This window comes from Vibrio navarrensis (assembly GCF_000764325.1).
In the GTDB taxonomy this organism is placed as follows: domain Bacteria; phylum Pseudomonadota; class Gammaproteobacteria; order Enterobacterales; family Vibrionaceae; genus Vibrio; species Vibrio navarrensis.
In genome coordinates this window covers 2,422,200-2,479,870 of record NZ_JMCG01000001.1, presented here as the reverse complement: position 1 = coordinate 2,479,870, position 57,671 = coordinate 2,422,200, and the positions used below count along the sequence as shown (strand labels likewise).

The window sequence follows — 57,671 nt, the reverse complement described above, 5'->3', positions numbered from 1 at the left end:
GGTACTACAAACGCCATATAACCCTCTCAACTATGGACAAAAAATGTTCTGTAAATTGCTAATTAGCTGTGCTACACGCACATCGGACAAAGAATAGAAAACCTGTTGCGACTCTTTTCTTGCTTTAACTAAACCGTGTTTTCTCAGCAAAGTGAGATGCTGTGAGAAAGCAGACTGACTCAATGTTGAGCTCTGCTGTAATTGACCTACGCCAACTTCACCACTCGTCAACTGGCACAACACCATTAAGCGTTCAGGATGAGCCATCACCTTCAGCAGTTCAGAAACCTCATGTGCACTACCGCGCATTTGCTCTAGATTAATTGAGTCTTCACGACGCATAGCCACCTCCTAAGTACATGATTTAGAGTTTACTGAATTACCATATTTAGTCAATTCTAATTTAGATATTTAGAAATTAGATTAATTTTTATTAGACATATCTAATATTAGAGATTAGAGTAACACCATCAATCACGTGGAGGTGACATCATGACGGTAGATAACGGAGTTCGTATCATTGCAGGCAGCATGGTTTTATTGTCGCTCTTGCTCACAACCTATGTGCATACTAATTTTGTATGGTTAACCGTATTTGTCGGCGTCAACTTAATCCAAAGTGCATTCACTGGATTTTGTCCGGCTGCCCTATTTCTCAAAAAACTTGGCTTTAAATGACGATGTGGCCGCAATAGCTATGCAAACGCACAGCTATTGTGTGCCGTCAAAATAATGAGGTTTTAATTACATGACAAAAATCGTGATCATTGGTGGTGTCGCAGGTGGCGCCTCAGCAGCAGCGCGTGCACGCCGTCTCAGTGAAGACGCGCAAATCATCATGTTTGAGCGCGGCGAATTTGTCTCATTTGCCAACTGTGGTTTACCTTACCACATTGGTGGTGACATCACTGATCGCAGTAAATTACTGTTGCAAACGCCAGAGAGCTTTTTAGCCCGCTTTAATGTCGATGTGCGAGTGATGAATGAAGTTCTTTCCATCAATCGCGAAGAAAAAGCCATCAGCGTGAAAAATTTACTTGACGGCTCTGAGTATCAAGAAAGCTACGACTTTCTCTTACTCAGTCCCGGGGCTGGTCCTGTCGTTCCGCCTATCCCGGGCATAGACAACCCGCTGACCCACTCACTGCGTAATGTTCCAGATATGGATCGCATCATCAAAACCATTCAGATGAACAAACCTGAGCACGCTACCGTAATTGGCGGCGGATTCATCGGTCTGGAGATGATGGAAGCGTTTCATCAACTGGGAATAAAAACCACATTGATTGAGATGGCCGATCAAGTGATGACGCCAGTTGACAAAGAGATGGCAGGTTTCGTCCATGCTGAAATCCGACAAAAGGGCATCGACTTACGCTTGGGCGTGGCGCTAGAAGCGGTTGAGTATCACCCGACAGAACACATTGTCAGTGTCGAGTCTGGTGAAAACGAAGCGCATCGCCATATGCAAGGTGAGCTGACGCTTTCACTCAATAACGGCGAAACTTTGCGTACCGATGTGTTGATTATGGCGATTGGGGTGCGCCCAGAAACCAAACTTGCACGCGAGGCCGAACTTGAAATCGGTGAGCTTGGTGGTATTCGCACCAACGAGTTTATGCAAACCAGTGATCCGTTTATCTATGCAGTCGGCGACGCGGTTGAAGAGCAAGATTTTGTCACAGGCAAACAAACCTTGGTTCCCCTAGCTGGCCCAGCCAACCGTCAAGGCCGTATGGCAGCGGACAACATGCTTGGTCGCAGCGAGCGTTATCAAGGCACTCAAGGGACCGCGATTTGTAAGGTCTTTGATTTAGCCGTAGCGTCAACAGGCAAAAATGAGAAACAGCTAAAACGCGACGGTGTCACTTATGAAAAAGTGTACGTGCACACCGCTAGCCATGCGAGCTACTATCCCAGTGCAGAGATAGTCTCATTTAAGCTGCTATTTGACCCACAAACAGGCAAAATTTTTGGCGCGCAAGCCGTTGGTAAAGATGGCGTAGATAAACGGATTGACGTGATGGCCGTCGCTCAGCGTGCGGGCATGACAGTGCTCGATCTCCAACACTTAGAGCTGACCTACGCTCCTCCATTCGGCAGTGCCAAAGACGTGATTAACCAAGCAGCGTTTGTTGCGGCAAATATCATGAAAGGGGATTCGACACCGATTCATTTCGACCAGTTAGCTGAGCTAAATGATCAGCAACTCCTACTGGATGTGCGCAATCCTGGCGAACGTGACAACGGCAATCACTTGCCTGGCGACGTAAACATTCCCGTTGACCAACTGCGTCAGCGTATGCACGAGCTGCCAAAAGACAAAGAGATCATCATCTATTGTCAGGTCGGTCTGCGGGGTAACGTCGCGTATCGTCAACTGGTCAACAACGGTTTTAAAGCCCGCAACCTGATTGGTGGCTACCGTACTTACTTATTTGCTCAGCAGTAAAAACTAAATTCGCGCTACAACGCCAACAAAAACGAGGGAGCCTAAGGCTCCCTCGTTTTTTTAATCACTGTTTTTCAATCATAGTTTTAGCTTCGTGATTCTCGGCTGTGGCAAAGCTCAATCGCATTTTTTAACAGCTCAAGAGCGCTTTGATCACATGGTGGAAGTGCAGCATCACTTTGAGCGATAGGTTCAACACGCTCACCCCATTTGATCAGCCCTGCGCCCCAGGTTAGGCCTGCGCCAAAAGCAGCGAGCAAAATATTGTCACCCGCTTTAATATGGCCCTGCTCTACCGCCTCACACAGCGCGATCGGCACCGTGGCCGCCGAGGTGTTGCCATATTTATCAATATTAATGAACGCCTTTTTCTGCTCAATCCCCGCGAGATCGCACAAAGTCTGGATAATACGGATATTCGCTTGGTGCGGAATCACCACGTCAATATCGTCTTTACTCATTTCAGCCGTGGCTAGTACGTGTGCAGCGGCGCTGCTCATGCCCTTCACAGCACGTTTGAAGATCTCTTTACCAACGAAGTTGAACGCCCAAAAGCCGTTATCTGCGGCGAAACGATCCATGGAAGTGCCAAATTTCGGCACAGAGAGAATGTCGCGGCCATTGGCATCACAGCCGATTTTCGCACTTTGCAGACCAACCGCGTGCTCCGTTCTTGATAAAACCACCGCGCCCGCACCGTCACCAAACAGCACAGCGGTATCGCGCATCGCCCAATCGATATAGAAAGAGAGACGCTCTGCTCCAATGATAAGTGCGTGGCGATAAGCGCCAGATTGAATTAAGCGTGTGCCCGTTTCTAGCCCGTAAACAAAGCCCGTACAAGCGGCATTCAAGTCAAACGCTGCCGCCGCTTCGATACCCAAATTTCTTTGAACCAACGAAGCAATATTGGGAATAAGCGAATCTGGTGAACAGGTAGCAACAATAATCAGATCAATATCCGCAGCGTCAAGCCCAGCACGCGCAAGCGCATGGCGAGCCGCAACGGTGGCCAATTCCGAGGTATTTACATGGCTGATACGACGATTGGCAATCCCGGTGCGGGTGCGAATCCATTCGTCCGACGTTTCAAGAAACGTACTCAGATCATCATTTGACAAGGTAGCGGGAGGCAGGCATTTTCCCCAACCCGTAATTTCGGCGTAATAATTTGTCATCTTAGACCTATTTATTGTTGTTTTTAAATTAAGTAGATTAAGCAAGTATACGCTTTCTGAGGTTGTCTGGTAAGTCCAGTTTAAAACCTCGTCGACGAGCTTGATGTCGCAATGACTCTTTTATCGTCTGTTGTATGAAAATCACTAAGAAGGAATGAAAAACATGTCGACCTTCCATTCACGCTGCCCGGCTTGCGGCGGCCTAAACCGTTTACCCGTGGAGCGTGTTTCTGAACAACCTAGCTGCGGTAAATGCAAAACGGCGCTGCTTGATGGCGCACCGATTGAAGGAACCGCGGACAACTTTAACGCAATTCTAAACAGTGACCTTCCTGTGGTGGTCGACTTTTGGGCACCTTGGTGTAACCCTTGCGTTGGCTTTGCGCCTATCTTTGCCGACGTGGCGCATGAGCGCAAACATCAGGTACGCTTTGTGAAAATCGATACAGAAGCCCAACAGGCGCTCGCCGCTCAGTTTCAAATCCGCAGCATTCCAACCATCATGGTATTTAAGAAAGGACAACGGGTTGATATGCTCAATGGCGCCTTACCCAAAAGCCAGTTTGATCAATGGCTAAATCAAGCCATCAAAAAATAATTGACTAATCCGGGTAATCTTGACCCGGATTTATTCTATTAAAAAGCACCTAATCGCCGATTTTCGACCATATGCTCGAGAATCATATTTTCATGTCGTATCGACAAATATTTGTGATTTTACTCACATAAGTTTTCGCCGCATAGTCGCGCCAACAAGCTATGAACCTCTCTTCTTATCTGGAGAATCTGACTTTGGCCGACACCCGCGAAACGACACTGCCTTCATCTATTTTCGTCCCTATTTTAGCGCTGACGCTTTACTCGGTTGCATCCGGCTACCTGATGAGCCTGATCCCGTTGGTGACGGAGCAATACCAGTTACCAGTATCTTTGGCGAGTTGGTTAGCCAGTGCGTTTTATGCCGGTTTGTTATTGGGCTCAATGTTTTTTGAACCTGTGGTGCAACGCATCGGTCACAAAAACGCCTTTATTTTGTGCTTGCTGGTTTTTATCGCAAGTATCGTGACGTTACCTTTGCTGCCCAATAGCCACATCTGGCTGGGTGCACGTTTTGTCGCTGGCATTGCAGTCGCAGGCGTGTTTGTGGTGGTTGAGTCTTGGCTATTAGATGGTGACGAGCACTCTCGAGCCAAGCGGCTTAGCTTTTACATGATTTCGCTCTACGGCGGCACTGCGTTTGGTCAAATCGGGATCAGCACTTTTGGTATTTCGGGCTCTACGCCTTTTATCTTGATTTGCGCCACGTTAATGATTGCGGTCATGGCGCTGGTTTGCTTTCGTACATCGCAACCAGATAGCCATTCGGCAGAGAGCCTGTCACTTAAGCAGATCGCTCGCCTTAGTCACGCGGCGATTATCGGTTGCATTGTCTCTGGGCTAACGCTTGGCGCGATCTATGGCTTGATGCCGCTTGAGCTAGCCAACCGCAATGTCGAACAAAGCAGTATCGGCAGTTTGATGGCGCTGGTAATTTTAGGCGGCATGGTCGTTCAGCCTACCGTGACGGCGCTGGGTAAATGGACAGGCAAATCTTTACTGATGGCGTTTTACTGTTTGGCGGGTGTTTTCGCCATCGGCATGACGTTTGTCTCCGACTCCTTACCTGTGTTAGCGATGGCGCTATTTTTGCTGGGTATGGCCGTCTTTGCTCTCTATCCGATCGCCATTACATTGGGTTGTGAACAGCTCGACAGTAAGTTTATCGTCTCAGCCACTCAGGTCATGCTCTTTAGCTACAGCGTAGGCTCGGTGATTGGCCCCGTTTTAGCAGGCGAGTTTATGCACAACCCCCATGGTTTGCTGGGTTATCTGTTTGCCATGTTGGTGCCAACCACAATCTACATGCTGCTCGCGGCGATAAAAACGCGCAAAAGTGTTGCGCTCCCTTAGCATTATGCCCCGGCTGCGGGGCCTAATGGTCTGCCAAGTTTTTGCGATAGCGGGTCGGCGAAACACCAAAATATTTTTTAAATCGGTGGGTAAAATTGTATGGGTCACGGTAGCCGAGTCGGTGCGAGATCATGCTGATGGTCCACTCTTTGTAACGTAGCAAATCCGCCGCTTTGTCCATGCGCAGTTGGATCAGTTTGCTGCGTGGCGTAACACCAAATAGCTGTTTCGTCAGGCGGTTAAACTGCTCTTCACTGATATAACAATGCGCGGCCATTTCTGCCACACTCCAAGGCAGATGTAACTGACTTTCCACTTCGTTAAACAACGCCTGAACACGCGAAAGTGAGCCGGAAACCCCAGGCTCTACCGTGGAAAGCAGACGCACCACTTCACTGATCAACATGCGGCGAAAGCTGCCTCTTCCGCCGATTTCAGCATAGAGCAAGCACATCAGCGACCACACCTGTTCTGTTTCGCGAAAATTCACTACACATTGCCCCATTTGGGCAATGTGCTGCCATTTTTCACTTGGCTGTGGTAACAGCCAGATCATTTCCCAAAATTTGCTGTTTGGATCGAGTTCAAAACGAAACGGGGTATGCGCAGGAAGAATGGTTAATGAGTACGGTGGAATCGCACTCACCTTGTCTTTGGTGATCAGTACGCCAGCGCCAGCCATTGTAAACAGCAAAGTATGTACCGCCACGCCATAGCGCTCAACCGAATAACCTTGCTTGAGTTTTGCGATGCCCGCCATAAAAATGTCCGCAGCGCGCCATTCTGGGATCTCCGTTAAGGTGAGAAATCGCTCCTTACACTCAGGTGCAAGGTAGACTTCGTCGACCCATTCGTTTTTAGGCACAAATTGCTCAATGACGGATTTGCACAGGTTTTCCGAATTTTCAAACATGTTCACCTTAAGCGTTCCCCTTTATAGTTCCGCTCCAAACAAAGGAGCAAACATGAACCAACAACATATCAAAGAATTGCCGAGCAATCCTTTACCTGGCGGGCTATTAAAGACCATTGCCAAGCTCGGTTTTCCCGTTGCGATACAAAGCGCACTGGTGGCAATTTTAGCGTTGGCGGACGTTCTCATGGTAAGCGACTTTGGTAAAGAAGCAACCGCTGCTGTGGGAATTGCCTCAAAATGGCACTTTGTTGCGATCATGATCATGGCCGGGCTCGCTTCGGCAAACGGTACCCTAGTGGCACAATATTGGGGTAAACAAGATGCCCGCAGCGCCAAAACGGTCTCGATGATTGCCATGACTTTTGGCCTCAAAGTGCTTTTACCTGTGACGCTTTTGATCACGCTGGGCTCACACTTGATCATGATGCTGCAAACCAGTGACCAACGAGTTATTGAACTCGGCTCAGTGTATTTGTGGTACGCGTTTCCCGTACTATTACTGACCCACATAGTGATCGTAATTGAGGCAAGCATGCGTTCATCAGGTGACACCGTCACACCTCTAGCGATGGGGGCCGTTACTATCGTGATTAACATCGCGCTGAACTATTGGTTGATCAAAGGCGGCTTAGGCATTCCTGCAATGGGGGTGGCTGGTGCGGCGCTGGCGACGACCATCTCTCGTGCGGTGCAAGTCGGATTAATGCTTGGTTTCATGCAATGGAAATCGCATTGGTTGCTGACCACCCACGCATCACCTGAACGCCCTTCACTGTGGCTTTCTTACCGCCGATTGGCGCTGCCAACGACACTGGGCGCGGTTTTGTGGGCGATTGGCACCATGGTTTATCAAATGATTTTCGGCCATATGGGCACCACAGAACTGGCTGTGTTTAGTATGCTTGGACCATTTGAGTCGCTCTGCTATGCGATTTTCTTTGGTCTTTCTGTTGCATGTTCAGTCTTGATTGGTCAAGCCCTCGGCCGAGATGAGTTTGAGAAAGCGCAGGCCATGGCCGCCTACTTTATTAAAGTCGTTTTTTTGGTTGGTATTTCTGTCGGCGCATTTATGCTCGCTAACCGTGAACTGATCTTATCCGCACTTAACCTAGCAAGCGAAGAACTGCATCCATTGGCAGCACCAGCAGTGATGATCCTTTGCTGCGGCATCTGGATAAGAATGCTCAACATGATCATCATCAACGGTATTATTCGCGCAGGAGGTGACAATATTTTCTGCCTGCGGATGGACTTTATCGCCATGTGGATGACGGGCTTACCCGTGTGTGCGATGGCCGCTTTTATTGCTGGCTGGGAGTTTAAATATGTTTATACACTGATGCTGAGCGAAGAAGTGGTGAAATTGGCACTGTGCTATCGCCGCTACACGCAGAAGTACTGGATTAAGAATCTCACTGTAGTGACGACTTCTTAGCCATTCTTTGATGACGATTAGAACTCTCCGGTGCTGGTTTTCCGGGCACCGGTTTTCTCTCACTCCACAGATGGCGAATCGCCAGAATCGGATGAGCGATCAGCATCCTCGGCCCACCATAACGCATCACATCGCGCATCTGTGTTTTCGGCTCCGGCTTGTAACAATGGATCGGGCAGCGATTACACGCTGGTTTTGCTTGCCCGTATGGGCACCGGTCTAAACGGGTTTCGGCATAATCCAACAGAGCCTGACACGATTGGCACAAAACACGCTCACTTTGATGATGCGCCTGACAGTACATCGCGACCATATAGGAGACGGTCTTAAATTCAGTGGCGAGTGAGCCTGTTAATAAAAGCGAGGGCGAAGGTGGCTGTTTCATCTTTGTGGTCATTTTCATTTCTTGTGATGAGTCACTATACCCAAAAAACTCAGCTGCGCTTTTAACTAAATCAAAGTCACTTGTACTTTTGTGAGCAAATGATTATCCTGCGCCACCTCAACCGGGAGTCAACCAATGAACCGCAAAAAGAAAATTAATCAAATCTATAACGCCAGAATGAAGAAGCAGAATGCAAAGCTGCACAAGAGCAATAAGCCGCGTTATATTTCCAAAGCAGACCGAGCTAAAATGGAAGCTGAACAAGCACTCGAAGCGCAAGCGCAGGAAAATCTGCCTCAAGCAGAACCCGTAGAGTCTCAGACGGACGCACAAAGCGACTCACAATAAGAAAACCGCTCAGTTGAGCGGTTTTCTGTTTTTTAGCAAGTGGTGTTATGAGACTTTGAAGTACTTCAACTGATCATGAAGTATCTCGGCCACTGCCGCCATGGCTTGGCTCTCTTCCGCCAGCATCTGTGAAGCCTGCATCACTTCGTTGGCCGCCAGATGAATGCTGGTGACGTTTTCCGTCATCTCATTGGCGACTAACCCTTGCTGCTCCGATGCCGCTGCAATCTGCGCCACCATATCGTTCGATTTCACCAACTCAGTCACCATATTGGCTAACTGCTTTTGCGTGTCCAACGAAATAGCGACACTTTGCTCAACTTTGACGTTACTGCGCTGCATCGCTTGCACCGTGCGCTCGGTGCGCTCAGTTAAGGAATCGATCGTCTGCTGTACTTCATTGGTGGATTGCTGAGTGCGTGAGGCCAAATTGCGCACTTCGTCTGCCACAACCGCAAAACCACGCCCTTGTTCACCAGCACGAGCCGCTTCAATTGCCGCGTTAAGTGCCAGTAAGTTGGTTTGCTCTGAAACCTCGCGAATCACGCTCACTACTGCGCTGATCTCCTGTACGCCCGCTTTTAACTCCGCCACCAATTGGTCGGCAGCGGAAATGTCTTGTGACACATGCGAGACGGTTTGTGCGGTCTTCTCCATCGCTTGACCGCTTTGCTCTGCATGATGCGTAACCAACTGGGTACTGTGCGCGGTGTTTTCTGCATTGCTCGCAACATCGGCGATGGTGGTACTCATCTCCGTCATTGCGGTCGAGAGCAACTCTAACTGCGAATGCTGCGTGCCGACACTGGTAGCGGCTTCTTCACTTGCCTGAGCGATGCTTTGCGCCATGTTGGCGGATTGTTCTGCCGCTTCATGTGCCGCCATCAAAGTAAACTGCAGTTTCTCCAACATACGGTCTATCTCACGACTCATCACTCCCAGCTCATCTTTGCGCTGCGTATTTAGTCGCACACGTAAATCGCCATCGGCAATTTTGTTGGTATTGTCAATTAAACGATTGAGCGGTAAGACAATGTTGCTTGAGATAACGTAACCCATCGCCAGTAACATGGCCGCCATAATTAATGCAACAAACGCCTCTTTAAGCGCCGCCGCGAAAAAAGATTCTTGAATGTCCGCCACCAAGATGCCAGAGCCAACAATCCATCCCCAACCTTTGAACAGCTCAACGTAGGAAATCTTGTCTTTCAATTTGCCATTAGGGCTTTTCCATTGGTAGTCGAGGAAGCCGCCACCGTTTTGCGCTGTTATCGACGCCATTTCCTGCCAGTGGAATTTGCCAGCGCCATCTTTAAAGCCGGAGGCGTTTTGCCCGTTTAACTCAGGCTTGACCGGATGAGTGACAATCGTGAGCTGCGGTGTGGTGATCCAGAAGTAATTATCATCGTCATAACGCAATTTGTTGATCGCTTGGATAGCGCGAGACTGGGCTTCTTGCTCACCGATTTCTCCTTGCAGATCATAATAGTAACTGACCAAATTCAACGCGGTTTCCACCTGAGCTTTAAGCTTACTTTCGCGTTCAGCCATGGAGGATTTACGTTGCTCATTCAAGTTGTAAATGCACGTCGCCACAATGAGAGCAACGGAGAGAATCACGAGCGAGAGAAGTTTGTACTTTACCGATAAGTTACTAAGTTTCATCTGAGCATCCGTTTTTTTATAAAGCCAACTGAGTCGTATTTTTTATTGAAAGAGGATCATTACTCGTTTCAACGAATAGTCAAATGATGCATATCACGATTTTAACCATTTGTTGCGTGTGGGTTTCAGAATGGACGCATTTATCACGTTTGCTAATGCAAAATGCCATGTTTGAGACGTTCCATATGATTTTTTGTAGTGATACCTTTGGCACTTTATGCCCAAACTGATAGATCCAATTACAATCTGTTTTCATTTATTGCCAAGTGATCTCACGCTCAGTTTTTCGACAGTGTTAACGTTATCTGTGTATCCACACAATTAAGACTTAACAATCTCCTTACTTCAGCGTCACGATTGGCTGGAATTTCGTGAGTCACTGCCGAGAAATCAACATCGGTTTCAACGCTCAGTGGTTATGTGAAGCCGGTTTACTATTTTTTAGCTATATAAAGAGAAAATATCCCTACTAATTTTACCAATAAGGACAAATATCATGTTGTATTTGGAGTTCCTGTTCCTTTTGCTGATGCTTTACATCGGCTCCCGCTATGGCGGTATCGGTCTTGGTGTCGTGTCTGGGATCGGCTTGGTTATCGAAGTGTTTGTGTTCAAAATGCCGCCCACCTCCCCACCTGTAACGGTCATGCTGATCATTCTTGCCGTTGTTACCTGTGCCTCGATTCTTGAAGCGGCTGGCGGGTTGAAATACATGCTGCAAGTGGCGGAACGCATGCTGCGTAAAAACCCAAAACGGGTAACCTTGATTGCCCCTTTTGTCACTTACGCGATGACGTTCATGCTAGGTACTGGCCACGCGGTTTACTCCATCATGCCAATCATTGGCGACGTTGCTCTGAAAAATGGCATTCGCCCAGAGCGTCCGATGGCAGCGGCTTCAGTGGCATCGCAAATTGCGATTACCGCCTCACCCATTTCTGCGGCGGTGGTTTACTACTTAGCGCAGCTTGCCGACATTAACCACGAAATCACTTTGCTTTCTATCCTTTTAGTTACCGTTCCTGCGACACTGTTCGGCACCTTGCTGATGTCACTTTACAGCCTAAAACGTGGTAAAGAGCTGGACGACGATCCGGAATATCAAGAACGTTTGAAAGATCCGGTATGGCGCGAAAAAATCCTTAACACCACCGCAACCTCGCTGGATGAGCATCTACCAGCCGCCGCGAGAAACTCTGTCCTGCTGTTTATCGCTTCCATCTTCACCATTGTGCTCATTGCCATGATGCCAGAAATTCGCATTATCGCTGAAGGGAGCAAACCGATCAGCATGGCGGTGGTCATTCAGATGATGATGCTGTGCTTCGGCGGTATCATTTTGCTGGCGACCAAAACGGACCCACGCAGCGTGCCCAATGGTGTGGTGTTTAAATCGGGTATGGTGGCTGCGATTGCAATTTTCGGTATCGCGTGGATGTCAGATACCTACTTCCAGTACGCAATGCCTCAGTTTAAATCCGGCATCGTTGAGATGGTGAACAACTACCCATGGACCTTCGCTTTGGCGCTGTTCATTGTCTCGGTGGTAGTGAACTCACAAGCCGCGGTTGCACGTATGATGTTGCCTGTTGGTCTTGGCTTAGGGCTTGAACCCGCACTACTGATTGGTTTAATGCCAGCGCTGTACGGTTACTTCTTTATTCCAAATTACCCTTCAGACATTGCGACCGTAAACTTTGATAACACAGGCACGACTAAGATTGGCAAATGGTATTTCAACCACTCCTTTATGGCGGTTGGTTTAATTGGTGTCATCGGAGCTTGCTGTCTCGGCTACTTGCTAGGCCAAATCATTATTGGCTAACTAACCCATAACGACAAAGAGCGGATATCATGCCTGAAATGATATCCGCTCTTTTTTTGGCAGTTAGGTTGTGTTTTACCCCATGTCTTAAACTTCGGGCGCCTCACTTTTCTTGTGTGACAAAAAACGTACCCAACTTTGTGTTTGTGTCGACGATTTGATCGCATCAGCCTTTTTAGCTAACGCAAGTGCGGCTTCTAAGCGGTTGAGGCGATACAGCGCGTTCACTTTGAGCAGTTGTGCATCATAGAAGCGCTGCTGATTTTCCATTTGATCCAGTGACGCGATCACCTGTTGATACTTCTGTAGCTGGTTTTGCAGCACCGCCACTTCCCAATGGTATTTACTCTCAACCTCTGCGGCTTTATGCCAGAAGTGCAGCGATTTCTGCCACTCTTTTGCCGCTTGCCAATATTGTGCTTGCAAGCGAATCAGCTCAAGATCGCTGTCGGCCTGTTCAAGTTGTGACAATGTCACTGCAGCTTTTTCATAAATCCCTTGGCTCGCATACATATATGCCAACGACTTGCGTTCAGAATCGAGTAAGGCAATGCCTTTAAGCTGCGCGAGGGTCAAGATATCCAACGCCGCTTTTTGTTGACGTAAATTCAGATAGCCACTATAGGCTTGCATCCACCAGATTTTTTTCTCCGGTTGCAAGGCAATCAGCTGTTTGGCGTTGTCCACCACCTGCGACCATTGCTCAAGCTGGGCATGAGCGCCAAGAGAGATTGAGAGCACCGCCACACTGGGTTTAGGGTCGAGTTTGCGCTGTTTCTCCAGCGCGAGCAACGTCTCACGCCACTGCTCTAGGCTGTAGTGTGCTTGCGCCAGATGCAGCCAGACTTCGGCTGCGTTTTCTCCCTCGGGAATGGATTGCGTGAGCAGTTCGAGGTGCGGCAAAGCTTGACGAAATTGACCTAGCGTTAAGTAGATTGACGACAGCATACGCCTAGTACGCCACTGCTCATCGTCGGCCAAACCTTGCGCGTTGAGCGCTTTTTCCAAAGCCATCACCGAATGTTGAGCTTGCTCCGATTGCCAATATAAGATACCCAGCATGCGCGAGATAGCTGCCACATCGCCCGGCCTTGAGACTTCAGCGGTCAACAAATGCTCGATCGCCTGCTGGTTTTGCTCTTTGGCAGACAAGGTTTGCGCCTGCTGCATGTAACGCAGGGCGTAAGGTGAGATGTCCGAGGTCGGTGCCGCGGCTGATACCTTGGTCAACAGCAGGCAGCTCATCAGTAAGGTGATCGTCGTCTTTTTCATCTTCATTGCATTTTAAACTCTATCCGGGTGCTATATCCGAGAATGGGTTGCGCGGCGCCATCGACGATTTGCGGCTGGTAACGCCAACGCTTCACTGCATCAACGGCACTGCGTTCAAAGAATCGAGCTGGCTGAGCTTCCACCACTTCAATATTTTGTGGCCTGCCCGTTTCATCAATATCAAATCTCAGCAACACATAGCCTTCAATGCCTCTCTTCTTCGCTTTGGCAGGATACACTGCATCCACTCGGCTCAGTGGGGTCAACTGCTGATGATTATTTGTCACGCTGTTACCCGGAATACCGACCGAAGGAACGGAAATTGCTAAACCATTGACACTAAAAGACATATCAACATTAGGCATCTCAACCTGAGCCGACGTCGTTGTCATTGGCGTTTGGGATACCTTCATGACTTCGGGCTGAGGCGGCGGCGGTACATCCGGCGGTGGTGGCACGGCACGTTGACGTCGTGCCACTTCGCTTTGCGCTTCAAACATCACCATGTTAAAGCTGACAGGTGCAGATGGCGTTACTCCGTTTAATTTGCCCAGATTCACCATCCATGCCATGGCAGAAAACAGGGCAAACACCATCGCCAATGACACCGGCAGCGATAGCAATAATCTCAACATCAGCGTTTCTCCGCCGCCAGCGCGATGTTTTTCACCCCTGCCGCTTTCGCCGCATCCATCACTTTCACCACCGTACCGTTGTAAGCGTATTCGTCGGCTTGTACCACCAATGAGGCATCCGGTTGATCAAGCAATAAGCGTTCGATACTGGCTTGAACACGCTCAACATCGACAATTCGTTTATCGATATAGATATCATTGGCTGCCGTGACGGCGATGAAAATCCCCGCATCTTTCTGTGCACTAACATTGGAGGCCTGTGGACGATTCACTTCCACACCGGATTCACGCACAAACGAACTGGTGACAATAAAGAAGATCAGCATGATGAAAACGATGTCCAGCATTGAGGTCAAATCGATCTGCGCTTCATCCGATTTTGCCTGACGTTTACCTAGTCTCAAGACTGACTCCTTAACATTCTTTCCAATTTCAGTTCTCGGTTCTGACACGCTTTATACAAGCGGGCATGAACAAACATGCCGACCAGTGCCACCACCATGCCGACCATCGTCGGCAGTGTCGCCAGCGAAATACCTGACGCCATTAATTTTGGGTTGCTACTGCCTTGGGCCGCCATCACTTCGAAGACCGAGATCATGCCCGTTACCGTACCGAGCAACCCAAGCATAGGACAAATGGCCACCAGCACTTTCAGCAAACTTAAATGACGAAACAGACGCTGATGCGCTTGCGCCATCCACGCTTCACGCACCGACAAGGCAAACCACGACTGTCTATCTTGACGCGCTTGCCACTGCTGCGCGGTTTGCGTGCAATACACGGGAAACTCGCGGCTCAGGTAGATAATTTTCTCTACCGCGAGCAGCCAGAAAACTGCCGCGACCGCCGCGAGCCACCATAAAATCTGTCCACCCTGTTCCATAAAGGTCTGTAAAGACGCCCACCATTGGCTGGACGTCAACAGCTCAGGCAACAGTTGCGAAACGAACCCACTCACGCTGCATTCCCTACCTTGGCTGGAAACTCACGAGTGGTGTGCATTTGCTCTTCTGCTTGCTGTGCGACTAAACCGATACTCTGTTTTTCCAGCACGTTACGCACGTTTTCCGCCATTCCATTGAGAATGTTGTGCGCCAACAGTAGCGGCATCGCAGCGACCAGACCGAGCACCGTCGTGACCAGCGCCATCGAAATACCACTCGCCATGATCTTCGGATCGCCATTACCAAACTGGGTGATCACTTGGAAGGTCTCAATCATGCCGATCACCGTCCCCAAAAGACCCAGCATTGGCGCTAAAGCGGCAAGCAATTTGAGCATCGAGAGCCCTTTTTCCAAGCCATTTTGTTCATCGACAATCGCTTCCAGCAGACGAAGTTCTAATGCTTCCACACTGCGCGGACGTTCACTGTCGTACACTGCCAGAATTCGACCAAGCGGGTTATTCTGTGGTGTGTTCGGTGTTTTCAACTGAGCCTTGATTTTGCCCTGCACCGCAAGCAGTACCACGGCGCGGTAGGCTGCGATGATAAGACCGATTGCCAATAAACCAATGATCACTTTGCCGACCACACCACCCGCTGCAAAGCGCTCTGCCAAGCCTGGCGACTGCGCATATTGCTGCAACAACACGCCACGAGTCGGATCGAGCAGCACAGGCATCATCTCACCTTGGCTTGCCACGACCAGATCTGAGCGTACAGGTACGTTTTCAGGCAGTTTGGCGAAAGAAGAAGCAAATTGCTTGTCATGATGCCAATTGACATAACCTTGCTCGGTCAACAGGCCAAAATTACCAAGTGTCAGTGCTGGCGTCGCTTGTGTTTGGCCTTCTGCATCTAGCATCGCAATGGTGAGCTCGCTGACACTGCGGCTGGCACTGATTTGCGCTTGCATCACCTGCCACAAGCCGCGTAGCTGACGAATATCAGGCAGTGTGTTTGCCTCTACGATATCATTAACCACTTGAGTTTGATCTGTCTGGCCAATCGCGGTAACCGCTTCAGCAAGATCCGCTTTGATCTCTTTCGCGTGTTGACGCACCACACCGAACAGTTCGCCCAAACTGCCCGTTTCAACACGCAGTTGCTCTTCAAGTTGAGACAACTGTACTTCGTTGTCACTAAACTGACTGGCCAAGTTATCATTCTGGCTTTCCAATTGGGCTTTTTTCTCTGCCAGAGACGCTTTCAGCGCTTTTAGTTGCTGCTCAGTCTGTTTAAAGCCTTGTTCACGCTGTTGATTGTGTATTTGCTGTGTTTGGTTTTCGATTTTGGCTTGCTGCACCAACTCGGCCTGTGCCAGTACGCCAGCAGAGGACAATGTCAACAATCCAGCCGCAAGAATAGATACGGGTTTCATTTACATCACCTCTTTTGCTGCAACAGATAACGGAAGATAGAGTAACGCTGGTGCGACTTTCTGGTTGGCCACATCAAAGGCACGATTGAGCTCAGACGCCGGAATTTGCGTTAATTCCATCCACTGCTTTTGCTGTTGGTTCCAGTACCAGAAAGCTTGACCGCTTAAGCTGCGAGCAATCAAAGAGATGCGACCCAAATGCAGCAGCTCTGCCTGACGCGCTTTACCATCAACGGTTTGAATTTGCGCCTGATACGCACCAATGCGACTGCCGTAGTCGAGCTCAATTTGGTAAGCCTCTAAAATACGACGAAATTTCTCCGCTTCAGCGACATCAGCACGTGCCATCAGCAATTCCAGCTTTTCCACCCGCTCTTTGCGTTGTTCGGCTTTTAGTGGAACATCATTACTAACCAGATCTTTCAACTCTGCCAACATGTCATACATCAGAGGAACGATGCCTTGCCGCGTCGATTGGATCTCGCTGATTTGGCTCGCTAAACTCGACTTTTCCTGCTCTTGGCTGTGGATCAAAGAAGTCAAGTGGCGCTGGTAAATCTCGAGATTACGCACTTCTTCCTGAAGCAGTTCAATTTCGGCTTGCAATAACTGGCTGTTTTCAGCACTGGCATTAATCAGTGATTGGCTTTTTGCCGCAGCAGTGTTGGTATGGCTTTGAATTTTCTGCGCCTTGTCGAGATCACTGCCATGGGCAGTGGCAACGGTCGCCATCAGTAGTGCGGCGGCACTGGCTTTGTAGAACGTCATAAGAGTTGTCAATAACCTGATGTAAGTTACAATTGCTGTTGATAGTCATTCGTATTATCAACCAAGAGAAGTGCATTCTAACGGATTTTTTGCAGAATACCAACTTGAATGAATATCACCTTCGCAACGTTTAAATAAGTAGTGCGTTGTCTATTTCAATAAACTGGTCAGCTACGTTTCTCAACCCTTGAGCACTGAGACCCGGCACGCCATAAACCACCACTTTTTTCCCATAACGTTGCTGAATGCGCTCGACTAAAATTTCAAAGTCGCCATCACCAGAGAGCAAAATGACTTGGTCGACTTCCGGAGCCCGTTCAATCGCATCTAATGCTATGCCAACATCCCAATCGCCTTTGGCACTGCCATCAGCACGTTGAATGAAAGGCTTAAGCTTCACCTCCAAACCAATTCCGCGCAGAATGTGATGAAACTGCCTTTGCCCGGGATCACGGCTGGCAATGGCATAGGCATTCGCTACCACCACCTGTTTGTTTACGGTGACTTCTTGCCAAAAACGGTTGTAATCAAACTTGCGCTGATATTTTTCGCGACAGGTGTAATACACATTTTGTACATCGACAAAAATGGCGACTTTTTCTTTCATTGGCGTTGTTAACCTAGCAGATGAATTTGCCTCACCCTATGCGATAGCGGCAGAAAAGGCGAGTAAAAAGCGTAATTCGGCGACTCATACACCGGCAGATAGCAGATGATGTCTGCAAAACAAACGAAGTGGTGGAAAAACGCACCGTAAAGATAGGCATTAATTCGAGCTCGCTCAAAAAGCATATGCAACAAAAACATTAATTTTGTAAAAAACCACCTTCTAAAGAAGGTGGCTTTGTGAGAGCCCCCTAAAAGGGGGCCTTTGTTTAGTCCAGCGCTAATTCTTGCTGCTCCTGGCGCTCTTTCTTTTCCTGATGTCTGACATATCGTCGGATTATTTCTTCATTAATTCCAACACTATCGACAAAATAGCCTCGCTGCCAAAAGTGATTACCCCACAGTTTATTCTTCCGTAGATATGGAAATTTACTGAATACTTTCAGGGCTATTTTGCCCTTCAATACCCCCATCAACTTGGATATTGATAGCTTGGGTGGCACCTTAACCACTAAGTGCACATGATCTACTTGGACATTCAGCTCTACGACTTCACATCCAAGTTGATTACAGTACACATATATACACCGATAAACCTCTTTACCAACATTGTTCTTCAATATCCGAAACCGATACTTTGGAGTCCATACGATGTGATATTGACATCTCCAAAATACGTGGGAAGCTTGCTTGTATCTACTCATGTTATTTGTCCTCTTTGACTTCGCTAAAAATCAAGGGAGCAATTAGCATGGGTAGAACTACAGGCCAAGCCTAATTGAATGATAACCACCTACTGAAGTAGGTGGTTTAGGGCTGAAAACAAAACGCAATCGGTTATTTAAACACCCTCACTTTTTGTTGATCGTTTTATTAATATTCACCATCCATTGATTCAAATCATAAATGGAACCCACCTCTCAACCTTACTATGTGCGGCTAAAAATGACTTTTATTGCATATTTCATTACGCAACAGAGTCATCTCCTTCAGCCAGACTCAGTAAGATTATGCCTAGCTGAACAAATAACTTGCTGTTCGAACCTCAGGACGAAAGAGAACGACGAATAAAATGACTACAAAATCCAAGCTCAACAAAGACTATTCCGTCAGCGCCAATCTTATCTCGACGACCGACCCTCGCAGCATCATCACCCACGCCAATAGCGATTTTTGCACAATTGCTGGCTACACCCGCGATGAGCTAAAAGGACAACCACACAACATGGTGCGCCACCAAGACATGCCAAAAGCGGCCTTTGCACAAATGTGGCAGTACCTTAAAGCGGGCAAAAGTTGGATGGGGCTGGTAAAAAATCAGTGTAGTGATTCACAGCATTACTGGGTTTCGGCGTTTGTGACGCCCATCCGTAACGCTGAGGGCGAGATCATCGAGTATCAGTCGGTTCGCTCCAAACCACAGCCAGAACAAGTTGAAAGGGCCCAAGCGCTATACGATGCGATGCGCGCCAATAAGTACAAAGCCAAAATGCGCCTGCCACTAAAGCGCCTTACTACGTTATCTGCCGCGCTGACACTCTTAAGCGGGGTTGGCGGCATCGCCTTAGCCTCATTTTCTTTGCAAAGCGTCGCGATGGGGTTTGCCAGTACGACGTTGGCACTTAGTTGGTATCAGCAAAAACGCTACGAAAAAATTCGCGCGCTCGCCGACGAAGCGTATCACAACCCATTGATGGAAAAGCCTTACACCAATCACTACGATGATTTTTCGCCAGTTGAGTTAGCGTTGATGATGAAAAAAGCGGAGCTGCGCGCGGTCACGGGTCGCGCCACCGAAACCTCTGGCAGTATTTTGATTTCGGCAGAAGAAGAGTTTGCCACCATCCAGTCGATTGGCGAAAGTTTGGATCAGCAGTGCCGAGAGACCGAACAAGTGGCCGCTGCGGTTGAGGAACTCACCCACTCCATCCATGAAGTGGCCAATGCCGCCGCCGCCGCATCTGCGTTGGCAGGTAATGCGAACGACGATTCCAAAACCGGACTTGACAGTATCCGCTCGACCATTCGCATGGTTGACGCCCTTACGGCAGAGCTGCACAACTCAAAGCAGATCATTGAACAACTGGCGAAAGATAGCCAGAAGATCGACAGTATTCTTGAAGTCATTACCGCGATTTCAGAGCAAACCAATCTGCTCGCGCTCAATGCCGCAATCGAAGCGGCACGCGCCGGCGAATCGGGCCGCGGTTTTGCCGTGGTCGCTGACGAAGTACGCAATCTTGCCTCCAAAACGGGCAGCAGCGCCAATGAGATCCACTCGATGATCAGCCAGTTGCAAAACACCGCTCGTCAGGCCGTCGCGGCGATGAATACCGGTAATGAGTTGTCGCAAAACTGTAAGCGCCAAGCCGATAGTACCGGTGAAGTACTCAGTGCGATTCGCGATAAGTTGGGCGCAGTCACCGACAGTAGCCATCAAATCGCCACTGCAGTGGATGAGCAAGCAACCGTTACCCAAGAGATCAATCGCAATATTGTTAACATCAAGCAACTTGCCGACAACACATCACACGCTTCTCAAAGTTCGATTGTTCGCACCAGTGAGCTGGTCAGTAATTTGGAAGAGATGCAGCGTTTGATGCGTCAGTTTTCTTAACGCTTGCTTTACTCAACGCGCTTAAGCGCAATACGTAAAAAGGAAATACGCAAAAGGGGAACACGCCGTTCCCCTTTTTCATTTCGTTTCTCTTCGTCACGATCCGCTTAGAACTGTCCAGCGACAGAGAAGAAGAACTGATCTTTACCGAGATCGCTATCAAAGCCGTGCGCGTAGCCTAACGTCACGGGCAACTCTAGGTTGTAGCCAAGACGCACCCCCACCGTGAATGACACACCCGCGCCAGTCAGTTGTTTGTACTCTTTAGTGTCACTCCACGCAGAACCTGAATCAACAAATGCTGTTCCTGAAATATCCCCTAAGCCTATCGGATACAATCCCCAGTTTCGTTCCACTCGTCCAAGCCAAGTGCTTGCTTCCACTCGCTGAGTCACATAGCGGTCGCCAGATTGTACCGTTTCGTCATATCCACGCAGCGCCTGCGTTTCACGGCCAAACAGTGCAACTTCATCACTTTGGTCGGAACCACCTAAGCGGAACGGTTTCGCTTTGCTATCGGCTAAGCCCCCAGCAAGGCGCAATGACAATGTCGAGCGCCCCGGCAGGTCAAACGTGGCTTGCCACTGACCTTGGTATTTCTCACCTTGGTAGTCACTTCCCAACAGTTCATTGCTTTCAACCACCACATCTAAGTAATGCCCCCAACCTATGCCCGGAACATTGAGATAGGTTTCACGATTGTCGAATGTCGCTGCGATCCCGGCCAGAGATTCTTCCGTTTCTACGTAAGGTTTAGTGGCACCAAACTTCGGTTTTTTCTCTTCGGACTCTTTATCCCAGTACACACCCGCCGCAAAGCTGAGCTGGTCTTCAATCGCGGTGAAAAGGTGGTTTCGCTGAATAAGTGCACTGTCACTTTGTTCAATGCGATAGGTTTCAGAGCTGCCTTGCTTAAACGTGGTAAAATCGTGTGAGCGCTCTAACTGGATCATCCAACGTGAATCGTACAAATAGCCCAAATTGTACTGAGCAAGGCTATTTTCTGTATCCCAAGCGAAACCGAGTTGATATTGGTGACGATTCAACGCATCCGCCCCGTTAATCATAAAACCAGCCAGTGTTTGGTTCTCATCTTGCGAAATGATAGGCAGCCAAGTACGTGGACGCAGACTAGACCAAGGGCTGTAATCGATTATCTCACTCTTTGCAGCCACTTCTTCAACAGGATCAACGTAGTTGTACTGACCTTGCGCATCGGCCACGGTAAAGGTGCGTAGCGGTTCTACACGCTCTTTTTCGCGTAACGTGTAACCTTTTGCATCATAGGATTGATAAACCAGCCCGCTTCCCGCTTGCCAATGGGGCTCAAACGCTCCGCCGACTTCACGGGTAAGCTGAGAAATCTGTTGTGTCTCTAGGTCAAGCGAATAGATATTAAACACGCCGTCGTAATCGGCGCTATAGAGCACTTTACCATCTGGCATCATCGTCGGGGCATTTTCCACTGCGCGCGAGTCCGTCAGCTTGTGCCACGTCGCGCTGGTAAGATCAAAACGCTCTAGGTTCCAACCTTGCTGCGGGCGTTTCATGCTCGCGACTAAGAAATCGCCTTGCGGCGCGAGAGAAAATCCGCCCAGTACATCACCGTCTTCTCCCTGCCAAATCAGCGTATTACTTTCAGGGTTGCTGGCATCCATAAGCCACAGCTCACTCAAGCCATCCACCTTACGTGACGCGAGGTATTGATACCCGTCCGGCAACCATTTCGCCATACGAAAACGCTGTTTTTCCGTCAACTGCGTCCAGCGATCATCTTGATAGACAAACACATCACTCAATACGCGGCCATCGGCGTAGGTGATAGAGCGAGTTGCCAGAACCCCCGCCTGTAGATGAACATCCAGCGAATTGATCTGTTTGGTTTTGCTCAGTGTTTGCGCGTTTTCTCCGTCAATACGCTGTAACTTTGAATAACCGTCACCATCATTTCTATTAACCAGCAAACCGCTGTCACTGGCACTGACCACTTGCAAAAATGGTGCGGTGTACTTGCCTTTGCCAATCACAGCGGCTTCGGTCATTTGTGTCACGTCACCTTGGTATTGCTGGTAAATGTGACTTTGGAAATCAGACCACAACTGCTCGAGATCTTTGCCAAACGTGGTTCTTGCGGTGCGATTAAGCAAAAAGAACGGAATCACTTTTCTGCTGTAGCTGGTGAGAAATTCACCCACTTTCTCATCGCCATACGTATCGGCGAGGTACTGAACAAAATAAGCGCCATACAAATAGTTGTAGCCCAATGGCCACTCTCTTGATGCGACGGCGACCTGATTCAAGCTTTTCACTTCACCAGACGCCACTTCCATGCGCATCTGCATGTCGTAGCCAGTACCTTGTAAGCGCCCGTAACCTGCCGCTTGGTTTGTCTCTTGATAGACAGCTAATCCTTCAAGCATGAAAGATGGCGTCATAAGGTGCGGGTACAAAAACGGATTGCGGCCGAAAATGTTGCGTAATGTTTTGATCGCTCCGCCACCCATCTCCATATGCATGATGTGCGTGTACTCATGTTTGATCAGCAAATGCATCCATTCATCATTGTTTTCTAAACTGTTCGCCTCATCGGGCGGGCTCATGATCAAACGGATTTGCGGATAAGGCACCACCGTCGCCCAGCCGTTAGAAAAGTCATACTCATCAACAAGAACAATTTCTGTTTTTTCTTCTGGTTGATAACCAAAAAACGGCACTAACTCGCGGTGTGATTGTTCAGCCAGATCAAGCGCACGAGCTGCTTGCTTTTCATGGCCATTGCGAAAATGAATCACAAAATGGTCAGAAGATTGAGTCAGCCAAGATTCATTTGCTCTATCCCAAGCGACAGATTGCGCCGCTGCTTGCTGAGGAATCGCCGCGCCAACCGCCAGAAAGGCGGCCAACGTCATAGCGATGGGTGATGGTTTCATAACGTTTTCCCGTAAGTACACAGATATTCAATTGAACTACTGGCGAATAATGTACACCGTTTTATTAATAAGTCATTCCTATCTTTGTATGGGAATGTATAGATCGGCAGTAAACTGTGCAACGAGCACCTTGCAATTTCCTGATCCTTTTATCGAATTGAACCAAAGAGTTAGCAAAGCGTGGGTTGGAGGCTTTACGCGTGTGTGCCAAACTTGAACGTATGCAAACAAAAACGGTGGCCTCAGCCACCGCACGATCAAACGATTTAAAAACAGAATGCGGTTAGAGACTCAGCTTTTCACCAAACAGCACACTGTTTCTGCCGCTATGCTTGGCTTTGTAGAGTTGTTTGTCTGCAATTTCAAATGCCTGTTTTAGCAGAGCTTCACACTGCTCTAGAGAGATCTTGTCACTGGTTGACTCGATAGCGACCGCGCCGATTGAAATGGTGACCACACCAAACGGCAAGTTGCCCTCATGGCGAATTGCTCGTTGGGCAACGGATTGATGGATATGCTGCACTCGTTCTGTCAAAGATGCAGGATCTCTCCCAGTGATAATAAACGCGAACTCCTCGCCACCAATACGACAAGCGATTTCACTGCGCCGAATATGCTGGTTAATCACCGATGCTACATCCGTCAGCACGTTGTCACCTTCGGTATGTCCGTAAGTGTCATTGAAGGACTTGAAATTATCGATGTCACATAGCAGGAAGTAAGCGTGCTCTCTCTTAAGAAGCGTGTTTTGCAGTGTTTTCGCCGAGCTGGCTTTGTATTTGTAGCGCGATCCTAGCCCCGTCAAAGGATCGGTCTCCGCTTGCAGATGCAACACTTTGAGTTGATTTTTTATCTTGGTAATTAAGCTGGAGTAAGAACGGGCTAAATCCCCAATTTCATCAGCTCGGCGTATTTCAGGAATATTGCCTTGATCGATTTTTTCGATGTCTTGCTTCATGGAAAACGCCAGCGCTTTTAACGGGCTGACTAGCCATATAGTGATGAGGTAAATCAGCACCAGAGAGATAACAAAAGCACCGACCGCTTCTTTGAGGATCACGCCTAAAAGGGCGAGTTTTATCTCACTTAGACGTTTGGCATCCACCTCCGCCCACAAATAGCCCGCATTTTTATTACGCAGGGGAAGAACCACGTGCAAATAGTTATTGCTGGGGTCGAGAAAATAGCCTCGTTTACCAATATTATTTGGCATAGACGGCAACAGGGTGCTGCGGGTTAATTCTACGCTTTTTTCCAGCAGCTCAATTTCAACGCTGGATTTATTAAGAAGATACTTGAGCTTATCTAGACGTACGCTATCGCTTTTCGGTGTGCGCTCGTACGCCGTTTTTAAGGTTTGCAACTGCCCTTTGGCGGTGTCAATTTCGCCAGCGGTGACATCCGTACGCCAAATGCAGCCAACAACAAAAATAGAGGTTTTGACAATTTCGCTATCACATTGATTTCTTATGCAATACGTCCTGAAAGAAGTACGCAAAATTGAAGCTAGAAAGAGAAGTTTTATATCCGGATATTATCGATTAGCATCAACTAATTCACGATTTTATTTATAAGCTCACATGGATTTTTGAACTATGTCTTAAAATCGCGCGCAAGATCGCTTAATCTTTAATCCTTTGTATTACAGCGTTTTTACAGTTTTTGCCCAATGTGAACGGAATAGCCTAGTGCCACTTGTTTTCATTTTTGATAAGACACAGGTTATCGGTGTGGACCATGGAAGAGTATTTATTAAAAATTAAGCAGTTAGAGAAAGAACTCCAACAATTGAAGCAGGAAAACGCTCGGCTTCAGGAGAAACTGCATGTTGCCTTAGACGGCACAGGATTATGTTTGTGGGAGCAACATGTACCAACGGGCACACTCACTATTTTCAATATGGAATGGGGGAAAATGCTCGGGTATCAATCGCACGAATTAACCGCCACCGTCGAGACTTGGAAAAGCAAGTTACATCCTGATGATTACGATCTTGCAGTAGGCGCCTTTGAAGACCATTTGGCCGGAAAAACCGACTTATATCAGGTTGTTCATCGCATGGTTCATAAGGATGGCAGCGACAATTGGGTTTCTGATCGAGGCCGGGTAGTAGAATACGATGCGGGCGGCGCTCCCCTACGAATGATGGGCACGCACATCGACATTACCCAAGAAAAGCGCTACGAGCAGCAGCTCGCTAAGCTGGCAGACAGCGATCCGTTGACTGGATTGCTCAATCGCAGTGCGCTCGAAAAACAATTTTATGCCGAAACAAGCGTATCTAGTGATCAACGCTGGGCGCTTATTTTCATTGACGTGGACAACTTCAAAAGCGTCAATGACGAACTGGGGCACAAAACGGGTGACAGCGTCCTTATTGCCGTTGCGCAATACCTCAAACAAGTGACGCAGACAAACAGCCAAATTGGCCGCTTAGGCGGTGATGAATTTGTGATGCTATGCCAATACGTTGAACGCAGCGAGATAATGCACATCTGCGATCAGCTTCTTTCTCGCCTCTCTAAGCCGTTTGAATTTGCGCCTAAAGTTTCCATTGGATTAAGTATTGGTGTTTGCCTCTTTCAAGGCGCGGGCCAGCCATTTGATGATATTTATGAAAAAGCCGATGCCGCCATGTATCGAGTGAAGAAAAGCGGTAAAAACAGCGTCGCCTTTGTCGACATCAATGATTGAGGTCATGTAATTTTCACAAACGCTTTATATGCTATCGGCACGATTCCCGTAGAGTATCTTTTGTGAAGCCGCTAAAACGCTATCAATATGAACGTTATGCCGTGCTGTGCAGCCTTGCCTACCCGAGAGTATTCAAACAGACTCGCTACGGGTTTGATCCAAACGGACAACGCATTATCAAAAACCAGTTTGGTAAAACCATGATTCGAGTGTTGTGGAGTAAAGACTCAGATGAAGCGGTGGTGGTGATAAAAGGCTCTCACAGTCTTAGTGACTGGCTGCTTAACTTTGCATTATGGACGAGAAGTTGCCGTCATTTAGGTCTATCCTACCGTATCCATGCTGGTTTTTACCATCTGTTACATCAAGAGAGCCAACCATCACGCAATGCCGATACGCTCGGAATGAGCGTGTTAGACAAGCTTGAACAAACGGTTGTACCACTGTTATTTGAAGGAAAACGCATCACCATTACTGGCCATTCATCAGGAGGGGCGATTGGTTGTGTTTTTGCAGACTATCTAGAGCACAAGTACCCCAAATCCATCAAACGTGTGGTCACTTTTGGTCAGCCTGCGATTGGCGACTGGCGTTTTCCACGCCATTACACTTTGGCGCACAAAACCTACCGCATCTGCTGCGATCTCGATATCGTCACCTTTATGCCGCCCGTCCCCTTTCTTTACTGGCATGCTGGTAAAATGCTTTGGCTGTACAACGGGCGCATTTACGAGAATACGCCAACCTATGAGAGGCTTGGGCGCTCGCTACTCAGTTGGATCCTAAGGCCCTTTTCTTATCATCTGATGAGCAAGTACATTAGAAATAAAGATTTTTTTGATGAGCGCTGACAGCAGAGACAAAACTGGCCAGCAAACTGGCCTGAGTAACCGTTACAAAGAAGCGATCTCTTTTTCGAGTTGGTATTTTTGGTCGGTGACAATTTTCTCAAGTACAACCACGCGCTGAGTCAACTTTTCAACTTGCAAACGCAACTCGTCATGATCACTGCTTGATGACTTGCGTGTGTCTGTCAGTTCGAGCGCTTTTACTTTTTCCCTGTGATTGAGCACAATTTTCAACATGCCACTGCCAAAAATGGCGGCGAAGATGATGAAGACAACCAAAACGTTTGCGAGCGATTCCATGCTTTACTTCCTAAACCGTTTTATAAATAAGTCGCTAACAATTTATAACCAAATATTATCAAATACAAGCCGTTACTGACTGTTCAGTTGGCAGTTTTGCTTAAATCATGGTCTAGAGATTGGCAAGAAAAAGGGGTTGGAGATTCGTTACAGAGACAGTGCAAAACCAATTGGAAAAAGAGATTGAAGAGATAAATGGAGGCGCGTCCCGGAGTCGAACCGAGGTCCACGGATTTGCAATCCGCTGCATAGCCACTCTGCCAACGCGCCTCTGAAGAAATGTGATGGTGCCCCGGGCCGGACTTGAACCGGCACGACTCGAAAGTCGAGGGATTTTAAATCCCTTGTGTCTACCGATTTCACCACCAGGGCAACGCATACTGCGATGGAAGACACCATCTGTTCTTACGAGCTTTGCCGTGAGAACGAGGCGTACTTTAACGGATTAAGTTTTTAGGTCAACAAGAAATTTACTTTAATTGATTCAACTGCTTAAAAAGCGCTCCAGAGAGTCTATTCGTCAAGCAATCTGCGCAAGGGTTAAACAAACCAGCACTGAACCACGAAACTTTGCTCACCCCATGATTATGGTGCCAATCATCAGCGTTTAGTCATCGCACCATATCCTTAACGTTTGTTGTCGGGATGACGTGGACAGTCGCGGCAAAGCGGACGCCCTTGGCATTTGTAAACCAAGCAGCAACTGGTACGCACTAAGGCGAGTTGCTTTGTTCCAGCTTGATAGTTGAGCGAGCTAGCCAATTTCTCCGGAAGTCCACAGGCTCTGAGCCACAAATGCGCATGTTGAAGTAAATATTCGCCCGACAATTCGGGATGCTGCTCACTGAGCCTCACTAAACATCCCAACAGGCCATCGGCAAAAAGATGCTGGGTAAAACCGGGGCGAACGCGCGTCCACTCACTCATTTCTAGACGAAAATAATCAAACAGCCGCATGAGTTCTTGTCCTGCTCGCTCAATGAGATCCTCTTCACTGCCCTGCCACACCTCGGTGGAGGTAAATTGATAACCGCTGATAAAACTCGGTTGAACATGCTGCGCCATCGAAGAGAGTTTCGGCAGACCGCGACAGGTGTAAATGGCAGTAAAGGCAACAAAGATTGGCTGCCAGCAAACTAGCGTCCAAGTGCGTGTCAACCAGTAAGCAGCGCCAGCCTCAGGATGTGCTTGCTGCAAACTCTCGTAGAGCTGGCGAATAGTGTCTGAGCTAGAGCGCTCGATACAGATAAGCGAAGCATCCCTATCTCGCTCCGCCAGCGATTTTATCTCACCATGTAAATAGGGCGTGATCGCCTTCGAATGGCGAAAAAGCCGTGCAAAAAACGCAGGAGAACTCATCTTGCTGATCTTACTCCGAACAATGTATGGCAAGAGAATAAGCAACCCCACACGTTATTGCAAATCATTCTCGTTAATGAAGATTTGATAGTTCCGCGGCTTTGCAAGCTGGTTTACCCACCAAGAGCCGCAACTCGGCACGTTCAGAGGGTGCTTTTTCATCAATACCTCGGCGGAGTTTAGTGATTTAGACAGTGAGATCGCTCGCTTTTGTCTTCTGCATAAACAGCAGGTTCGCGCGATCATCTCGCATCACTTGCAAAGCAAAAATCCGCTATTGCTGGATGCCATGTGCCTTTTAAAGGAGGGGGCGATTGTTACCGCTCATTTAAGCGGCAAAAGTGAACAAGTGGCAGAGCAATGCATCCAGATCTTGGGTACGTTTGAAGTATGAGCGACTGAACGAGAACGGCCACACACTTACTCACAATGGACTTGGTTTGTGGCCTGCTTGTCACAGCAAGCCACATTTCCCAGACTAGCGAGGCTTTAAGACACGCAACTCTCTAAAGTTACGTCATCACAACGCTCGCTAAAGCGGAGCCTTTTGTGACAATAACGCTCAAGTTCTTGATGGCTGTGACTGATCAAAATTAGTGCACAGCCTATCGATTGCGTGGTATGGATCAGCAATTCCATGGTCTCTCTTGCAATGTGCGGATCTAAACGCGTGGTCGGCTCGTCGGCGATCAACAAGGTCGGCTTTAAGAGCAGCACACGCAAAATCGCAATGCGCTGTAGCTCACCGCCCGACACTTGCTCCGAAGTACGCGGCAAAATGTCCGCAGCAATGTGCAACTGCTGCGCATAACGTTCTATCAGATTCGGCTCAATGCCATGTAATTGACACAAGTCCAATAACTGTCGATACAAACTTAACTGCGGTGAAAAAGATTGCGGTGGATCTTGGTACAATTTCAACCGCTTACCAAGCAGAAAGTCCTGATGATAAACAACCGAGCCCGAGAGTGGTTTCTTCAATCCAAGCAGCACATCAGCAAGGGTCGACTTACCACAACCGCTTGGACCGGAAAAGCCAATCACCTCCCCTTTACGCAATGAAAAACTCAGTTCGCGAATCAAAGTTCTCTCTTTAAAACCGACACTTAGCTGTTGCACATCGAGTAAAGGTTCAGCCAAACACGCTGTGGGTTTTGCCTCACCAGCCTGACTAGCTCGAATTAAAGATTGCGAATAGTGATCGCTGTGATCCGATTGCCATTGCTCGAACGTCTTTTCCTTGGCGAGCCAATGACCGTGTCGCAATACATAAAGTTTTCCTCCCAGTGCTTCGGCAACCTGCAAATCGTGAGTGATGGTGATCAACGCACCTCGTCTTTTTACTTCACGCAGCGCAGCGATCACTTGCTGTTTGCTTTGCTCATCCAATCCTTTTGTCGGCTCATCAGCGATGAGTAACCGGCCTCCCGCCGCTTTGGCGCAGAGTAGTGCACAGCGCTGAGCCATTCCGCCGGAGATTTCTAGCACGTGCTTTTGCTGAGCTTCATCAAGCTGCATACCAGCAAATGCACACTCAGTTTGCGCCTTAGCTTCAGCGCGTTTCATTCCCCTCACCCAGCGATACACTTCGCTGACTTGCTGCTCTATTTTCATCAACGGATTAAGTGACAAACGCGGCTCTTGTGGCAAAACCGCTATCTCTCTGCCCCACAACTGCTCGCGCTGCTGAGCGGTAAGCGTTGAGAGAGGAAGATCGCCAAGATAGAGCTCCCCCTCAGCGGCAAAACTCGCTGGTAAATCTCCTAAAATAGCTTTCACAAACAAACTTTTTCCGGAGCCCGTTTCACCAAGAATGGTAATGGATTGACCTTCTTGTAGGGCAAAAGAGAGCGGCTGAACCACCGTCTTTTCTCCCTGTTTCACCGCAAGCGCGTCAACTTTGAGAATGTTCATCGTAAACGCTCCTTCGTTTGAGCCAGAGAATAAAAGCTAAAAATCAGCAACATAAGAGTTAGAACGGGTTGCATAAGCACCCAAGGTGCGACCTGATAATAGCGAAACAGTTCTACCATCATCATACCTAGCTCGGCTTGAGGCGGACGAAGACCGACATACAAGAAACCCAGTGCTGCTAGGGCCAAAATCGCATTGCCTGCACCAAAGCAGACTAAGGTAAAGACATCCGCTTTTAAATAGGGCCAAATATGTACGCGAAAACGGTACAGACGACCAAAACCCAGTAGACGCGCATTTTCAAATTCATCGGCTTTGCTTAGCCTCTGAGTTTTGTTGCGGATCACGCGGAAAAACTCAGCCCACATGGTCACCGCGATACCAAACAGTAAAAAAGCGTAAGATCCAGGCACAATCGCGCCAAGAAGTAGCACCAACACGAGTCCGGGCAAAGCCATCACCATGTTAACCAACACCGAGGCGATTCGATCAAACCAACCGCCAAACCAACCCGATATCACGCCCGTAACTAGGCCGACGGTGACGGCTAAAGTGACACTTACCAAAGCGATCACCACTGAGTTGCAAATCGCGTCTGCTAAACGAGCGGCGTTGCTACGGCCAAAATGATCGGTGCCGAGTGGCTCGGACCAAGACGGAAATTGAAACACTTGGCTTAAATTCTGCGCAGCGACATCATGGTTGGAAAAGCACTTTATGTAGATAGAAAAACTCATCAAAAGAACTAGAATTGCACCACTAAACAGGTAGCGTAGATTGAGATTCGTCATACGACTTTCTCCTGTCGAATACGCGGGTCAAGCATATATTGAGCCAAATCCACCGCTGTGTTGATCGCAACAAACAAAAGCCCCATTACCAGCGCCGCTCCTTGAATAACCGGAATATCTCGCGCAAAGATAGCGTGTGACAACGCATGGCCGATGCCCGGCCAAGCAAACAGCGACTCAATCATCACAATCCCCTCAATTAAGCCCACAGCTTGCACACCAATAAAGGCAATCAATGGCAGGGCGATATTCAAGCGCGCGTGACGTTCGTACGCTCGTACCTCATCTAGCCCTTTATAGCGTGCGAAGCGGTAGTAGGCCGAACGTAGTACCAAGTACGCTTCGTTTTTTATCATCCGATTAGAGAGTGCCGCCAGCGTCAGTGCCAATGCCAAACTTGGTAAAACCACATGCTCTGGTCGACCAAATCCCAGCACTGGCAGCCAACCCAGTTGCAGTGCAAAGAGGATGATCAGCCCCAACCCAACCACAAATACTGGAGCAGAACGCAGCAGCACCGAAAGCGACAACACCATCTTGTCCACGCGCCCTCCCGGATATCGACCACAGTAGACACCGACCGGAAAGGCGATAAACAAGGAAAGTGCGAGTGCGGCAATAGCGAGGATCAGGCTATAGCCAAGGTGATGCCATAGCAGTTCATTGACGGCTTCTTCACTGACCAAGGAGTGGCCGAGATTTAAGTGCAATAACTCCCACAACCAAGCCACATATTGTTCAAACGCACTGCGCCCCAGCCCCAGCTCCACAGAGACCGCTTGGGCCGCCTCTTGGCTAACAAAATCGTAGCCGTAGCGGCTTGCCGCAATCCGATAGGCCATGTCACCGGGAAGCAGTTTCATCATCACAAAGGTGATAGTGCCCACTGCCCAAGCGACAAAACCCGCTTGTAACAGCCGTTTTAGCAGCAGGTCAATCATGGAACTGCAACTCCGACAGACGATAGTCAATCTCAAATGGGTCTAAGTGCAATCCCTGCAGTGACTGATTAAAAGCGACGTGCTGGCTACTGTAAGCGATTGGGATAACAGGCAGTTCTGTTGCCAATACACGAGCAACACGCTGACTCAATTCACGCTGATTTTCACCTGCTGCGGTCGAGATCAGTTCGGTTAAATCTTGCTGAACTTGTTGTGAATACCAGTTCATGTGGCCCCAATCACTGCCTTTTTCATCGCTAAAGTCTTGATAGAGAAGCGGCAGCGGTGTGCCAGTCAGGCCAAAGTTTCGCGCCACCAGCGCCATTTGCAAACTGTTGTCATGGTGACCTGCCGGAATCACGCTGGAGTTATCAATACTGACGTGCAAACGGATACCGATTTCCGCCAGTTGGCTTTGTAACGCGGTCGCGATCAGTGGTAGTTCTGGTCTGTCGGCGTAAGTGGTCAATTTAAGCGCGAACTCTTGCCCTTGACGCTCAAGCCAGCCTTGCGCATTTTTCTCCCAACCCAGCTCTTCGAGCAGTGCTTTCGCTTGCGCCACATCACGTTTCGCGGTTGGTTGCTCTATATGCCACGCTCGTTGCGCCTGACTAAACAGTTGATAAGCTTCACTGCCTGGCGCGTATAGAATGCTTTGGGCAATGCCTGTGCGATCCACGGCCAAGCTGATCGCTTGTCTGACTTTTGTCTCAGACAACAAGGGGTGCTGGTTATTCAGCTTCAACATGATCGTCCGTGGCAAATTGACGCTTTGTACCTTTACATTCTTAGCACTTTGCAAGTTTTGCTTGCTGATAGCATCAATCGAGTAGGCGATGTCAGACTGGCCACTTTGCAGCTCAAGCACACGGCTTTCAGAGCGGTGGCCTGCCACATAGTCTAACTGCGCAATCTTCGCCGATTTGCCCCAAAACGATTCAAAGCGTTTGGCACTCAACTTGTGCGGCACCACTAAATTGTCCAACTGGTAAGGCCCAGTCGCATTCAATTTGACAATACGACCTTCCGGGTCGAATGAGTCGGCAGAGAGAATACCTAAACTGAAATGCGCTAAGGTGTTAAGCAGCGGGAAATAAGGTGAGGTCAGTTCAATCACCAGTTGCTGACCGTTGGCTTCAATTTGGGCCACCGGAACTTTAGCAAACACGCCCGGTTTTTTCAGTGCGCGTTGAAGTGACTCTGACACATCTTCGGCCGTCAGAGGCTGCCCGTCATGGAACTTGACCCCTTCTCTAATCAAAAACTCCCATCGTGTACCTTGCTCATTGCGACGCCAAGATTGCGCCAGTAACGGCGCAATCTCTCCATTGCTTTCGAGTTGAGTCAACGATTGTGTGATGCCTAAGCGGCTGAAAATATATCCATTTTTAGACATATCCATGCCGTGAAACTCAAACGGACCTGAAATGGTTAAACGGTTATTCTCCGGGCTAGAGCTGGAGATACTCCAAGCTAAATAAGTTATGGCAACCACTGCCAGTAGAGCGACGATTTTTTTCATTTCTTTTCTATGGTGATTAAAAATATAAAAATATGTTATAACATAACAAAAGAAAGCAAAACAAATGAAAATAGTTTTTATTTATCAGGGAGAGATGAGCGAACAAGAGAAGACGTTGGTAAAGAAGAACACTTGCCCACCGATGGCAGGCAAGCTTTGTCGGGCACTAAAGCACAGTGACCAAATACTCTTGAGCTGTTGCTAGCTCAGGCGTGTCAATCTCTAACCAGTGACCGACTCTTTTCCATGAATCCAGTGGCTGACCATTGAGCTGCACCGCTTGCACTTCTTTACTATCCAGCGCCCACAGAATGCGCATCGATCTTTTTTCGGGTGCGCCAGTGTAATCGCCTTGCGTGCGAATGTGCAGTTGCACTTGTTTAGGTTGTACTTTGACCGATAGCTCTGTACGAAGAATCTCGCCGTTTAAGTACGCTTGACTTACGCCATCGTCTTCAAACAGAGTAAAACTTGCGTCTTGCTGGCCAAAAATTTTCACCCCTAACTGAGTCGGTACTTGGCTGGAAACTCCGTGCTCTTTGGGCGCAAAAGGAATAATCGCCCCTTCTGCCGCCAACAACGGCAAACGGTATTGTCCTTGCTGATAGAGCGCAAAAGATTTGCGTTCACCAGACGACAGACCCAAATCCTCACCAGTGCGATAATCAAACCAGTGCGCTTTGGGCAAATAGAGCGCTGTCTCTTTTGCGCCAAGCTGCGCAACCGCACTACTCAGTAGTGACTCGCCCACCATTTTTTCTGCCGTGGCCTTAGCGGCGTTTTCATCGTTCGGGAACTGATACGCCACACTGGAAAAGACCGCTTCTCCGTATTGATGCGCACGATGCGCCAGTGAATAGAGGTATGGGATCAACTCATAACGCAATTCAATGTTGTCGCGGTTACTGGCGAGATCGCCCACTCTGTCCGGAGCCGTTTCCTTACAATTACACAAGTTTTCGGTGTGAGGACGAACAGGCACGTCGAACATTGAGCTGTAAGCAAACCATTGGGTATAGGTTTCATTCAATACGCGCGGGATCTCATCCGGTGCGACACCTAGGCCGCCGCGGTGAAAACCGCCGATATCCGAACCGTAATAATCCATTCCTGAGAGCATCATATTGGTCTGTTGACCTGCATGCACGGCAAGGCTGGTTAGGTTAGAGCCAATGTCCGCCGACCACATTACTGCGCCGAACTTCTGCATTCCCGGTGCGCCGGAGCGTGACATCATAAAAGGTCGTTGGGTATTGTGGCCCTGCTGATAACCAAGGTAGATGCTTTTGAGCCAGTCGTAGTTATAGAGGTTGTGAATGTCGTCGTGTGATTTGTCTTGGTAGTACACCCCCTTGCTGTTGTACATCTCCGGCTCACCAAGATCGGTCCAGTGGCCGATGATGCCCATGTCAATTAGAGGTTGTCTCTTCCATTCGTGCCAAAACTGCCCCGCGTCTGGATTGATCCAGTCGATCATCCCGCCTTTACCCCACCAATGGCCACCACCTGTAGGATTGGTATTGATCGCTTTGCCCGTAGTCGGATCTTTCGCTAAAAAGCCTTTGGCTTCCATCTGCTGATGCTCTTCTCGGCCCGAGCTGACGTAGCTCTCTTCAATCAGCATCATGCTAACGCCCTGCTGTTTCAGTTGCGCAATTTTTTGTTTTGGCTGCGGGAAGTTTTCCTCATCCCAACGCAGTGTGCCCATATGGCTATTCTCATCATGGCTTTGCACATTGCCAAACCATTGCAAATCCATTACCACGCCATCAATGGGAAACTGGTTGGTATGGAGCGTCGCGAGCTTGTCATCCATCTCTTGCCAGTTATCAAAACCGTACTCAGAGAGCCACAAACCAAACATTTTACGCGGCGGTACCAACGGCTTGCCAACCAGTGACATGTATTGCTCACGCAGCGTTTTTTGCTCATCCGCCACCATCAACAGCAAGTCACGCTCACCTTTAACCGGTTTGATGGTCACGGTTTCTTGGGAAAAATCCCAACGTGTGTTGTAAATGTTGTTGAGATACAAAGCAAAGTCGCTCTGCTTACTGCTCGCGGCGTACAAAATCGGGAACTGAGTATTGCCCGTTGCACCGCCGTTAAAGCCGCTCATTTGATTACCCGACTGGCGAACACGCCCATTCCAGCGCCCATCCACCACACCGGGCTGCTGAAACTCTTGTCCCAACCCTTGATAGTCATAATGATTGACTGTGCGCAGAGAAATTTGCTTATCGCCATTTGGGCAGAGCTCGTTAACCGCGTCGCCATTGCTTTTACTGACTTTCACACACAACGTCCTGCCGTCCACCTCAGCTTTCAGTTTCGCTGTTGTCACGCCATCTTCACTGACATGAAAGGTGGATGGTTGCATTAGCGCATCGAAATCGGCCAGCTCGTTGGTTTGTGCTTGTGTTTGGCCAAAACGAATTCTCAGCACATCATCGGCCAACACAGAAATATGAACCGATTCTGCTGCAAGCAATGCTTTATCTTGTAGGGATGGATAGATGGTTGCCACTTGCTCCGCCGGCAGATATTGAGTTAACGCGTGCTTAAACTCTCCCTCAGAATAAAATGTTTGATTAAACAGGGGACGTAAATGACGAGTGAGTTTTAACTCTGGGTACGCTTTATTGAGGCGAAATACATCGGCAGCAGAGAGTTGATAACTTGGCATGCCTTGCAGGTAAAAGTCGCGACTTTGCTGGCTGGTATCCGCGCACGCCGCCAACAGGCACAGACTGATCAGCTTGATCGGCATTAATGTTGTTTTCACAATAAATATCCAATGAGACGTTATTTTATCGCTAGTATATAAAGCCGCGTCTCGAAGCAGAAATAGCTTCAACCGCACATGATATAAAAAATATCTATATCAAAACGCTCATTCACGGTAAGAATGCCGCAGCTTCTTACACGGGAAAAGAAAGAGACAACAAAAAGTGTGATGACGATAATAATGTTGGTGAAACAAGAAGATGTATAGGTAAGAGGAAACAAACTTAGTGTAAGAAGAGAAGAAACTTAAGAGAGAATGGAGGCGCGTCCCGGAGTCGAACCGAGGTCCACGGATTTGCAATCCGCTGCATAGCCACTCTGCCAACGCGCCTTTGATATTGAATTCAACGTATTAGGAGTGCCCTAACCCGCTTGGCCGCTACTTTACCGATTGAGCAGAGAGAGTCAAACAAAATCAGCAACCACCCGTTTGTTTGCTGTCATTTACGCCAAAGCGATGCTCTTTTGCCCTCATTGCACTTTTATCCACCGCTTGATTTTTTGGCTCATTTGAACCATTATTTTAAGACCATATGAACCCAAAAAGGAAATGGTATGAGTGCAAGCGCTTTCCAAACCTTTAAACCCCAAGCCAACTACCAAGGCGGTTATTGGTTTGACATGGGCATTGAAAGCAGTGAAATGGCGAGAAACGAGTCGGTACACCAAGGTTTCACCCCGGACATTTATCGCAATATTTTGCAAAGAGCCCAACTGTCCCAGAGTGAGTTTCATGCGATTACCCATATTCCACTCAGTACTATAAAACGCAGACTGGCCAAGCAGGAGCGATTTAGCACCCAAGAGAGTGACGTTATGTACCGTTTGGCAATGCTGATCAAACTGGCAAGCGATCTGTTCGAGAGTGAAGAACGTGCTCTAGAATGGATGCGTGAGTCTGTCTACGGCTTAGGCGGCAAACGCCCTCTGGATATGGTGGCAACAACGGTGGATTTTGAGCAAGTAAAGGATCTTATCGGGCGAGTGCAACATGGTGTTTTTACCTGATGAAACTCTATCGTTTAACGCAAAAACGTTTTGCAGACAGCCCTTTTGACCCTATTGGAGCCAAATTATTTGGCGGACGCTGGAACTCAAAAGGAAGCGAAGCTCTCTATTTTGCCGAATCTGAATCGCTGTGCTGCTTAGAGGTTTTTGTTCACCTTAATCAAGGCCCCGACATCCGCCATCAGTATGATCTCTATCGCATCGAACTGCCCGATGAACTGATTGCCACCCTTGCGACAGAAGATTTGCCAAGCAACTGGCGCGCCATTCCTCCCGCTGAATCCACGCAGATTATTGGCGACCAGTTTCTCAGTGTTGCCGAGCCGCAATTTGCGGCGTTGCAGGTCCCTTCTGCCATTTCTCCACGCGATAAAAATTATGTGGTTAACCCCAATCATCCATCGATGAGCGATATATTTCTGCAGGCGGAGAAATTAGAATTCTCCTTTGATGAGCGGATATTTAAATAAGCTATCTTTTTTAAAAACAATAAAAGGCACACGTGGAAATTCGTGTGCCTTTTCTATGCATTAAATTATATTCCGCTAAGAGCGCCACACATAATAATGATGAACAATACTATGGCTAAAAAGCCCATGCTTTATTCCAGCGTTAGGACTACTCGACGATTACAACCGTTTTGTCTATTTTCTTCAGCTGCGCAAATCGGCGTAGATTCACCGAACGCTTTTTCAACAATACGGTTACCCAGTCCAAGATCGGTTTGCAAATAACGGGCAACTAAGTTAGCACGCTTGGCAGAAAGACGCTGGTTGTAATCATTAGACCCCGTGCTGTCTGCATGACCTTCTACCAGAATCTTGCGGTTAGGATCCGCGATTCCGATGTAACTCTTAATTGCCTCTTGATGAATGCTGGTTAAGGCTGCTTTGTTGTGCTGATAATTGAGCACTAACGACATCTTTTTCTCGTCGAAAAAGCAGTGTTCGCTGCTGTTTTTCGCTTGCACTGTCTTGATATCTTTGCTCAGCACCCGCTCATCCGTTTGGCTGTTATCAACTAAGATCGTCCCTTCAGATTGAGTCGTTTTATAATGTGTTGATAACAGCGTCTTGGTGGTAATTTGCTCTTCCGACGTATTTACACAGTTTGCATACGCATAATTTGATAGAACAACCATCACTAAAATAGGCAGTGTTTTTTTCATTTTAATCCTTAAGTCTACCTGTTTCTTCATTAATCAGATTGAGAATATATTTATAAACATCGCTACCTTGACGAGCGTGATAAATATTGTCATGACCAAAGCAATCGCCAATGCCATCTTCTTTTTTAACCGCATAATTCACTCCAATAACCCCCATGGTCACTTTGGTTTTTGAGGCGGTATCACTGGCATTTTTGCTTTGGAACACATTACGTTTTTGCGAAATGCGTTCTTTTAACTTTTCACATAACCCCAACTTAACCAGTCTATTTAGGTAATTGGAAAAGGTGACGGTGTCATAACGATTGTTGACCAAAAAATGGCGTTGAAAATCACCATCCGCACCGTCTGAAAGCAAAATAAAGACCTGCTCCGGATTCAGATCGGTGGCTTTGTCTGCCATTTGCGCCGCACCGATGATGCCTTGCCACGATTCTGTTAAACCATATTTTGAAGCATAGTAATTCGCACCATTAAGTTGGGCGAGAAAAGCGTCATAGTCATCGGTCAGTGGAATATCTTCAAAGGTTTTGATCTCTGTAGAGTAGTCATAGCTGCTCACCTGAGGTGGAGAAAACATTTTCTTCACCGTTTCTCCCGGCGTGCGATAAAACGCATAGTCGAAAGCGGTACGCTTGTTCCCCACTTTTTGTACTGAGGTATGGTGATAACCGACGATCGCCACTCGGCTTTTCTTATCCGTTTTAAACTCGCGCAGATCTTCTACAATGCGGTTAATCGTCTCAACCACCACATCATACTGCGTTTTGCCACTGCGTCCCCAAGTGCCCGTCATCGATCCACTCATATCGAGAATGAAATAGATGTCTAAAGGCTGTGGCAGGAACTTGCGAGAGATCGAGCTACCCGCAACATCAAACTCTTTTGTCAGCCCCATACTCTCATACGAGATCCAGGAGTCATGCGAGGTTTTTGCCGAGACCACAAAGTCGGTAAACGGCGCCAATTCACCACTGCGCTGCACACAACCATCACGATATTCACAGCGGCGGTTAAATACCGCCACTTCAACTTTACCTTTGTTGTCTGTGACATACTGATCGACGATTTTCTGTGCATACTCTTGGTTTTGTTCGTCTTTCTCTTTGGGGCTGGCAATGAGCGCGAGACTCGCTACTTCTGCCGCTTCAATAATTTTGGTGTGTGCCATGTGGCGCTGCGTCATCTGCATCGAAAAAACCATGATGATGATGAGTACAGGAAGCAACCCCATAAAGGTGACGCCGGCAACACCACGCTGTTTTTTTAAGCTCATATCTACACCCGCGCAAATGAAAAGGAAGTGGCGATCGTGCGAACCACATCACCGTCCGCCAAACCAAAAATATTGAATGGCGTTTCGTAGCACAGCGTTACCTGATACATGGGCAAGCGGCGGTTGTGCGACGTGATCGGCAACAGCTCAAGCGCTTGCTCCTTGCTCATCTGGTTAAGATTCGGTAGCTGACAGCCCTGCACCACGCCATCACGAAGTTGTCGATATTTCTTTTTGAAGTTGCGCGGGTTGTCCCCTTCTACGGTCAACTGCTCAATCTGAATCCCTAACTTAGTTCGGTCGAAATTTGGCATCATACGTTTGAGCGATGCCATCATTAAGCGATTCATAACTTGCTTGGTCTCATTGCAACGCGCATCGGAACCAAAGCAGATGTCCACTTCGCCACCAAACAACTGCTTGCGCTCAGACATGATGGTGGTCATAGAGTAAACCGCTCTTTCGAGTTGGCCTTTGGTGTTAATCGCGACCACGTAATTCGCGACGGCGACAAACAATCCTGAGAAAAACATCAGGACCAGTGCCAGTTCGACCATAAATGCCCCTTTCTGTTTAGCTTTCACACCCAGCTCCTTGACCAATCTTAAAGGCACATCGTTCATATTCTTGAATAGCCATCAGTTCGCGCCGCACTTTAAAATCCGGTAACAGCCCATCGAAAAGGGTGTTATAGGTGTATTCCATCCGGTACATAGCAATCGCCATATTCTTCGGTTGACGGCTCTTTTTCGGGCACTGTTCAACGTCTTCGTAGTCGGTATTGCAGATCACAAAGTCTTGATAGTCTTTAAAGTAATCAACATGGATTTTGACCGAGCCCTCTTTGGCCAAATATTTCCACGCAACGCCCCCTTGCTGGTTGATGTGCTTTTCTAACTCTTTTTGATACGCAACCGTCGTTGTTGAACTGGCGCTGCCCAGTTTTTTGGTCCGAATCACCGATACGGTTAACGCGTGATCAGAGATGCTCATCGAATAGCTGAGCAGACAAATTTCGACCCAAGAAAAACACATCATAAGTAGGATGGGTAACCCCATCGCTACTTCAACGGTGAGAGCGCCTTTCTGCCGTTTGATCATAGTTCCACGTACCTTTTCTTGGTGTAATCAACCACAAAAGCGCCTTTAATGTTCAAACTGTTGAGGAAAGCTTTCGCCTCTTCAATGTCACTGAATTCACCAATGCAGTAACGCTTCCATAAGCCGTGTGTGTAGGAGTAAACCATCCCGTAGTTTTCCTTAAGGAAGTTGAGATAATCACTTGGGATCGCTTTATAAGTAGCTAATACCTGAATACGGTAAAGTGACGGCGCACTCGGTTTAAGATTATTCACATCCAACTTTGACGGTGTGAGCACATTACTCGCAACAGGAATCGTGGGCGCAGCGACTTTTTCTGCAGGTTTGCTTGCCTTGACCTCTGCGGTTTGCATAACCGTTGCTCTTGTCGTGTCTTGGGTTTTAGGCATGGTTTGTGTTTGCACAGGTTTTTTCCCTTTGTTCACGGTTTTCATCAGCGCAGCCAACTGTTTTCGCGCATCTTCTTCGCCTTTCTCATGCTTAAGCACTTCCAAGGCGATATCTGGACGATTGGCCTGTACAGAGGCAATAATCAAGTTCGAGCGCACTTTGCTATCGCTGGGGGTTGCCACGTAGAGGTCATACAGCAGTTCGGTGGCTTCGACATAGCGATTTTGCAGCAGATAAACCACAGCGATGTTGTTACCCGCTTCTCTGTCGGATGCACCATGCTTACGGCTCTGCTCAAAGTTTTCGATCGCCGAAGCGTACTCTTTGCGCTGGGCGTAAATCTTGCCGACCAACAGATAGTAAGCAGACTCCTCACCACCTTCATCGAGATACTTTTCCATCTCTTGCAGCGCCGAATCGTAACGCTTCTTCTGATAGTTCAGATTGGCTAAGCTGTAGATGTACTCGGGCTGATCAAGGTCTGCGGCCGTATAGGTATTGGTGTAGAGCTCAGCCGATTTGACATCGTCCATCTCCAGATAGAGATTAACCAGTTTGACCTTATACTGAGGCACTTCAGCCAGGTTCGCTTTATAGAACTCAACCAGTTGTTGCTTTTCGCCCGAACTGAGTAACAAACGCTCCTTGGTTTGCAACTCACTACTGATGCTGGCACAGCCAACCAGCCACATCAGAATTACGGTTTTGATTATCCACTTAGCCATTCATTAACATCCTCATAATGCCTGGAGCAATAATCAGAATAATTATTGGCACCATGATAAAAACAATCATAGGAATCGACATTTTGGCGCCGAGCTTTCCTATTTTCTCTTCCAGCTCCATCATGTTGAGCTGACGAATATCGGTCGCTAATGTGGCCAGCACCTGCCCCACCGACGAACCAAATTTCAAACTCTGCACCAGTGTCATCACAAAGCTCTGTGCTTCACTCGAAGGCACCAGTTGCTGGAACTCTTCCAATGCTTTTTCTATCCCGACCACTTTTGAGCGTTGCACCGTTGCATTGACAGTATGCGCAAGATACTTATCGACGGTTTGCAGCTCTTTCGCCAAATACTCGAGTGACGCTTCAATCGTCATGCCGGTATGCACACACACATTCATCAAATCCAAAAGGAAAGGCAGACGAGAGCTGACATGACGAGTGATGCTGTTGGCTCGTGACGAAATAAACATATCTGGGCCTGCGACAAACAAGATCAACGCCACCGCCCCAATAAGAACTACTTCGTTGATTCCAATCGCTTGGACACTGTAGGCTGCTATGCAACCAACAACCGTGATAAACAACGGGCCAATTTTGAACAGGTAGTAAGTTTGGGCAATAAAATCGCTGTAAATGCCCGCCGCGACCAACTTCTTCTTCGTCTCTTCTTTGTTGAAGCTGAAGCGTTTGACGATCAGCAGTAAAAAGTCCGTTCGCTTCTGCTGTTCCTTTGTCGAACCGATGATCTTACGCACAGACAGCTCAGCGCGAGTTTCATCCCACATTTTAAGCGCAAAAAAGGCCAGTGCGACGGAGATCCCCAGCGCCACCACCGCAAACAGCAGCAGAGGTAAGGAAAAGTTCATGCCCGCACCCCGCGTAGAATCATCCAAATACAGATAAAACCGATGATTTCACTGCTCAGCACGTAGTAAAAAATCGGTTTCCCACCGTCCTGAAACATCACAAAGTCGTAGTTTTCCGGGCTGGTGAACTTCAGAATCATTAAAAAGAAAATGGGTAGGCTGGCGATAATTTTGGCCGACATGCGCGCTTCGGAAGTCAGCGCGTTTTTCTTCTTCTCGACCGCTCGCGCTTCAAACATCAAACGGTTAATGCGGGAAATCACTTCTTTTAGCTGACCACCACGATTTAAGTTGATGCGAATCGTTGCTGCGAAGAAAAAATACTCCACGTATGGAAAAGAGGCACTGCTGCGCGCCAACACTTCGTCAGGATCCTCACCAATCAGCAAGCGTTCAGACATGAGTTTAAATTCGCGCCCCACTTCGTTGTCGAGCTGCAAACCGACATACTCAAACGCATGCACGATACTTTGCCCAGAAGAGAGCGCACCAGAAAGAATATTCAGTGCATCTGGGAAATCTTCTTTAAATTTGTTGGCTTTGGCCTGCTTAAGTTTGACCATAAAAACCACAAACAGCGGCGGCTGGCCAAACAGCATCACTTGAAAGATATCCTTGCGCAGCACGAAATCGTTCACCAGATAAAGAAACACCCCCGAAACCAACAAAAATGCGGCAATTTTCTTAACTGGCTCTGGTTGTAAAATCGTGATGAACGTTTTTATCGACTGGCGGATTTTCGATTTCAAACTGACGTCGAATTTCTGCGCATCAATGACCGTTTTTTGCCCCTTCACCCCTTCGAAATCTTGTTCAAAGTCGATGATGCGGCGAATTGTCTTATCTTGCTTGCGCTTGTGGCTTAGGAAATAGAGACCGATTGCCACCCAAGAGAGCACCATGAGCCACTTCATGCAAAGATCTCCCTCACCGTCTCTTCCAAGCCAAAGAAACGGGCCCGCTCATAGATCACTGAGCGTTTAGACAAGCCTGGGGAACGAAACTCGCCGACAATTTTGCCGTTTTCCGATTGGCCGGTGGTTTCGTAACGGAAAATATCTTCCATCACCACGTTGTCCCCTTCCAGACCAACAATCTCACTGATGTACATCACCTTACGGCTGCCATCATGCAGACGTCTGACCTGCACAATCAGATCCACAGCACTGACGATGGTACGGCGAATCGCCTCCAGCGGCAGCGACGCAGTCGCCATCATCACCATACTTTCGGTACGGGCGATGGCATCTCGCGGGGTGTTGGCGTGCAGTGTAGACATCGAACCATCGTGGCCAGTGTTCATCGCCTGTAGCATCTCAAACGCTTCGCCGCCACGACACTCACCGACGATGATTCGGTCTGGTCGCATACGCAGGGCGTTGATCACCAAATCACGCGCGGTAATTTGCCCTGTCCCTTCCACGCTGGCTTGGCGGGTTTCCAAACGCACAATGTGCGGCTTTTGCAGTTGCAGTTCTGCCGCATCCTCGATCGTCACCACACGCTCTCCTTCACCGATAAAGCCGGAAAGCGCGTTAAGCAAGGTGGTTTTACCCGAACCTGTACCGCCAGAAATGAGGATGTTGCATTTACAATGGCTAGCGATAGAGAGTAGTTTGGCCATCTCAATCGACATAGCGCCAAACTGGACAAGGTTTTCCAGTTTGATTTTCTGCTCTTTGAACTTACGGATAGAGATTGATGTACCGTCAATCGCCAGTGGCGGAATAACGATGTTTACCCGGCTCCCGTCTTGCAAACGTGCGTCACACAGTGGCGATGTTTCATCAATACGACGTCCGACATTGGAAGCGATACGTTTTGCAATCGTGTTGAGCTGCTTCTCGTTAACGAACTGAATCGGTGACTTTTCAACCTTGCCACCGATCTCGATAAAGATGTCATACGGGCCATTGATCATGATGTCGGAGATGTCATCGTTATCGACCAGCTTTTGCAGCGGCCCAAGCCCTTTCAACTCGTCATACAGTGCTTTCACCAGTTCGGTTCGCTTAAGCGAACTGACTTGCAACTGCTTTTTGTCGATCAGAATGTTGACGGATTCGGTTAACTGCTCGGCCAGCTCCTCGTTACTGATCTCAATCAGCGATGAAGCATCGATGGCATCAAAAATTTCGTCTCGTAAGTCGAGATAGATCTGCTTTAACTGATTCATTTCTTAAACAGCGAAAATTTCTTGGCGTTTTTGGTTTGAACTTGTTTACCGGTCAGGCTGGCGACCATCTCTGCGATGGTGGCAGCATATTTGCTTTTCATCAGCCCAGTGGTTCCCATTTGGATAAGCTTTTGCTCAAGCCCCGGCTCGTAGTGAAAATCCAGAGAAGATTTACACTTGATGCGCTCACGTGCATTGTTCAGCGTGACGAGGTAATCTTTTTGTGGGCGCGTCATGCTGAAAACCACTTGATGCTCAGCTTTACCCATTTTCTTTTTGAAACGGTTGTACGCGCGCAGCGACGATACTGATGGCTCACACACCAAGTAGATGCGGTGATACTTCTCGGCCAAGTCTTGATCGTGCACTTCTTCAAACGAACTCATCGGCACCGAGTCAATGATAAAATTATATTTATCAATCAGTTCTGAAGAGAGATTGAACAGCGTTGAAGCATGATCGTTAAGACACGCCGAGGTCTTTTCTAATGCCAGGTAATCCAGTTTATCGGTCACTTTGCACAAGTAGGTAGCGGCGATCGCTGAGTCGACTTCAGACTGGTTCAAGTCGATACTGTTTTCTTTGATTTTGTAGCCTTTCACACCCAGAAAGATGTCGCCATTCATTGCGCCTGAGTCATGATCCACCACCAAGGTTTTTAAATTGGCACTGTGAACCAAAGAGTTCGCCAACACGCTGCTGATACACGAAACCCCGATGCCACCCTTAGTACCCAGCACTAAAATACGTTTGGCCACGCGCGTTTTACCATTCTTTGAAGCATCGGCAATATCGCGCTTTAAGCTGGCAAGTAATCCATCCAGCTCTTCATCCCATAAAATGTAGCTGGCACCACATGCTTGAACTTTGTCACGAGTTTTAATCGAATCTAAATTGCTGATAACCAACAACTTGATGCTAACATCAAGGCGCGTAGCAATATCCGACACTTCTTGCACCATGCTGTGGTTATCTCGCATATCGAGAATCACGTGGCTCAGCGTGACATCGCTACGATTCCACACCGTTTCTTGTTCAATTTCGCTCACTTGCAGTGGTTTTGCGAAACCTTCAATTGCGTATAACTCTTCCACCGATTGGATAAATGCCGCATCGTCAGAAACGATGAGATCCTGTGCTGTATTGGCACTACTACGTTTTGAGGAAGAACCTTTAAATAAGTTATCTAAATCCATCATCAGTAAGTACTCTTCAATGGGTTAGCCAAGCTGATATTGCGGTTGTGCTCTAATGAACAACCAAAGCGATATTCATCTTTATTGGAAAACGCCAACGAGCCACACTCTTGGCTGCGAATGTGGACATACTGCGCCTGAATCAAGACCGCTTTTTTCTGCTCGCTGCTCGCAACTTCCAACTCGTAACGGTTTTTGCTGACTTGAGAATTTTTCAGTTGCACCAGCAGCTGATCTATAAACTCGCTGGCTGCTGGCTGGTAATAGATTTTGAACTTAGCTTTTGGCTCTCGTTGGTTGACCTCTTCAATAAAAGAGATTGCCTTATTGACGGAATGTGCTTTCCCTGTCGAGTTAAACTCATACGTTTCCTGCAACTGTTCCATCATACTGGTGTTAGAGGTGTTTACGCCGGAACAGGCCGATAAAAGCAGGGCCATGATGACAAGACTCCACATTTTCATTAGTTAAATCCTCCTTTGTTCAGGGTATTTTCCAGTTCAGGCTCATTCATTGATGAGAGATCGATACGCAGCAAACGCTCAACATCGCTGGTTCGACGGAAACTCGGTAACTTGATGTCTTCGGTTTTCACCGGATCAACCAGATTCACCGTGGCAACAATGATCAGCTCGGTTTTGGTCTGGTTGGATTTGGTATGGCTAAACAGTGCGCCGATAATCGGAATGTCGCCCAATAGCGGGATCTTACTTAGCGACTCACGCTCTTCAGAGGTCAACAGCCCTGCCAGCACAAAACTCTGGCCATCTTTGAGTTGCACGGTTGTTTGCGCTTTACGAGTTCTCAGTGAAGGCACATTGATCAAACCAGTTGAAGTTTTCTTTTCTTCATCAATCGAACTGACTTCAGGCAGCAGTGACAAGCGAATGTTTTCAGAGTCAGTGACTTTAGCCACCATCGACAGCTTAACGCCATACTCTTTATAAGAAACGGTAATACCATCTTCGTCGCGAATAGCGATAGGGATCTCCCCGCCGACAAGAAAGCTGGCTGTCTCGCCCGAAATCACCGAAAGATTAGGTTCTGCCAGCACGCGTCCAATTTGATCATCACCACTGGCGGTGATCACTGCGACAATATCTTGCGCAGAAAAATCAAGCAGTTTATTGACAAACCGACCCGATTGGCCTGAATCACTGTATGAAACGCCCAACTCGGTTAAGAACGTGCTCGACACTTCCGCGACGGTTAACTTAACGTTGATCTGTTCGGTGGTCAGTACTTTCAGATTGTTGATCACTTGCTCGTAAACATAAGTGGCAGTGTAATCCAAACTATCACCAGAACCGTCCCCATCTTTTAAGCTGACCGTGTTGCGAGTAACGCTCTTTTTCAGCATCTCACCGACAGTGCGGTAGATCTGAATTTTGACTTCTTCACTGCTGACCACGCCATCTAGCACCACTTGTTCACCAACATTGGTGAGATTGACCGTTTCATCAGGAAAACGGGCAATCAAGGTTTGCTTGAGCAGACGCAGGCTTTTATTCACCACCACTTCGGTGTTGTAAAGCTCATTACCACTACGGTCATAAACGATAATTGATGTGGCTCCCATACCGACGCCGTAAACCACAACTTTGGTTTCATCGATAATTTTGTAGTCAGCGACCGTTGGATCGCCTACAAACACCGTAGATATCTGGCGCTTTAATGAGATGGTTTGTGCCGAACCTTGATTTAAGTTCATCAACTCCGATGAGTGCGCGACGTAAGAAACAAAGTACAATGTGGTGGTTAGCAAACAAATTAGCGATTTTTTCATTTTTATTCCTTCCCACGTAACTCACGAACACCAAATTGATCTTCTAGGATGTCGCTGCTTCGGACAGATAAATAACGTTTTGCCACACTCGATGGAACAATGCTGATATCACCAATCTTTTGTGCCATTTCCAGTTTCAATACTTGCGGTACTTTAAGCGCAATCACCAAGCTGTTCGGTTTTTTCTCAGAGCTGCTGTCATTTTCATCGCGGCCATGCTTAATAACCTGAATTACTTTAGCATCGCTAATAATAATTTTGCTGACCAGATCACCGATATCTTGATATCCCGTTTCTAATAAGTTTGATTTAGATGAAGTGGTCGAAACAAAACTGACACTGTCGCCTGGTTGCAGTGTTAAATTCTCAATAATATTCGAACCTTCTGGCTCATAGTAATAAGGAACTTCATCTTTTCTCAGTGAAAGAAACATATAATCCCTGTCACCGGGATTACTAATCACTTGGTTTGACAAGATACTTCCTTTGAGTAAAGGTCGGTTAAATAAAGCACCAGGTTGAATATCCAATTCATTTTTTAGTGTGTAGCGCCCTGTGTGCGCTTCAGATAGTTTGACTTCAATTTCCCTATAGAAAGCAGGCGATACAATGTTTGTTTTTTCAACGTCTTGTGTCAACTCAAGTAAAACCACTGTCGGTTCTTCAACCGCTTCTATTGCCACAGCTTCTTCCGCTTGGAAAAAATCACTCATAAAGAAAAAAAGCGTACTGAATATTGCAATAGAGAGAAAGAGCATTACAACCGTTCTATTCATAGATACATCTTCTTACGATGGATAATTAAAATGGAGGTTTCCCTCCATTTTTGGCATTTAACTTTCGTAGTCTAAGGAGATTAAGACTTAACCGTTTGTGCACCTTCCATTTTTGTTTTAACAGCTTCCATCGCACCATTGATAGTATCTTTTAGCGTACCATCTTTAAATACAAACAGAATAATCGCAGACATGGCGACGGCGATGATTGCGTATTCTACTGCTGTTACACCGCGTAGGTCATTTTGCAGGTTCAGTTTAAACTCAATCATTTTTGCCATAGCTTTGTTAATCATAGTGTCCTCTTCGAGAATTTTAAAAGTTGCGTGATAAATTTGCGTTCTTATAGAGCGAGAGAGAATTTACCTTATGTATAAAATAGATACCAATTAATTAGAGTTATAAATCTATAACGGCCAATGATGATAAAATTTTATTATACCTGCATTACTATCTTTTCTAAGCAAAATGGTAATATTTCTATATAATGAGAATGTTATTACTTTGTATTTATCTAATATGCCTCTATTAATTCTATTCTTCTTCTCGCTCTCTCTCTACGCTTGCTACACCGATGCAAGATACCGCGTTATTACCAATAACACGGTGCTGCTTGCTTTCTGTGCCTCACTATTGATTGCACTGCAACTGGGCTATCTACTCCCGGCACTTGGCATCGCGAGCCTTTGCTTCTTCGCTAGTGTAGCACTGTGGGTACTTGGCTTTTGGGGAGGCGGGGATGCGAAACTGTTTCCAGCGATGATGTTAGCGATAAGCCCTAAGTATGCCGTTTTGGCGATTGCATTTATTGGTTTGCTTGGTGGTGTGACAACACTGTTTATTTGGCTATATTGCCTAAAAAGCAAGCCGTCGATAAAAAAAATAGGCATCCCTTACGGAATACCTATTTCCCTATCATGCAGCTTGTTTATGTTTCTAAGCTGGTTGGTCCTCTGATAGCCATTTAATGAGCTTGTTCAAAAAGCTCATTTAATTTTGTTTTCAAGCCGATTTTATCTAAATCTTCCGACATTCCCTCACTAAACCAAACGTTCATGTTAACTTGCTGACTGGTAGGAATTTTCTTGCAATTCGGTTCGCGCACCGACCAATCAGGGCATACCATTATCGTTCCATGATTTTCCAGTTCTTTATTCATTAAACGAGCAGAACTGGTGCTGACCCAGCTTGATACAAATCGAGTATCAATTCTTTTTTCCTTTAATAATTCTTGGACCAGCGCTTTTGAGAGTGAGTTGCAATATACCACGCGAAATGGATAGCACTCATATACGTCTATACATGCAGTGTGACAAATTACATAATTAGACGAACTTAGCTGATAGGAATGTCCATTTTCAGCGCTTAAACGATTCAGACTAAAAACCACATCAAAATTGGCGATATCAAGAGTTGCAGTGGTGCTAAAACTGGTGATCGCTAAATCGGTGTTATTCAACGCTCTGAATTCACTTACTACTTTTTCTACAAGTATGGGACAGAATGAATCTGCAATTGCGATGTTATACTGTTCCCGCGTGTCTACTTTTTCAAGATCCTCAAACAGCTTCTCATACATAGACATGGTTTGATCTGCATATTCTAATAGTATCTTGCCGTGCTTTGTTAATCCAACCCCCTCTTTTCTAACAAAAATACTTGCCCCGATTGTATTTTCAATTTTTTTGATATGCTGCGAAACAGCAGGCTGAGTCATAAATAGAGACTCAGCTGCAGCGGTGAAGCTTTTATGCTTAGCAACCTGTGAAAATGTCCGAAGATATTTTACATCGATCATTCTATGAACGGTTTTCATGATGGCTATCTACCTTGATGTTACCTAGTTTTATTGTTTTTTTGTGTACTTGGTATTTTTTGATTTTTAAAATCCAGACAAAAATATCAATACCCCACGCGAGTTACAAAAAACTATTGTTTATGCAACTATAAACGCGGCTTATACATCCGATCTGAGATTGTTAAGGTTTTGTAATTGAACTTACTCCTAAGCCGTTATCCATAAGGGATGTCGACTATTAACAACAATGCGATTTTATTTGAACTGTGAATTAAATTTCATGCAAACCATATCACAAATATGTGATGAGTATCACGTGAATGTAAGTGCGTGCATCATGGCGCGCTCTCTAGTATCAGCTAGTGATACTACAAAAATTCATCAGTATCACATTATCGATACTACCAGAAAGTCGTAGCGAACTTCTTTGATCTTGTCACTGAAATGAGAGACTGACAGCGTACTGATTAAAATAAATACACTTGCAACATGATTTATTTTCATTAGCTCAGATACGCCAAGAGGGGCGTCGCCCCTCTTTTTATAATCACCAATTTGCTTATTGGTCACTTATGAATTGCGTCTACGTAGTACTAGCAAGAGCAGAAGAATTCCATTCCATAAACTGACAGAACCGGCGCTCTCATCTTTTGGTTCTGCAGCAGGTGGGTTGGTAATTTGGTCATCTGCTGGAACGGTGGAATGGGCAAGTTCAATCTCTATCCAGCCTGATTTTACTTCACCGTTATCAAACGTTACCCGATACGATATCCGATCTATCAGACCGTCAAAACGTGATTGTGGCGCTTGATATTGCAAGTTTGCGCCAATCATATACGCACTTCCATGTTCTGGTGGCTCGGTGATTTCTACTTGATAGAAACCAAAATACTCCGCCATCAACACATCAACCGACAACTGACTACCAAACTTACTTTTAAAACGTGCTTTCTTCACTTCGGGAGTTTTATCTACAACCTGAACCTGAGCCGTTTTGCTTACTTCATTGCCCTCTTCATCAACCACAGTGACTTGCAGAGTCACGGTTTCACCGACCTTAGCATCCTCTGCGATAGTAAAGATAACTTGATCATCTGTAACTCTACTCAGTTGGCCTTGAGTTCCAGAGACTTGTTGCCAATGATAACGATGCAGCGAAGAATCAACATCTTCAAAATTGATCACTGAAAAAGTGACTGGTTCACCCGCCGTGGCATAGGGTTTATCAACATGCAAATCAAAACGATGCAAGTCGTTGACCGGCAAAACATTGATATACACGGTTGCAACATTCGACATCATCCCCTTCGAGTCAATAATACGGAAGGTAAAACTGTCTTTGCCAAAGTAATCATGTTCAGGAAAATATTGATTGCCGAGTACTTGGCCATGTTGTGGCTGGTTGACGATTTGCCACTGTGTGGTACTTTCTTTCACCAACGTGAGCAGAAGAGGTTGGTCTTCTCTGGTTGTAAAGTTCACATCTTCCAGTTTCAGGGTTTTAGGCAGTGAGATTTGAACACTTACTTGTGCGCGATTACTAACTCTTCCCTCACTATCTCGTAAACGATATTCAAAGCGATCTATCCCCTCGGCATGGGTAAACGGCGTATAACGCTGGCCGTCCAGTTTTCCTTTTTTCGGCTGGCTTAAAAGCTCAATCTCATAACGATTGCCTACCTGTAAATCTTGATCATTGGCCTTTAGATCCAAGCTAATCGAGTGACCTTGCTGTACTTGATAGGCATCGTCTACCGCTCGCGGAAATGGATTAACTGCGGTTTGCAACAAAGCAGCGAAAGGAAAGATCCGCCCTCTCGCGTTACTCATCATGCCATTACCTAGAGTGTTAAAACTGGCATAGAACTGCTCTTTATGTTGACCATCGCTCAAATAGGCATCATAGAAAGAGGTTGAATACTCAGGCACCGCGTTGGTCAGTTCCAGCACTAAAAGGTGCCTTGCTTGAGCGAGGTCAACGGGCTGAGCCAGCAGTAATCTGCCTCCATCATTTTGCGCTTGCCCACGTGTAATTTCTATCCCATCCGCTACATCAAACGTCGCTTCACCACGCCAGTTAGTCTGATATGGATAACGCACTAGTCGGTATTCTATCGGCAGTGTGGGATCTTGCTGTTGCGCATAGAATTGAATGCCGACTAAAGAGGTATCGGCATGATGTACGTCAACACCAAAGCCAAGTGCTTCAATGCGCTGGTCAAACTGAGCATACTGACGCGAGAATGAGGTGACCCAAGCATGCTTGCCGCGTGAATCTGGTACGGCAAGGGTCAAGGTTGCCTCTTGTGGCGAACTGACAATGTTACTCAAACTGATCTCGGTATCGCGTCCAGCAGTGGCTAAACGTAGCGATGGGGAACTGTCATCAGAGAGTAAGGTGACATTGCTGCTTCCCGGGAAAAGATCGCCTGCATCACTCCAACCACCATGACTGAGCTCGTCCAATCCATCTGCTTGAAAAATCTGCACTTGCATCGGGCCACGACTGTTAAACTGATTGTCAATCATCACCGCCGTTGCCAATACTCCCTCACCAGACAATGCTCTGTCGTAGCCCACTTGGCGGCGATTCTGCAAATAGAGCTTTGGCCCCATTTTCTGCAAATAGGGGTCAAGGTAAACCACACTTTCCCCTCTCTCGGTTGCGACTGTGTAACTTTGATTGTTATTCAGTACCTCTGGCTCAAGAAAACCGGCCGCTTCTTTGCTCCATGCCGTCATATTAACGGGTGTCTCCCCGGAGTAACGATCGCCAGGTTTGCGCCCCCAAGAACCACCGCCCATTAAACCCCAGTGACCAATAGATCCTTGATGTTGATAAGAGTACAGATCTGGCAAACCTAGCATCAAATGACCAAGCTCATGGGCGATGACCCCCATGGTTGATTGGTGATCGCCTTGATTGTCAGCAAAAAGACAGTAATCGCGAATCGTCACACCATCGAGTGTTTCACTGTTATGAGAAAACTTATGAGGCCAGATGTAAGGGCGATTCAAGCTGCCCGCAGCGCGATCATAACCCGCAAAAACAAACATGACAGACAGCTCTGAAGGTTCGATGTAACCATCACCGTCTACGTCATACGTGGAAAGATCGATATATTGATCGACTTTTTTATAGGCTTCTTTAAATACGTTGTTCAGTTTACTTGTACACGTATTATCCTCTTTTGAGTGACAATCCGGATGCACTAAGTTTAGTGAAATAGCAATGACACCATCATTTTCCGTACCCTGTGACTCTCTCGCTGGTGTCACGACATATTTGTTGTAGCTGTTCTTTAGGAAATAATCTCTAACGCTTTGTCCTTGTTGCCCAAAAATAGTTTGCGTGAAATCATTAGTCATTTGTTGATCAGAAAAACTCACTTCAACAACCAATAGAGACTGTGTCACTGTATCTTGATTCTGACGTATTCTAGAAGAGAGATGATAAGAAGGAGTACGCGTACTATTGCTCGAATTGAGTGAACTCGACCATATTTTTGCTTGCGGTACTGGGTGTAGATGTGAGTCCGATTCACTCGGCACGCTCGCCTGATTTGTAACGGACACACCTGTGGAAATGACTTCCCCTACACCGTCTGTCTCAATGTATCGACCAAAAAACCATTGCTGCTCTTGGTAAATGTAGACCACACCGTTACGATCTTGATACCAAGCCAGCTCTTCGTTACCCATCAGGCGTAGTTCTCTGTTTGAACCATCGGCCATAGTGAATTGATGCCAATCTGGTGCCGGCATAGTCGTTGCGTATAAATTAAACGAAGAGAGCAAGCAGGATATGGATATTCCAACTTTGTTTTTTTTGAGTGATAAAGACATCTTCCTACCCAATTATTCAAATAGGTAAGGAAGGTAACAATCTCATTAAGACAAGACCAATTAGTTTTTAAACTAATTACATAAGTTTAAGTTATATCCTCAAATCAATTTTATTATTCTTCAATAGTGCATTATGGTTACTTGTTGAAATGGCCCCAACATTCTATACCTTTCTAACCATCATAAAGATTACATAGGAAATCGCCATAGATAATGGTTTCTATTTTTTAAAACACTTGAATATAACTTCAAGTTGATTGTAGTCCACTCTACCTCAGCAGCCCTTTTCCCCAGCTAAAGCACTTGGCATGATGTACTTCTCAAACTGCAAGTATGCCAATATCCGATCTTCGGTGTTATATATAACCCGATTGAGTTTATTGGTTAGATCGTAAGCATCTTTACCATCGACGTCATATTTAGTACTGCACATACGTAGCCGAGTGATTTCATCATAGAGATCATTGGCAAAGAGCAAATTCGCGTAGTCATCCTGTTCATAACGATGTAGCAATATTTGAGAAGAAAGCTGTGCATATTTAACTAAATATAGATGCTGTGCTTGGCTATCTGCCATGTTTGCGATTGCTTGATCGACGTCATCCCTTACTGAGTTGTGGTCTAAGTCCTCACCAAATAGAGCGAATGGAAAGGGACCAGCGTTTGGCTGCGCATTTACACCACAATATGCTGATTTGAGGCTAAATAGACACATCATCAAAGTTAGTAGTAATTTTGGTACGATATTCATTTCATAAAAATTTGATCAACAAAACATCGAAGCATAAATATTATTTCTTTGAAATGGAATATTTAACTATTTATATGGCGATAATAAAACGTTATGAAATAAATTATTTTTATTAGCATATCAATATAAATAATTTAAATAACACGTTTTCTATAGATATAGTTCGCGCGGGCTTTATTTATGGAATAATAAGATGAACATTCAACAAAGCAAACGATCGGTTCTCGCTCTTTCGATCCTGCTCAGTCTCAGTGGTTGTGGCAACGACTCCGGCAGCGGCTCTTCTGCTAGCACAACTCAAACGGATAAACCGGACACACCCATTATAATACCGGATGATGGCCTAGCACATTCCGGCCAATGTACAACGTCTGAACTTATTGCGGAGCCTAACAACCTTACCTCTCGCATCGCCAATGCTGATTACGATTGCATGAGTTCTTGGTTCAATGCCAGTCAGACCGAAGCGGATGCCATTTTCTCTGAACAAAACGTCTCTCTGGTCAACGATACGCTCAATAGCATTGTGGCACGCTATCAAGGAGATGAAAAAGACGCACAGCAGCTCTACTACTTAGCCGAGTTCATCAAAGCCGCATACAAGAATCGCCATGATACTTATGCTCGCCTACTCGCCCCTTTTAGTGTCGACTTAAGTCATGCGATTGCGACCACTTCGGCGACATTTTTACGTAATGCTCATGCACTCGACACTGGCGATGAGCAGATGAAAGCCCTCGGTTCCATGCTGATCATCGTCGATAGCGTGCGTCAGCTACACGTTGCGGCTGAGGATGTTTTTGCATTGCTGAACCGCTTTGATTCCTCATTGGCCGACAACTATTACTATCGCAAAGCCATCAACAATATCTTTATTGCAATGGCTGGTCATTCTCAAAGCCGCGATTTCTATCAACTACTGACTGACAACCAAAGTTACATCGATACTTTGTCCAATTTCATCACGACAAACCGCTGGGCAATTGGCACCGACAACGAATTTCTTCTTGGCAACGCTGCGCGCGAACTAGCCCGTTTGATCCAAACACAAGACAGCGCGTTGAAAACTAAAATGACGCAGACACTGAGTAATTTGCTGCAACAATTCCCATTAGGTGGAGACTCGGATCGTATTTGGGTCGGTATTGCCGAAATGGTCAACGCGTATGCGCCGGATTTGGCTGAACAGCTCAGTCTACAAGATGCCAAGGCGAGACTGCGTCAACGTGTCATCACGTTTACTCACCACTGCCAAGGACCTGCACAAATACTGGCTCAGTCCATGACATTAGAACAAGCAGAGCAGGTTTGTCGCACATTAAACGACAAAGAGGCTGATTTCCACGCGGTGGCAAAAACCAACAAAGTGCCAGTACCAGACGATAACAGCAGTAAAGTCGATGTTATCGTCTTTAAAACTAAGGACGATTACAGTACTTATTCTTCCTTTCTGTTTGGCAACTCGACCAACAACGGAGGACAGTTTCTGGAGCGAGACCCTGCTCAAGTGGGAAATATTCCCCGATTCGTTGCCTATCAAAATGGCTGGGATGACGACTTTTCGATTTTGAATCTTGAGCACGAATATGTGCACTATCTCGATGGACGCTTCAACCAGTACGGTGATTTCCATACCACCATGCGTGAAGGACACATTGTTTGGTGGCTAGAAGGCTTTGCCGAATACATGTACTACAAAGAAGGCTATCAAGCGGCGCTCGTTCTAGGTAAAGAGAAAACTCATACCCTGAGCGAAGTTTTTTCAACCAGTTACAACGATGGGGTGAATCGCATTTATCGCTGGGGCTATTTGGGTGTACGCTTTTTGTTTGAAAAACATCCTGAGGCCGTTGAACAACTATTAAGTTATTCACGCCAAGGTGAATATAAGCAGTGGGTGGCCTATCTCAAGCAGATCGGTCCTATTTATGACGAGGAATTTTCTTCGTGGCTTGATGAGGTGGGCAAAGATATCGACGATACTGTCACTCCGCCAAGCAAAGTGGAGAAGCCTCTGGAGCTTATCATCAATACCCCATTTGCAATCGCTGGCGTACAGTACTCAGAAAAATTGTTCTATGTTGACGTAGCGGCAAACACGCGCGAGTTAACATTCACGATCCAAGGCAGTGGCGATGCTGATCTATACGCCTGCTTCGACAAAGTATGTCATTACTACGATCATCAATGGAGCAACTATGCTCACGGCAGCGATGAAACGATCCAAATTGACAAAGAGTCTGACGGCTACGTCAAAGCGGGGCGCTATTATCTCAGCATCAGCGGCCGTGAAGCGTTTGACGTTCATGTGAGTGCCATCACCCACTAGGGGCATAAATC

Annotated in this window: 53 protein-coding genes and 3 tRNA genes (1 of these 56 only partly in view); 14 read left to right on the top strand and 42 right to left on the bottom strand. The window is 47.1% G+C overall.

From position 1 onward, the window contains the following. Window positions 1-17: the beginning of a YeeE/YedE family protein gene (locus tag EA26_RS11045; RefSeq protein ID WP_039427447.1), read on the bottom strand. It extends 409 nt beyond the left edge of the window; 17 of the gene's 426 nt are visible here — the first part of the coding sequence; the start codon lies at window positions 15-17; its stop codon lies beyond the left edge, outside the window. Between the two features lie 13 nt (window positions 18-30). Next, complete coding sequence (locus EA26_RS11040; protein WP_039427446.1) at window positions 31-342, bottom strand: ArsR/SmtB family transcription factor; 312 nt, start codon at window positions 340-342, stop codon at window positions 31-33. A 150-nt stretch (window positions 343-492) separates the two neighbouring features. Here EA26_RS11040 and EA26_RS11035 point away from each other — a divergent pair, with 150 nt between their 5' ends. Both EA26_RS11035 and EA26_RS11030 read left to right on the top strand, forming a co-directional pair. Beyond that, entirely contained in the window at window positions 493-678 is a 186-nt protein-coding gene (locus EA26_RS11035) for a YgaP family membrane protein (protein ID WP_039427445.1), read from the top strand. 70 nt (window positions 679-748) lie between these two features. Further along, window positions 749-2,452 carry an FAD-dependent oxidoreductase gene (locus EA26_RS11030; RefSeq protein ID WP_039427443.1) on the top strand — a complete coding sequence of 568 codons (1,704 nt, stop codon included), beginning with the start codon at window positions 749-751 and terminating at the stop codon, window positions 2,450-2,452. An 86-nt stretch (window positions 2,453-2,538) separates the two neighbouring features. Here EA26_RS11030 and EA26_RS11025 read toward each other — a convergent pair whose 3' ends face one another. Continuing rightward, a complete protein-coding gene (locus EA26_RS11025; protein WP_039427442.1) occupies window positions 2,539-3,630 on the bottom strand; it encodes a ketoacyl-ACP synthase III in 1,092 nt (363 codons plus the stop codon). A gap of 163 nt (window positions 3,631-3,793) precedes the next feature. Between EA26_RS11025 and trxC the strand changes: the two genes are divergently transcribed. Both trxC and EA26_RS11015 read left to right on the top strand, forming a co-directional pair. Then, the gene (trxC, locus tag EA26_RS11020; RefSeq protein WP_039427440.1) at window positions 3,794-4,228 is read left to right on the top strand and encodes a thioredoxin TrxC; all 435 of its coding nucleotides are present in this window, start codon (window positions 3,794-3,796) and stop codon (window positions 4,226-4,228) included. A 161-nt stretch (window positions 4,229-4,389) separates the two neighbouring features. Further along, window positions 4,390-5,580: an MFS transporter gene (locus tag EA26_RS11015; protein ID WP_052079236.1), complete on the top strand. Its 1,191-nt coding sequence runs from the start codon at window positions 4,390-4,392 to the stop codon at window positions 5,578-5,580. A gap of 22 nt (window positions 5,581-5,602) precedes the next feature. Here the strand turns inward: EA26_RS11015 and EA26_RS11010 are convergent, their stop codons facing one another. After that, window positions 5,603-6,493, bottom strand: a complete 891-nt coding sequence (locus EA26_RS11010; protein ID WP_039427439.1) for an AraC family transcriptional regulator — start codon at window positions 6,491-6,493, stop codon at window positions 5,603-5,605. Between the two features lie 52 nt (window positions 6,494-6,545). Between EA26_RS11010 and EA26_RS11005 the strand changes: the two genes are divergently transcribed. Next, on the top strand, window positions 6,546-7,931 hold the full coding sequence (locus tag EA26_RS11005) for an MATE family efflux transporter (protein ID WP_039427435.1): 1,386 nt from the start codon (window positions 6,546-6,548) through the stop codon (window positions 7,929-7,931). Here EA26_RS11005 and EA26_RS11000 read toward each other — a convergent pair. Next, the gene (locus EA26_RS11000; protein ID WP_039427432.1) at window positions 7,909-8,328 is read right to left on the bottom strand and encodes a nitrous oxide-stimulated promoter family protein; all 420 of its coding nucleotides are present in this window, start codon (window positions 8,326-8,328) and stop codon (window positions 7,909-7,911) included. The two genes, EA26_RS11005 and EA26_RS11000, sit on opposite strands and share 23 nt — an antisense overlap. A gap of 123 nt (window positions 8,329-8,451) precedes the next feature. On the opposite strand from EA26_RS11000, the gene EA26_RS10995 reads away from it, so the two are divergent. Next, on the top strand, window positions 8,452-8,664 hold the full coding sequence (locus EA26_RS10995) for a DUF2986 domain-containing protein (RefSeq protein ID WP_039427430.1): 213 nt from the start codon (window positions 8,452-8,454) through the stop codon (window positions 8,662-8,664). A gap of 45 nt (window positions 8,665-8,709) precedes the next feature. Here the strand turns inward: EA26_RS10995 and EA26_RS10990 are convergent, their stop codons facing one another. After that, window positions 8,710-10,329, bottom strand: a complete 1,620-nt coding sequence (locus EA26_RS10990) for a methyl-accepting chemotaxis protein (protein ID WP_039427428.1) — start codon at window positions 10,327-10,329, stop codon at window positions 8,710-8,712. 496 nt (window positions 10,330-10,825) lie between these two features. Between EA26_RS10990 and EA26_RS10985 the strand changes: the two genes are divergently transcribed. After that, entirely contained in the window at window positions 10,826-12,154 is a 1,329-nt protein-coding gene (locus EA26_RS10985; protein ID WP_039427426.1) for an anaerobic C4-dicarboxylate transporter, read from the top strand. A gap of 87 nt (window positions 12,155-12,241) precedes the next feature. Here the strand turns inward: EA26_RS10985 and EA26_RS10980 are convergent, their stop codons facing one another. The 8 genes from EA26_RS10980 to tnpA form a co-directional block, all read right to left on the bottom strand. After that, window positions 12,242-13,426 (bottom strand): tetratricopeptide repeat protein, encoded by a 1,185-nt coding sequence (locus EA26_RS10980; RefSeq protein ID WP_039429023.1) that lies wholly within the window; start codon window positions 13,424-13,426, stop codon window positions 12,242-12,244. Between the two features lie 2 nt (window positions 13,427-13,428). Continuing rightward, window positions 13,429-14,061, bottom strand: a complete 633-nt coding sequence (locus EA26_RS10975; RefSeq protein ID WP_039427423.1) for an energy transducer TonB — start codon at window positions 14,059-14,061, stop codon at window positions 13,429-13,431. Next, entirely contained in the window at window positions 14,061-14,465 is a 405-nt protein-coding gene (locus EA26_RS10970) for an ExbD/TolR family protein (RefSeq protein WP_039427422.1), read from the bottom strand. The genes EA26_RS10975 and EA26_RS10970 overlap by 1 nt, the downstream gene beginning before the upstream one ends. Beyond that, complete coding sequence (locus EA26_RS10965; protein ID WP_039427421.1) at window positions 14,462-15,022, bottom strand: MotA/TolQ/ExbB proton channel family protein; 561 nt, start codon at window positions 15,020-15,022, stop codon at window positions 14,462-14,464. The genes EA26_RS10970 and EA26_RS10965 overlap by 4 nt, the downstream gene beginning before the upstream one ends. After that, the gene (locus EA26_RS10960; protein ID WP_039427420.1) at window positions 15,019-16,386 is read right to left on the bottom strand and encodes a MotA/TolQ/ExbB proton channel family protein; all 1,368 of its coding nucleotides are present in this window, start codon (window positions 16,384-16,386) and stop codon (window positions 15,019-15,021) included. The genes EA26_RS10965 and EA26_RS10960 overlap by 4 nt, the downstream gene beginning before the upstream one ends. Then, window positions 16,387-17,154 (bottom strand): DUF3450 domain-containing protein, encoded by a 768-nt coding sequence (locus EA26_RS10955; protein ID WP_039427419.1) that lies wholly within the window; start codon window positions 17,152-17,154, stop codon window positions 16,387-16,389. A gap of 130 nt (window positions 17,155-17,284) precedes the next feature. Next, window positions 17,285-17,761: a LabA-like NYN domain-containing protein gene (locus tag EA26_RS10950; RefSeq protein ID WP_039427418.1), complete on the bottom strand. Its 477-nt coding sequence runs from the start codon at window positions 17,759-17,761 to the stop codon at window positions 17,285-17,287. Window positions 17,762-18,029: 268 nt separating this feature from the next. After that, window positions 18,030-18,464 (bottom strand): IS200/IS605 family transposase, encoded by a 435-nt coding sequence (tnpA, locus tag EA26_RS10945; RefSeq protein WP_039422787.1) that lies wholly within the window; start codon window positions 18,462-18,464, stop codon window positions 18,030-18,032. A 368-nt stretch (window positions 18,465-18,832) separates the two neighbouring features. On the opposite strand from tnpA, the gene EA26_RS10940 reads away from it, so the two are divergent. Next, window positions 18,833-20,377 (top strand): methyl-accepting chemotaxis protein, encoded by a 1,545-nt coding sequence (locus tag EA26_RS10940; protein ID WP_039427417.1) that lies wholly within the window; start codon window positions 18,833-18,835, stop codon window positions 20,375-20,377. A gap of 107 nt (window positions 20,378-20,484) precedes the next feature. Here EA26_RS10940 and EA26_RS10935 read toward each other — a convergent pair whose 3' ends face one another. Together EA26_RS10935 and EA26_RS10930 are read right to left on the bottom strand one after the other, a co-directional pair. After that, entirely contained in the window at window positions 20,485-23,307 is a 2,823-nt protein-coding gene (locus EA26_RS10935) for a hypothetical protein (protein WP_039427416.1), read from the bottom strand. A gap of 283 nt (window positions 23,308-23,590) precedes the next feature. Then, on the bottom strand, window positions 23,591-24,805 hold the full coding sequence (locus EA26_RS10930) for a GGDEF domain-containing protein (protein WP_052079725.1): 1,215 nt from the start codon (window positions 24,803-24,805) through the stop codon (window positions 23,591-23,593). A 239-nt stretch (window positions 24,806-25,044) separates the two neighbouring features. On the opposite strand from EA26_RS10930, the gene EA26_RS10925 reads away from it, so the two are divergent. Further along, on the top strand, window positions 25,045-26,001 hold the full coding sequence (locus tag EA26_RS10925) for a sensor domain-containing diguanylate cyclase (RefSeq protein ID WP_039427415.1): 957 nt from the start codon (window positions 25,045-25,047) through the stop codon (window positions 25,999-26,001). 62 nt (window positions 26,002-26,063) lie between these two features. Beyond that, the gene (locus tag EA26_RS10920) at window positions 26,064-26,852 is read left to right on the top strand and encodes a lipase family protein (protein ID WP_039427413.1); all 789 of its coding nucleotides are present in this window, start codon (window positions 26,064-26,066) and stop codon (window positions 26,850-26,852) included. A 42-nt stretch (window positions 26,853-26,894) separates the two neighbouring features. Here the strand turns inward: EA26_RS10920 and EA26_RS10915 are convergent, their stop codons facing one another. The 10 genes from EA26_RS10915 to EA26_RS10870 all read right to left on the bottom strand — a co-directional run bounded on the left by EA26_RS10915 (window position 26,895) and on the right by EA26_RS10870 (window position 36,794). Next, a complete protein-coding gene (locus tag EA26_RS10915; RefSeq protein ID WP_039427412.1) occupies window positions 26,895-27,149 on the bottom strand; it encodes a nitrite reductase in 255 nt (84 codons plus the stop codon). 196 nt (window positions 27,150-27,345) lie between these two features. Continuing rightward, a tRNA-Cys gene (locus EA26_RS10910) sits at window positions 27,346-27,419 on the bottom strand. 15 nt (window positions 27,420-27,434) lie between these two features. Continuing rightward, window positions 27,435-27,521 (bottom strand) — tRNA-Leu (locus EA26_RS10905). 255 nt (window positions 27,522-27,776) lie between these two features. Further along, window positions 27,777-28,508 carry a siderophore ferric iron reductase gene (locus tag EA26_RS10900; protein ID WP_039427411.1) on the bottom strand — a complete coding sequence of 244 codons (732 nt, stop codon included), beginning with the start codon at window positions 28,506-28,508 and terminating at the stop codon, window positions 27,777-27,779. Between the two features lie 489 nt (window positions 28,509-28,997). Then, a complete protein-coding gene (locus tag EA26_RS10895) occupies window positions 28,998-30,422 on the bottom strand; it encodes an ABC transporter ATP-binding protein (protein ID WP_039427409.1) in 1,425 nt (474 codons plus the stop codon). Beyond that, entirely contained in the window at window positions 30,419-31,213 is a 795-nt protein-coding gene (locus EA26_RS10890) for an ABC transporter permease (RefSeq protein WP_052079723.1), read from the bottom strand. The genes EA26_RS10895 and EA26_RS10890 overlap by 4 nt, the downstream gene beginning before the upstream one ends. Further along, entirely contained in the window at window positions 31,210-32,154 is a 945-nt protein-coding gene (locus EA26_RS10885) for an ABC transporter permease (protein WP_039427408.1), read from the bottom strand. Before EA26_RS10885 ends, EA26_RS10890 begins: the two co-directional genes overlap by 4 nt. Beyond that, complete coding sequence (locus tag EA26_RS10880; protein ID WP_039427407.1) at window positions 32,147-33,676, bottom strand: ABC transporter substrate-binding protein; 1,530 nt, start codon at window positions 33,674-33,676, stop codon at window positions 32,147-32,149. The genes EA26_RS10885 and EA26_RS10880 overlap by 8 nt, the downstream gene beginning before the upstream one ends. Window positions 33,677-33,842: 166 nt before the next feature. Next, complete coding sequence (locus EA26_RS10875) at window positions 33,843-36,461, bottom strand: glycoside hydrolase family 31 protein (protein WP_235425322.1); 2,619 nt, start codon at window positions 36,459-36,461, stop codon at window positions 33,843-33,845. A 259-nt stretch (window positions 36,462-36,720) separates the two neighbouring features. Next, window positions 36,721-36,794: transfer RNA gene (locus EA26_RS10870), tRNA-Cys, on the bottom strand. A gap of 224 nt (window positions 36,795-37,018) precedes the next feature. On the opposite strand from EA26_RS10870, the gene EA26_RS10865 reads away from it, so the two are divergent. Both EA26_RS10865 and EA26_RS10860 read left to right on the top strand, forming a co-directional pair. Beyond that, a complete protein-coding gene (locus EA26_RS10865; protein ID WP_039427404.1) occupies window positions 37,019-37,471 on the top strand; it encodes an Xre family toxin-antitoxin system antitoxin in 453 nt (150 codons plus the stop codon). Continuing rightward, complete coding sequence (locus EA26_RS10860) at window positions 37,471-37,941, top strand: RES family NAD+ phosphorylase (RefSeq protein WP_039427402.1); 471 nt, start codon at window positions 37,471-37,473, stop codon at window positions 37,939-37,941. The genes EA26_RS10865 and EA26_RS10860 overlap by 1 nt, the downstream gene beginning before the upstream one ends. A 131-nt stretch (window positions 37,942-38,072) precedes the next feature. On the opposite strand, the gene EA26_RS10855 is transcribed toward EA26_RS10860, so the two are convergent. The 13 genes from EA26_RS10855 to EA26_RS10795 all read right to left on the bottom strand — a co-directional run bounded on the left by EA26_RS10855 (window position 38,073) and on the right by EA26_RS10795 (window position 49,232). Beyond that, a complete protein-coding gene (locus EA26_RS10855; RefSeq protein WP_226973763.1) occupies window positions 38,073-38,639 on the bottom strand; it encodes an OmpA family protein in 567 nt (188 codons plus the stop codon). 1 nt (window position 38,640) lies between these two features. After that, complete coding sequence (locus EA26_RS10850) at window positions 38,641-39,915, bottom strand: TadE/TadG family type IV pilus assembly protein (protein ID WP_052079721.1); 1,275 nt, start codon at window positions 39,913-39,915, stop codon at window positions 38,641-38,643. A 2-nt stretch (window positions 39,916-39,917) separates the two neighbouring features. Further along, window positions 39,918-40,499, bottom strand: a complete 582-nt coding sequence (tadF, locus tag EA26_RS10845; protein WP_039427398.1) for a tight adherence pilus pseudopilin TadF — start codon at window positions 40,497-40,499, stop codon at window positions 39,918-39,920. Further along, window positions 40,489-41,016 carry a TadE/TadG family type IV pilus assembly protein gene (locus EA26_RS10840; protein WP_039427396.1) on the bottom strand — a complete coding sequence of 176 codons (528 nt, stop codon included), beginning with the start codon at window positions 41,014-41,016 and terminating at the stop codon, window positions 40,489-40,491. The genes tadF and EA26_RS10840 overlap by 11 nt, the downstream gene beginning before the upstream one ends. Then, window positions 41,013-42,131, bottom strand: a complete 1,119-nt coding sequence (locus tag EA26_RS10835) for a tetratricopeptide repeat protein (protein ID WP_039427395.1) — start codon at window positions 42,129-42,131, stop codon at window positions 41,013-41,015. The genes EA26_RS10840 and EA26_RS10835 overlap by 4 nt, the downstream gene beginning before the upstream one ends. Then, window positions 42,124-43,002, bottom strand: coding sequence for a type II secretion system F family protein (locus tag EA26_RS10830; RefSeq protein ID WP_039427393.1), 879 nt, complete (start codon window positions 43,000-43,002; stop codon window positions 42,124-42,126). The genes EA26_RS10835 and EA26_RS10830 overlap by 8 nt, the downstream gene beginning before the upstream one ends. Further along, a complete protein-coding gene (locus EA26_RS10825; protein WP_039427392.1) occupies window positions 42,999-43,916 on the bottom strand; it encodes a type II secretion system F family protein in 918 nt (305 codons plus the stop codon). The genes EA26_RS10830 and EA26_RS10825 overlap by 4 nt, the downstream gene beginning before the upstream one ends. Continuing rightward, on the bottom strand, window positions 43,913-45,178 hold the full coding sequence (locus EA26_RS10820; protein ID WP_039427390.1) for a TadA family conjugal transfer-associated ATPase: 1,266 nt from the start codon (window positions 45,176-45,178) through the stop codon (window positions 43,913-43,915). Before EA26_RS10820 ends, EA26_RS10825 begins: the two co-directional genes overlap by 4 nt. Continuing rightward, a complete protein-coding gene (locus EA26_RS10815; RefSeq protein WP_081946408.1) occupies window positions 45,175-46,377 on the bottom strand; it encodes a CpaE/TadZ family protein in 1,203 nt (400 codons plus the stop codon). Before EA26_RS10815 ends, EA26_RS10820 begins: the two co-directional genes overlap by 4 nt. Further along, window positions 46,377-46,838, bottom strand: coding sequence for an ATPase (locus EA26_RS10810; RefSeq protein WP_039427389.1), 462 nt, complete (start codon window positions 46,836-46,838; stop codon window positions 46,377-46,379). Before EA26_RS10810 ends, EA26_RS10815 begins: the two co-directional genes overlap by 1 nt. Further along, window positions 46,838-48,160 (bottom strand): type II and III secretion system protein family protein, encoded by a 1,323-nt coding sequence (locus tag EA26_RS10805; RefSeq protein ID WP_039427387.1) that lies wholly within the window; start codon window positions 48,158-48,160, stop codon window positions 46,838-46,840. The genes EA26_RS10810 and EA26_RS10805 overlap by 1 nt, the downstream gene beginning before the upstream one ends. A 2-nt stretch (window positions 48,161-48,162) precedes the next feature. After that, the gene (locus EA26_RS10800; protein WP_039427386.1) at window positions 48,163-48,936 is read right to left on the bottom strand and encodes a pilus assembly protein CpaB; all 774 of its coding nucleotides are present in this window, start codon (window positions 48,934-48,936) and stop codon (window positions 48,163-48,165) included. An 80-nt stretch (window positions 48,937-49,016) separates the two neighbouring features. Next, complete coding sequence (locus EA26_RS10795; protein WP_039427385.1) at window positions 49,017-49,232, bottom strand: Flp family type IVb pilin; 216 nt, start codon at window positions 49,230-49,232, stop codon at window positions 49,017-49,019. Between the two features lie 223 nt (window positions 49,233-49,455). Here EA26_RS10795 and EA26_RS10790 point away from each other — a divergent pair, with 223 nt between their 5' ends. Further along, window positions 49,456-49,893 carry an A24 family peptidase gene (locus EA26_RS10790; RefSeq protein WP_039427383.1) on the top strand — a complete coding sequence of 146 codons (438 nt, stop codon included), beginning with the start codon at window positions 49,456-49,458 and terminating at the stop codon, window positions 49,891-49,893. 7 nt (window positions 49,894-49,900) lie between these two features. Here the strand turns inward: EA26_RS10790 and EA26_RS10785 are convergent, their stop codons facing one another. From EA26_RS10785 to EA26_RS21880, 3 genes are all read right to left on the bottom strand, one after another. Continuing rightward, window positions 49,901-50,752, bottom strand: a complete 852-nt coding sequence (locus tag EA26_RS10785) for a LysR family transcriptional regulator (RefSeq protein WP_039427382.1) — start codon at window positions 50,750-50,752, stop codon at window positions 49,901-49,903. A 552-nt stretch (window positions 50,753-51,304) separates the two neighbouring features. Further along, window positions 51,305-54,499, bottom strand: coding sequence for a M6 family metalloprotease domain-containing protein (locus EA26_RS10780; RefSeq protein WP_226973765.1), 3,195 nt, complete (start codon window positions 54,497-54,499; stop codon window positions 51,305-51,307). Window positions 54,500-54,854: 355 nt separating this feature from the next. Further along, window positions 54,855-55,331 (bottom strand): chromosome segregation ATPase, encoded by a 477-nt coding sequence (locus EA26_RS21880; RefSeq protein ID WP_160173457.1) that lies wholly within the window; start codon window positions 55,329-55,331, stop codon window positions 54,855-54,857. A gap of 193 nt (window positions 55,332-55,524) precedes the next feature. Here EA26_RS21880 and EA26_RS10770 point away from each other — a divergent pair, with 193 nt between their 5' ends. Continuing rightward, on the top strand, window positions 55,525-57,660 hold the full coding sequence (locus EA26_RS10770; protein ID WP_039427379.1) for a M9 family metallopeptidase: 2,136 nt from the start codon (window positions 55,525-55,527) through the stop codon (window positions 57,658-57,660). Window positions 57,661-57,671 lie beyond the last annotated feature (11 nt).

Excerpts from the sequence above, each read along its gene's own strand:
- EA26_RS11040 (WP_039427446.1), bottom strand. The coding sequence starts at position 342 with ATGCGTCGTGAAGACTCAATTAATCTAGAGCAAATGCGCGGTAGTGCA.
- EA26_RS11035 (WP_039427445.1), top strand. The coding sequence starts at position 493 with ATGACGGTAGATAACGGAGTTCGTATCATTGCAGGCAGCATGGTTTTA.
- EA26_RS11030 (WP_039427443.1), top strand. The coding sequence starts at position 749 with ATGACAAAAATCGTGATCATTGGTGGTGTCGCAGGTGGCGCCTCAGCA.
- EA26_RS11025 (WP_039427442.1), bottom strand. The coding sequence starts at position 3,630 with ATGACAAATTATTACGCCGAAATTACGGGTTGGGGAAAATGCCTGCCT.
- trxC (WP_039427440.1), top strand. The coding sequence starts at position 3,794 with ATGTCGACCTTCCATTCACGCTGCCCGGCTTGCGGCGGCCTAAACCGT.
- EA26_RS11015 (WP_052079236.1), top strand. The coding sequence starts at position 4,390 with ATGAACCTCTCTTCTTATCTGGAGAATCTGACTTTGGCCGACACCCGC.
- EA26_RS11010 (WP_039427439.1), bottom strand. The coding sequence starts at position 6,493 with ATGTTTGAAAATTCGGAAAACCTGTGCAAATCCGTCATTGAGCAATTT.
- EA26_RS11005 (WP_039427435.1), top strand. The coding sequence starts at position 6,546 with ATGAACCAACAACATATCAAAGAATTGCCGAGCAATCCTTTACCTGGC.
- EA26_RS11000 (WP_039427432.1), bottom strand. The coding sequence starts at position 8,328 with ATGACCACAAAGATGAAACAGCCACCTTCGCCCTCGCTTTTATTAACA.
- EA26_RS10995 (WP_039427430.1), top strand. The coding sequence starts at position 8,452 with ATGAACCGCAAAAAGAAAATTAATCAAATCTATAACGCCAGAATGAAG.
- EA26_RS10990 (WP_039427428.1), bottom strand. The coding sequence starts at position 10,329 with ATGAAACTTAGTAACTTATCGGTAAAGTACAAACTTCTCTCGCTCGTG.
- EA26_RS10985 (WP_039427426.1), top strand. The coding sequence starts at position 10,826 with ATGTTGTATTTGGAGTTCCTGTTCCTTTTGCTGATGCTTTACATCGGC.
- EA26_RS10980 (WP_039429023.1), bottom strand. The coding sequence starts at position 13,426 with ATGAAAAAGACGACGATCACCTTACTGATGAGCTGCCTGCTGTTGACC.
- EA26_RS10975 (WP_039427423.1), bottom strand. The coding sequence starts at position 14,061 with ATGTTGAGATTATTGCTATCGCTGCCGGTGTCATTGGCGATGGTGTTT.
- EA26_RS10960 (WP_039427420.1), bottom strand. The coding sequence starts at position 16,386 with ATGAAACCCGTATCTATTCTTGCGGCTGGATTGTTGACATTGTCCTCT.
- EA26_RS10955 (WP_039427419.1), bottom strand. The coding sequence starts at position 17,154 with ATGACGTTCTACAAAGCCAGTGCCGCCGCACTACTGATGGCGACCGTT.
- EA26_RS10950 (WP_039427418.1), bottom strand. The coding sequence starts at position 17,761 with ATGAAAGAAAAAGTCGCCATTTTTGTCGATGTACAAAATGTGTATTAC.
- tnpA (WP_039422787.1), bottom strand. The coding sequence starts at position 18,464 with ATGAGTAGATACAAGCAAGCTTCCCACGTATTTTGGAGATGTCAATAT.
- EA26_RS10940 (WP_039427417.1), top strand. The coding sequence starts at position 18,833 with ATGACTACAAAATCCAAGCTCAACAAAGACTATTCCGTCAGCGCCAAT.
- EA26_RS10935 (WP_039427416.1), bottom strand. The coding sequence starts at position 23,307 with ATGAAACCATCACCCATCGCTATGACGTTGGCCGCCTTTCTGGCGGTT.
- EA26_RS10925 (WP_039427415.1), top strand. The coding sequence starts at position 25,045 with ATGGAAGAGTATTTATTAAAAATTAAGCAGTTAGAGAAAGAACTCCAA.
- EA26_RS10915 (WP_039427412.1), bottom strand. The coding sequence starts at position 27,149 with ATGGAATCGCTCGCAAACGTTTTGGTTGTCTTCATCATCTTCGCCGCC.
- EA26_RS10900 (WP_039427411.1), bottom strand. The coding sequence starts at position 28,508 with ATGAGTTCTCCTGCGTTTTTTGCACGGCTTTTTCGCCATTCGAAGGCG.
- EA26_RS10895 (WP_039427409.1), bottom strand. The coding sequence starts at position 30,422 with ATGAACATTCTCAAAGTTGACGCGCTTGCGGTGAAACAGGGAGAAAAG.
- EA26_RS10890 (WP_052079723.1), bottom strand. The coding sequence starts at position 31,213 with ATGACGAATCTCAATCTACGCTACCTGTTTAGTGGTGCAATTCTAGTT.
- EA26_RS10885 (WP_039427408.1), bottom strand. The coding sequence starts at position 32,154 with ATGATTGACCTGCTGCTAAAACGGCTGTTACAAGCGGGTTTTGTCGCT.
- EA26_RS10880 (WP_039427407.1), bottom strand. The coding sequence starts at position 33,676 with ATGAAAAAAATCGTCGCTCTACTGGCAGTGGTTGCCATAACTTATTTA.
- EA26_RS10865 (WP_039427404.1), top strand. The coding sequence starts at position 37,019 with ATGAGTGCAAGCGCTTTCCAAACCTTTAAACCCCAAGCCAACTACCAA.
- EA26_RS10860 (WP_039427402.1), top strand. The coding sequence starts at position 37,471 with ATGAAACTCTATCGTTTAACGCAAAAACGTTTTGCAGACAGCCCTTTT.
- EA26_RS10855 (WP_226973763.1), bottom strand. The coding sequence starts at position 38,639 with ATGAAAAAAACACTGCCTATTTTAGTGATGGTTGTTCTATCAAATTAT.
- EA26_RS10850 (WP_052079721.1), bottom strand. The coding sequence starts at position 39,915 with ATGAGCTTAAAAAAACAGCGTGGTGTTGCCGGCGTCACCTTTATGGGG.
- EA26_RS10840 (WP_039427396.1), bottom strand. The coding sequence starts at position 41,016 with ATGATCAAACGGCAGAAAGGCGCTCTCACCGTTGAAGTAGCGATGGGG.
- EA26_RS10835 (WP_039427395.1), bottom strand. The coding sequence starts at position 42,131 with ATGGCTAAGTGGATAATCAAAACCGTAATTCTGATGTGGCTGGTTGGC.
- EA26_RS10830 (WP_039427393.1), bottom strand. The coding sequence starts at position 43,002 with ATGAACTTTTCCTTACCTCTGCTGCTGTTTGCGGTGGTGGCGCTGGGG.
- EA26_RS10825 (WP_039427392.1), bottom strand. The coding sequence starts at position 43,916 with ATGAAGTGGCTCATGGTGCTCTCTTGGGTGGCAATCGGTCTCTATTTC.
- EA26_RS10820 (WP_039427390.1), bottom strand. The coding sequence starts at position 45,178 with ATGAATCAGTTAAAGCAGATCTATCTCGACTTACGAGACGAAATTTTT.
- EA26_RS10815 (WP_081946408.1), bottom strand. The coding sequence starts at position 46,377 with ATGATGGATTTAGATAACTTATTTAAAGGTTCTTCCTCAAAACGTAGT.
- EA26_RS10810 (WP_039427389.1), bottom strand. The coding sequence starts at position 46,838 with ATGAAAATGTGGAGTCTTGTCATCATGGCCCTGCTTTTATCGGCCTGT.
- EA26_RS10805 (WP_039427387.1), bottom strand. The coding sequence starts at position 48,160 with ATGAAAAAATCGCTAATTTGTTTGCTAACCACCACATTGTACTTTGTT.
- EA26_RS10800 (WP_039427386.1), bottom strand. The coding sequence starts at position 48,936 with ATGAATAGAACGGTTGTAATGCTCTTTCTCTCTATTGCAATATTCAGT.
- EA26_RS10795 (WP_039427385.1), bottom strand. The coding sequence starts at position 49,232 with ATGATTAACAAAGCTATGGCAAAAATGATTGAGTTTAAACTGAACCTG.
- EA26_RS10790 (WP_039427383.1), top strand. The coding sequence starts at position 49,456 with ATGCCTCTATTAATTCTATTCTTCTTCTCGCTCTCTCTCTACGCTTGC.
- EA26_RS10785 (WP_039427382.1), bottom strand. The coding sequence starts at position 50,752 with ATGAAAACCGTTCATAGAATGATCGATGTAAAATATCTTCGGACATTT.
- EA26_RS10780 (WP_226973765.1), bottom strand. The coding sequence starts at position 54,499 with ATGCCGGCACCAGATTGGCATCAATTCACTATGGCCGATGGTTCAAAC.
- EA26_RS21880 (WP_160173457.1), bottom strand. The coding sequence starts at position 55,331 with ATGAATATCGTACCAAAATTACTACTAACTTTGATGATGTGTCTATTT.
- EA26_RS10770 (WP_039427379.1), top strand. The coding sequence starts at position 55,525 with ATGAACATTCAACAAAGCAAACGATCGGTTCTCGCTCTTTCGATCCTG.